The sequence below is a fragment of the Acinetobacter sp. NIOH-H-8 genome, assembly GCF_046635365.1.
In the GTDB taxonomy this organism is placed as follows: domain Bacteria; phylum Pseudomonadota; class Gammaproteobacteria; order Pseudomonadales; family Moraxellaceae; genus Acinetobacter.
The window spans coordinates 1-57,671 of the sequence record NZ_JBHDVN010000013.1 but is presented as its reverse complement, the minus strand read 5'-3'; the positions used below and the strand labels follow the sequence as shown (position 1 = coordinate 57,671).

Below are 57,671 nucleotides of genomic sequence, written 5' to 3'. Positions count from 1 at the left end.
CAGGTACCACGTTTTGAGTGGATAGCAACATAAAGCCATTTTCTGACAGCTCAGGATTCATATAGATACAAAGATTATGATCTTCGGTCAGCTCTGCAAAACCTTTTAAAGTGGTATATGCAATTTCATGATTAGGCAATTCAATGCCAGCATGGATATTAATGTGAAAGCTTGGGCTTTGGTCGCCGTGGTCTTGATCTGCAGTACTGATCATAGATAACAGGGTTTCCAAAAGCGCCGTATTCTTACGAATAGGCGCCATAGCTTCATTAATTAAGATAAAGCTACTATTCATTAAAGTGCCTCCAAGAATAGTGAGCCCACAATATCAGTATTGAGTGGGTTAATTTCAATGAATTCGACTAGCTCCAGCGCTTTATCAAGTGTGAGTTCCTTAGCGCGGAAATCAAAAAGTGTATCCACGCCAACGCCATCAATCACACCATATGAAGACATCAACTCTTCCAATTCAGGGATATTTTGATAATTTTCTTCAGCCAAGTTTTCCAAGGTCAAAAGGGCATTATCTACATGTGATTTGAACATGTGAGCAAGGAAGAAAGCTAAACGGTGCTCATGAGGTGCTCGAATGAAGAAATACTCACTATGCTCGTCATCGTTAGAATCCTGGCGTGACGCTTTAACCAAGAACAAAGGTAAATTGTCAGTACTGCCGTAAACTTCGTTAAAATCGATCGGGCAAAAATTAGGGTTTAAATTCATGAGCTTTCTCCAAGTTTTAAGCTATTTGCTTGATTTGGTTTCATTATATTAAGAATATGAACGGATAAAGTTTTTTTAAAAAATACTTATTTAAGCATCCAGAAAGAATTAATAATGACGAGCGCCATTGCAGCGCTAAAAATTCAAAACCTTTTTTAATCAATTAAAAAAACATCGTTTACGTTTTTAAGCGCAACTTTAAGAGATTTCTCTCTTAAAGGCTTGGTTTATTCAAAAGTGTTGGTGTATAAGTCGGTCTTAATAAGATTAAACACATACTCGCATTCAACAACGAGATTTGCATATTCATCATCAAAACATTGTTCATCTTCAAGCATAATTTCAAGATTTAAAGGCTCAATCACTGAATAAGGTTTTTTGACGCCAGTTTCTTTGTAATTTGAAATAATGACCTGAATAGCTCCAGATGCGAAGTCACCCTCAAGCGTATGGCTAAAGTAGAAACGGTTTCTTGTATCGCTGTGAGTGCTGTCGATAGGTTCTAAAGCTGTACCAAACTTGTAGGTAGTCAGCAACTCTATAACGTCTTGAGCAAATGTCGAGTTTAAAGGGGCATCACTTTTTAGGTTGAATGCAATGTCTTTAAACTGCTTCAAGATTTCTTGCTCTTTAGACTCGTTAAAGTTTTTGAAATATTCGTCAAACTTATGCTCACCATGATTCGACAAAAGTTTATGGTGGTAGTTGTATTCGTCTACCACAGTCAACAGGTCAAGTTTTTGCAATAATTCAAACTCGTCTTTTGTAATTTCTTTAAAACCTAAAACGTAAAAAGAATCACCGCTGATTTCCCAAGAGTCATAGCGAGTTTTAAAATCATGTTCTTCTAATAAGGTTTCAATGTCTTCAAGTTCTTCACTCTCATAGCTTGAATACTTAAACAGGGTGTAATTAACCAATTCCATTAAAGCTGGCACTTCTGAAATTTTCTTAGAGGCATATAAGCCGATATTAAAATCACAAATACGGATACCAATTGGTAGTGCTGATGTTTCGTTAATCGCAAGATTCATCATGAGATACTTGTGCATATTAATTTACCTAACAGGTTGAATGTATTTTTAGATTAATGGATTTAAAGTGGGAATAACTTATGCTTAAAAATTAGAATAGCCATGGAATAAGTCGAATATTTTAATCAATTAAAAGTACCGTATGCGGTTGTAAACAAAACGCACTGGTGTATATTTGATATATCCAAATTTTCGAGATTAGTTATGGAAGTTGAAAACCTAAGTAAAGACCAGTTAGAAGACCTAATTAAAAAGGCACAAAACCAAATTGTTGTAGTAGAGAATAAGAAACTTGATGACGGTTATCTCAAAATGTTTGAGATCGCAAAAGAATTAGGCTTAACTATTCTTGAATTAAATGAGCACGGCGAAAATCGTAAATTAAATAAAAAGCCAGTGGTTAAAGCAGATCCTAAATATCGCAACCCGAATAACCACAAAGAAGTGTGGGCCGGTCGTGGTAAACGTCCATCCTGGTTAAATCGTGAGATTGAATCTGGTAAAACATTAGAAAGTTTTCTTATCGTATAAATATTAAAAGGGCTTAAATGATTTAAGCCCTTTTTTTAAATGCCATTGTCAGTGTTGTTTAGAGCAGGTGCGCGATTACTTAACAAAGTTCAGCTTTGATGTGTTCTAACACATCATCTTCAACACCCTCATTAGAAAATGCTTCAATGAATTCATTCAGGTTTTCATTGCTTAATGGCAAACTTCCGTATTGATCTACTGCAATCATTTGTGAGTTATGCACCAGATATTCAATACTGCAGTCAACAGAACAAAAGGTTTCTTGAATTACATCATTCACCTGATGGCCAGACTTTTTATCGTTAGTATCAATATCACTATTACAGTGAGGGCAAGTAAATAATCCCATTACGCAACTCCTTTCTCAATTAAGCTAATTACACCGTGTTCTAATTGATCATCAAACCAGTGCCAGATAATGAAGCGGTCTGTACCTTTGCCCCATAGATGAAAGTCTTCTTCGATTTCATCATCATTGTTTATCGGGGTGTTGCCAAACTCTTCCCATAATGTTTTATGGGTTTTGCCTTGCAAGCTTAATACGCCATTTTCAGAATTTGCTTCAAACCAATCTAGGATCTGATAGCGATATGTACCTTTATTCCAGATATGGAATTCGCATGGTAAGGAATTAGATTCATCAAATTGAATCTGCTGTAATTCACTCCATAACTGGTCTATTGATTTAGCCATGCTTTATAACTCCTTGCTTAATAATTCAATTTTAATAAATAAAAGCGCTCAAAAACTTTTCTTAAAAAACATATAAAATCTGCTAATAATTCCTTTTGGAAAAATACTATCTAAGCAAAACTATTGTTATTATCGAGTGAGCTTATTAAGAGGTTTAAGCATGAATCTAGATAAATACGTTAAAACAGATATAGACGATGGCAATGGTCACATTTGGCTTAAATTTACGAATGATTCAGGTAATGATACTTTTGCTTGTAGTCAATGTGGCTATTTGAGACGGGTAGATAGTAATAATCGCCCACTAAACAAAAAGTGTGTTGGTAAAGTGAAAATCACGCTGCGTTAAAATTGAGATTTACAAAAACAAAATAAGAGCCAATATGGAAGAAAACCTTACCTCCTTTGAACACCAATCGCCATAGAGAGGGCGTCGGGCGCAAGACATCGAGAGACGAGGTGGGGCTAATCCACTACGCAATCAGCGATGCAGACTCCTTGATTACATCCCCCCAGGGGGGATATAGTCACCATATGAAAGAAATGCACAAGCACACCAGCCACCCCGATCTCGTGAAGCGGCTCAAGCGCGCCGAGGGTCATCTACGGCACGTCATCGGGATGATCGAAGGAGAAGAAACCTGCCTCGACATCGCCCGCCAGCTCGCGGCGGTGGAGAGCGCCGTCACAGCGGCCAAGCGGGTTCTGATCCATGACCACATCGACCACTGCCTGTCTCATGATGAGGACTCCGTTCTAGCCGAAATGAAGGCGCTGACTAAACTGCTCTGAGGCCTCTCGATGCTCTCTGTCCTAAAGAACCGCACCTACCGCCACTTGTTCACCGCTCAGGTGATCGCGCTCGTTGGCACGGGCCTGATGACAGTGGCGCTTGGCTTGCTTGCTTACGAGCTGGCCGGGGCGGATGCAGGTGCGGTGCTCGGGACGGCGCTGGCCATCAAGATGCTGGCCTATGTGGGGGTCGCGCCGGTCGCACAGGCCTTCGCCGACTGGCTCCCGCGACGGTTATTGCTCGTAGCGCTGGACCTGATACGAGCGGCCGTCGCGATCTGTTTGCCCTTCGTCACCGAAGTCTGGCAGATCTATCTGCTGATCTTTATCCTGCAAGCGGCATCCGCCGGCTTCACGCCGACTTTCCAGGCCACTATCCCAGACATCCTTCCCGATGAAGAGGAATACACCAAGGCGCTGTCGCTGTCCCGGCTGGCCTATGACCTGGAAAGTTTGATTTCCCCGATACTGGCGGCCGCGCTATTAACCGTCATCAGCTTCCACAATTTATTCACGGGAGCGGTGCTCGGTTTCCTCGTTTCAGCCGCGCTCGTGGTCAGCGTGCGGTTGCCCACAACTGCTCCCGGACCGCGCCGCGGCATTTGGGATCGCACGACGCGCGGCACATGCATCTACCTCGCTACGCCACGCCTGCGGGGCCTGCTGGCGATCAGCTTGGCCGTCTCGGCGGCGGGCGCCATGGTGATAGTGAACACGGTGGTTCTCGTGAAGGCGCGCTTCGGCCTGGGCGAGGTCGAAGTTGCGTGGGCGCTGGCGGCATTCGGAGGCGGGTCGATGCTGGCAGCCTTTGTCCTGCCATCTCTGTTGGAAAAGGTGACCGACCGAGCCGCGATGCTCACCGGCGCTACCGTACTGGTCGTGGGCACGGGAATTGGCGCACTGCTGCCGAGCTATGCGTTGTTGCTGCCGCTGTGGTTGGTCATCGGCTTTGGCTACAGCCTGGCGCAAACGCCATCCGGCCGTCTTCTGCGCCGCTCGGCCCATGCCGAGGACCGCCCCGCGATCTTCGCGGCGCACTTCGCGCTGTCGCACGCCTGTTGGCTCATCTGCTACCCACTGGCCGGCCGCTTCGGCGCGGTCATGGGCTTACCATCGACCTTCATTGTCATGTCTCTGATCGGCTTGGCCGGCGTGGTGCTGGCGCTCTGGCTGTGGCCGGCCAGCGACCCTTCTGACGTGGTGCATGACCACCCCAGCTTGCCGCCGGATCACCCTCATTTACGCACACACGCAGACCGAGGCAAGCACCATCACCAGCTGATTGTGGATGACCTGCACCGTATCTGGCCGAAAGGATAGGCACATTTTCTCGTTGCGGCACCACAACGTATGGCTTCGGCGGCTGGGAAGGGTGAGCGAAAATACTTCACATGAACATGTATTCATGTGTTATATTTTCACCATAGTCAAACACTCAACCAGCAGAGGCGCCCATGTCCCAATCCCATGCACATGACCATGGTCACGACCATGATCACGACCACACCCCCACAGTGACCAGCGCCAACGAGCGCAAGGTTCTGGTTTCCTTCTTCCTGATCTTCGGCTTCATGCTCGTGGAAGCTGTCGGCGGCGTGCTGTCGGGCTCGCTAGCCCTACTTGCCGATGCTGGCCACATGCTGACCGACGCCGTGGCACTTGCCCTGGCTTACGCTGCCTTCCGATTCGGTCGCCGCGCAGCCGACAGCAAACGCACATTCGGTTACCTGCGCTTCGAGGTCATCGCCGGCTTCCTGAACGCCGTGACCCTGTTCGCGATCGTCGCATGGATCGCCTACGAGGCGTGGGAGCGGCTGCAGGCGCCGCCCGTCATCCTCGCCGGCCCGATGATGATCGTCGCCGTGCTCGGCTTACTGATCAACGTCCTCGTGCTGTGGATCATGACCCGCGGCGAAACCGATCACGTCAATGTGAAAGGTGCCATTCTCCACGTGATGGGTGACCTGCTGGGCTCTGTCGGCGCCATCGTTGCAGCGATCGTCATCTATTTCACCGGCTGGACGCCGATCGACCCCATTCTGTCGGTCTTGGTGGCAGCGTTGATTCTGCGCAGCGCCTGGAAGCTCCTGGCCAAGTCGATCCATATCCTGCTGGAAGGCGCGCCAGAGGATGCTTCGCCGGAAAAGGTGGAACAAGGCCTGATGAGCACTGTACCCGGCCTGGCAGCTGTCAGCCACGTTCATGTGTGGCAACTCACTTCCGGTCGCACGATGGCCACACTGCACGTTCGACCCAATGTGGACGAGGAGGCGCGAGCCGTGGTCAAGCGCGTCGAGGTGGTGCTTCGAGAGCAATTCAGCATCGAACACGCCACAGTCGGAATCGACTGGAACTCGGAGGCTGACGAGAACATCTGCAGCCTGCAACCCACGACAGACCGTCAGGACCACAGCGGCCATGGCCACAGTGAGCACAATCATGACCATGACCACTCCGCTCCTGGTCACAAGCATTGAGGCCGTGCGAGCCGGCTCGCAGTTCACTTGAGGGTTTGAATCCATGACATCACGCAAAACCACCAGCTCCGCTATTGCTCACTGTTCGACCTCCAGCCACGGCGCGACCACTGATGTCCTCGCACTGTCGCAAAGTGACGTCGCTGTTCTGGCCGAGACCTTCCGCCTGCTGGGCGACCAATCGCGATTGAAAATCCTGTTGCAGTGCATGCGCGGATCCGTCGCAGTGGGCGACATTGCCGATTCGCTAGACCTGTCGCAATCCTTGGTCAGCCATCACCTGCGCCTGTTGCGCGGCGCGCGCCTCGTGCGCGGCGAGCGCCAGGCCAAGCACATCTTCTACGGCATCGCCGACCAGCACGTCAGCCAGGTACTGCAGGACATGGCGGTTCACATTTCGGAGGACAGAAACGACGATTGACTGAACGTGTGAGTGCGCGCCGGCCTACTCCTTCAAGGGGTAGGCTTTTTTTTGGCTATCAATCTAGAGAAACACCGACGCGCCTTGCTGAATGCCTAGAAGACTCCACAAGCAAAAGGGGTTCTAGGGATTTTCCGTCCAAAAACGACAAAGTGCTCTGGAGGCCGCGCCGTCCGTGGCCTCCAGAGGGGTATTACTTTTCGCTGACGGGTAAATATCCCTCGATTGAGCGCATAAGCTTCTCCAGATCTGGCAATTTTTCGCTCAATTCGAAGTGGTAAGTCCCCTTGAGGTTAATGTTGTGCCAGGCCACAGGGGATGCCTGTTTGACGATATCTATTCTCTTGGTATCTCCTTGGTATTCGAAGCTGGTCAACAGCTGGCTGAGTATCCTGGAGTTGAAGTAAACGATGGCATTGGTGACCAGGCGAGCGCACTCATTCCATAGCTGGATTTCTTCGTCTGAACTGCCCCGGAACTGATCCCCATTGACGCTGCTCACGGCCCGACGCAGTTGGTGATAGGCCTCTCCCCGGTTCAGCGCGCGCTGAACATAGTTTCTTAAACTGGCATCATCGATGTAGCACAGTAGATAATTCGCTTTCACCAGGCGATTGTATTCCGTCAGGGCTTCCAGCAGCGGGTGATTGCGCTTGTACTCCGAGAGCTTTCTCACCAAGGTGGCTTGCGTTGTTTTCCGCTGCTTAAGTGATACTGCAATCCGTTGGATGGTATCCCAGTGCTGCGCAATACGATGGGTATTGATTGGCTTTTTTAAGCACAGCTGAATTCGGTGTTCTTTGTCTTCCTTGACATCAAACATGTCATTGATCACTTTGCCAACCTGGGCATAGCGTGGGGCAAACTGGTATCCGAACAGATCCAGTAACGCGAAGTTCACATGGTTCACCCCATGGGTATCGGTTGAGAGCACATCCGGAATGATGTCTGACGTATTGCTCATCAACAAATCAAAGATGTAGTGCGATTCATGTTCGTTGGCGCCGATCACTCTGGCGTTGATCGCAGCGTGATTGGCGATCAAGGTCATGGCAGAAACACCTTTTTGAGTGCCAAAGTACTTCGACGAATAACGGGTTTTGAAGGTCTCGCGCCGGGCTTCGAACTTTTGACCATCGGCACTGGCGTGGATCACATCTTCCTGGATGTTGTAGTACCGGAAGATGGGTAGCTTGGCTGTCGCGTTATTGATGTTGTCGTTAGCAGCATTCAATGTTTCCAGGCGAAGATAGTTCGCCTGGATAGTGCTGAGCTGATCATAGGTACGATCAGAGATCTGTGCCATGCCGTAAATGCCTTGATTGGTTGCATTGCCGACCAGAATTGCCAACAGGTCATATTCATGGGAACGGCTTCTGGATTGGGAACCCAGCACATGAGCGAAGCAGTCAATGAAACCGGTGTCACGATCAACCATGCGCAGTACATCCGCAATCCCCGTTGTGGGAATTTGCTGGAAGAAGGGATTGTTGACCAGATGATGTTTGCTGGCCGAAGGCAGGCGCCAGAAGCGTTTACCCTGCGGATTACGCAAGATGATATTCCGGTTGTCTTCCTGTTCAAGATATTCGCCGACTTCGTACAAACGGGTATCCAATTCCATGGCCATCTGTTTGATCAGCTTTTCAGGCTCCTCCGCTAATTTTGTAAAATGGCTCTGTTGAAGCAGCGTATATTTGTTTTTTCGCCAATGTTCCCCGTCGATCAGGTCGGCGTCGAGTGCCCGGTATTTAGTGATATCAGGCAGCGTCAGCTGGCCATTCAGACGATCAGGAATCTGTTGATAGAGGAACCACTCATAACGATCGATCAGGATATTCCCTTCACCATCCAGCAGGAATTCACGTGATTTTTTGGAAAGGAGTCTGGTGTCGGCAGTTTGCAACTGAGCGTCCTGGCCGTTGAGTTCGTTTTGTGTTTTCGCCAAGGCGGCCGCTAAGTGCTGGGTGCCGTCGCAGCCTTCGAAGCGCAGACATAGGAACAACTCTCGCAGCAAACCTTTCCGCAGACTTTCTTTCTCGTCGCAGTACTGCCACATGGCTTCATCGACCGATCGTCGCTGCTCGTTCAGGAAGAGACATACAGATTCCAGATCCCTTTTGGTCAGCAGGCTCAGTGCTTGCTGTCTTACTGTTGCAAACGGTAGTTGCAGATCAATGCTGTCATCAATGAACAGGTGCAGTACTTCAGCTGCCTTGCTGACATTTTTAGCTGCTTTTTGCCAATCCTTAAACACCGCTTCCTGCGCATAATCCTTTGCCTTCTGTTTGGTCTGTCTGACATGATGCACAAAGCCATCGGCAATACGTTCCAGCGCTTGCTGCCATCGCGTTTGAAGATAGCACAATAAATACAGCCATTGGCTGCCTACGGTTTGACGTTTCAGTTTGGCACCGTAGTAGTCGACTTTCTCTGCCAGGTGTTGCAGATTTTTCTGCGACAGTGATAGCGTGCTCAACAGCAGATCCACTTCCGGCATCCAATGCTGGATATGGCGATAGACAATCAGTTCTTTCTCCAACTCGGTTCCGGTGAAGTTACGAGCCGATTGTCGCAACTGTCGGAACGGCAGTGGACCTGTGCCGTTCACGAGCTCCGCCAGTGCTTGCTTAAGACCGCGTGACATTGCACGCTCAAGGTGCGCGGCCATGTGTTCCTGTTCGTCTCCCACCACCTGACTGATGATCTTTTGCAGCGTGCTGTAGGCAGGGATTGCGATCTTCTGCCCCGAACAATATTCAATGGCCGCATCGAAGAGGTGCCTAGGCGCTGTCCAGGCTCTGGCTTGCTGGGATAAGTAATCTCTCAACGCCGCTCCATGGTCTTTGACATTCCAGCGCTGGTAGTTGCAGAGCTGGAAAACACGTTGGTAAATCCGTTCGTTCTCTTTTGGCGTGAGATTAAAGGGTCTACAGCCTGGGCCTGGTAGAACGGTTTGATAAACGTATTTGAGGTCCTGCTTGATCTGATGAAAGCCGGGATTCAGCACCACCGGCTTGGCTTTGAAATAGCCCAGCAGTACCACCAGCATGTAACGCTGGCCCCGATGACGGAGGCTTTTAGCGATCGCCAGTTCCTTATCGTTCAGCGAGAAAAAGAAGCGTTGGTCGGCGGAGGTGAAAGCGGGGGGTCCATATAACTCATCTTGTTCTGCCTCGGACAAGATTTGGACACGTTCTTCGAATGCCATGGATTTAGCCCAAAAAGACTAAATCTTACTCAAACAGAGCCCAAATAGGGATCTCGAAAAAAGTAATACCCCTCTGGAGGCCACAGACGGCGGGGCCTCCAGAGCACTTTGTCGTTTTTGGACGGAAAATCCCTAGAACCCCTCAATATGTCGAAAGCGATCCTAAAGTACTGGATCAAATTAAGGGCAAGGCAATGGAACTGGCAAAAGTAATTTTAAGCTCTACTCAGGAATTCCAAGGGCAAAAGCTTCGTGCGACAGAAGAATTCAATATTATGATGCGCCAAGCAACAGGTATCGCCAAAGCGCCGTATGTCGCTGAGTTCGTGCGTATGCTTGTTGAGTCTGGTGAATCAGTCATGCTTTATGGTTGGCATCGAGATGTGTACAACATTTGGCTAGAACGCTTGGCTGAATTCAATCCTGTTATGTATACAGGCACGGAAGGACCTGCAGCTAAGGAACGTTCTAAACAAGCATTCTTGAATGATGAAAGCAAAGTCTTCATTAGTTCACTACGTTCATCTGCCGGGCTTGATGGCTTGCAGTACCACTCAAAATGCAAAACATTTGTGTTTGGTGAGTTGGATTGGTCGCCTGGTGTTCATGATCAATGTATTGGTCGCTTAGACCGTGACGGTCAAATCAAACAGATCTCGGCATATTACTTGTTGGCTGATTCGGGTTCAGATCCAATTATTTCTGATGTCTTAGGCATCAAAAAAGGCCAGTTGGAAGGAGTTAAAAACCCGAATGGCGAATTATTTGAACATTTAATTACGGACGGTGGCGGTATCAAGCGCTTAGCCGAACACATACTGAATAAGAAGGTAGCTTAAGAGAAACTTTATGACTGAACTTTACCTAGCTTGTTTTAGAGATTCTGCTACAAAACTTCGGTATGACCAGGCCCTTTCGTTAAAAGATCGCTATATTCTTCTTCCTTTTGATATAGCCTATGCACATAAACTACCATGGTGCTATTTATGAATATTGAAATGCTTTTGTGTATGTCCAACTTAAATTGACCAACAAATTAGGTTCTTTATCCAAAGCGAATAGATCTGAATAAACATTAAAGTTTTTACCCAAAAATGCATTGTGTAAGAAGTGAATAAGGTCTAGATCCACGTAGTTAACCGTAGACACAATCTTTAAGTATTCAGACAAAGCTTTAAACATCGGTGTTAGCTCTGCGATGGCACGGCTAAACCGCTGTTCTGATTTATGCTCTCTATATTTTTCAAAGCCATTTTTCAAAATCCTTTTGAGCTCTGCATCATCAAATGGAATATTTGAATAAAACTCACCAGTACTAAGATCTCCAAAATTAGACATAAAGTTATCAATCACGGGTAATTTACGTTCTAGAGATAAGCGCTGCGTTGATCTGATTAATTTAATGAATGAATAGAAAAACGGTAAGAAGCGTCTGTAGTAATCATAAATGACCTCTGCAAGCTTACGATCGCGAACATCAGCATTGATGGGTACACATTTAGGATATTGCGTAACAAAATTGGGTTTCTGCAGATAAATGGTTAGGTCCTTAAACACCTCAGCACCATTTAGGCGATTAGATTTAAGAAATGACCAATCTACCAAGTCATAATCTACTGCACGAATCTCTCTTAGATTTAATTCATCAAACTTAAAGTTGAGTAGGCGTAGGTAATCTACAAAATTAGCCAAGTACCATGGCTGAGTTTTATCGATGTTGTATTCAGGATGACTATCAATGTCCAAGTGATTTAATAAATTGGTCCACGACTGGTCAATTCCAGCCAAATTAACTTGTTTGTCTATTCGATCAGGGGTAAGCATAGTAATCCCAATTGTATATACTAATTCGTAAGAAATTAGATACATTGTATCAATAATTCCTAGAATAAATATTCTTTTAAATTTTTTAACAATTCTAATTCGCCACACAACAAAAATGCTTATTTACTGAGCTAAAAACTTATATCCAATTAATTAAAACCCTATATAATTATTTTAATACTCTAATTCGAGTGAGTTGTTATGATTAGTGATCCAATCGAAATCGCAAAATTAAAACAAAGCATCTTAGATTTAAGAAACAATATTTTTCCTCCACAAAACCTTTTAACGGTTGATGGATTACCAATTTATTATGGTGAGAAAAAGTTTGTTGATGAATATCTTGCACAATGGATGGACTTTTATCAAAAAGCATTAGAACTTTCTAATCCTTTTGGTGATCCTATTGATTTGTCCGAAATAAATGAAATTCATTTGCCTGTGCATTTTAATTTGCCCGTGTTTGCTCGTAATGTCACTCGCATGATTTTAAATAAAACACTGGCCAAGGAATCTATTACTTTTCGTTCAAGTGCAGATCTGTTTGAGAAGTGCGGATACTTCAATCGTGAATATACGGATTTAATTTATGAGTACTTTGATCGTGATGAAGATAACGTATTGGTCGGGCATCGACCGTATAACGATATTCGTGCGTACTTGTTTTATGCCGGCGATGAAGAGCGTCATCGCACGAGATTTTATAACTCTGGCCTGGTGCTCGGTTATCCCGAAGGTTGGAATAGCATTGAGATCTTAGATAATCGTAACAACACCCGAAAACAGCGTAGTGATGCTTATACAAACCCTTTAGCGAAAAATAACACATGGTTCATCTACAAGAAGCTGTAATTAGCCAAAGCGCCGTGCGAGATCGCAATAGAGCCTTGGATCTATTGAAGTGGATTGCGATTGTGACCATGGTTATTGACCACGCATCAATATTATTTCCTCAATATAATCTGTTGTTGAGGACGATTGGCCGTTGGGCTTTTCCTATTTTTTGTATCATGCTTGCATTCAATTTGAACCAAGCTATTTCTAAAAAGAAAACCCATACATTAAAAAACTATTTTAAAAATTTGGCGTTGTTTTGTGTGCTATCAGAAGTACCGTATCAACTATTCAACCAAGAGCCATTTACAACTCTGAACGTCATGCCTACGTTGCTTTTAGGATTTTTGCTTGTTGTATTAGGGGAATCTAAACATAAATATGCAACGCTGCAGTTTGTCTCTCTGTTAGTCGTGATCACATTGCTATCTAATTTTATTATGTATAGCGTGTGGGGCGTTTTATTAATTGTATTCCTGTATTTATTCTTTAAAACAACCAACGTTCATTCTAAGAAATACTTTTTAATGATCAGCGTCTTGCTCACTTCATTGGCCAACATTTTCAACTGGTTGATTGGTGGCTACTATACGGATATGACTACATATTCTTTGGCATTCTCATTTGCTGTCAGTAGCGCCATTGCAACGTGTATTGGTGCACAATTCCTACTGAAAGGACAGCACATGAATTTACCTTTTGAATTACCGCCAGTGGGGAAGTGGGCGTACTGGTTCTATCCAGTACATCTCGTCATCATTTGGATTCTTTTTAAATTTGCATAATAAATTTAGGCATAAAAAAAGCACCAAAGTATTTATGACTAAGGTGCTTTTTTATTGCTTAATCAGCGTTATTCGCTAGATCCAGCATCTAAACCGAATGAGCTAATTTCTTGCTGTCTTTCTTGCTCAGCTGCTTGTTCTGGTGATGCTTGTGGAGTAGGTGCACCAGATTGGTTATTTTGTTGATCATATTGATTCAGCAATTGCTTTAATGCTTCAGGATCTTGAGCAATTTGATTCGCAATTTCTAATGTTGGGTCCTGTTGTTTTTTACCAGCAGCATAACCAAAAATAGCCAAACCAATGAAAGCAGCAAAGAAAGTGGCAAGTACGATCAGTACAAATTTACCAATAATGCTACCTTTGAAGCGTTCAAACCAAGTTTCATCTTCATAGTGGTAAGGTTGGTTAATGTTTTGGCAACCATAGCTAAATGCATCCATCCACGCATTACGAACCAATTGTTTAATTTGTTCTGTTTGCGGTAAATGACCTTTTTTAGCCGCGTTTACTTTGATTTTTGGCTCTGCTAATACAAAACGTTTTTCTTCACCATTACCTAGTGTATTAACGAGCTCTACGGTACCAGAACAAGTGAAATAACGACCAACATCATTGTTTTCTAAAGTATCAAAACCACTGATTTGTATTGTTAACTCTTTAAGATCGGCATTCGGGATTTTTATATTTTTAGGTTGACGATTCAAATCTTCAGAATCCGTATCAACTGAGATTGTTAAAAGGTCATTGTTACTAAAAATTGAAACAAGAGGGTCGTGAGATAGAATGTCTTTTTGCTTCTTAATTAAACTCACAATGTATCACCAGTTAAAATAGAAATTAAAAGTATTATATTTTAAAAAAGGGTTTTAGTGATAGTTTATTTTATGTTTAACGTAAAAAAAGCCACTTTTAAGAAAGTGGCTTTTAGGTTTAAGGGAGATAGTTATTATTTATAAAATATTCCTTTTTAATTCTCTTAATCTCCATGCCTTTGTCTAAAAGCAATTTAAACTCATTAAAATCATCACGCATAAGCTTATGAACCTTTAATGATTTTTGACTCTTAGCTTTGATGGCACTGTTGTATTGTACTGCAGCAACCAGATCGTAATGCTTATTTAGATCCAAACCATAAAGTGATGTTAATTTTTCAGAAATATAATCAAATATAACGGTCAAACAGATGACCTTATTGTTAGTGTTAGTCAGTATCTCTTCTGGAAATTCATTATTTCCCGAAGCTGCACTGGCTAAACGTGCCCATTCTGTCATGGGTAGGGAACCATCTTCACCAATCACGTTGATTAAGTTGTTTAAAAAGATAAAGCGGTGATTAAAAAACTTCACTTTGCTTTTTTGCAAAATTCTAAATGTATAAACGTTTGCCCAATACACAACATAGTTTTTAATCTTTAGACCATTGATTGAGTCTTGCGTTAATAAATCTTCATTGGTGATGCCATGATATTGAGTTGCTTCTTCAGTGACTTGTTTTTTTGGCTTCCAGTAGCTCTCTTCAGCATTATAAAGATACTGAACCTGTTCTATTGATGATGTGCGGCACTTTTTAATACGCGTCAAAATAGACGACTTAATAATGTCAGGCACATCAACTGGATTCTTGACTTTGGCGGTAAATTCCAGTGTGAGGAAACATAATGGTGCTGGCATAGCTTGGCCTTTCTAATATCCCTTAATTTATAACTTAAAACGTTCTATTTTCTGAATTGATATTCGCGAAATAAGGAACTAATTGCTTTTCTCGATCATGAATGTATGCAGTTGATGACATATCCAATACTGCACCTGGTACATAAGTTAGGTTTAGATTGATATTTTCACCGTTACCATCGATCAAGACGCCATTAAACCGCGCTTTGTCTGGATCTCCTTTTACAAATAGCTGTTGGCCAACATAACCGGACAAGCTATTGATATAGAGGTTTTTCATTTTTTCCGAAGATTGCAAAGCATTTATATAGAGAAGATCCATAATTTTTTCTTCTCCATTTTGATTTCTAATTTTTACTGTTTTTGGACCAACAACATCCACAATTGTAGCAATCCATAAGTCATGATGTTCAACTTCCCAACCATTGTAGCGACTTTCAATCCAATCGGGGCTTAAGAGTCTTGGCTTAAAGGGGTAGGAGTAGATTTTGAATATTAAGATCGAAACCACAATTATGATTGGTAAGCCAAAACATATTTTTATTTTATGTTTCTTAAAAGCACTGTTAAACATAACCGTATATACCAAAAAATTTAAAATCATTTTAACTTAAAATAATAAGTTTGTATTGGTTAAAACCATTGATATATCAATTATTCATCACTGTTATAGGTATAGCCATCATCACTACTGCGATCTTTACCTACTAATAATGCTTCAATACGCTTAGCTTCAGCTATTGTTCTGAGTGCATTTTCCTTTTTTTCTTGTCGTTCTGTATTTTCACGAATCGCTTCAAGAACCTCAGGAGATAAGGCGTTTTCAGGTTGTTGTTCTTGGGCTTCAGGCTCGGAAGCACTTGCTTCTTCAGCCTTTATAGGTTGGTCTTTTTTCTTAGGATCTACCAAGTCATAAAACACAAGTTCTTTTGATTCACTCGTTGCCGATTCGTCTAAAAACTTCTGTTCTTGACCTTTTAATGGATCTTGTTCATTTGGAGTATTAGAGTTATTACAGGCACTTAAAAGGGTGGAAATTAAAATAACCGTTGCGAAAATAAAAAGGGTTTTAGACACGTTGAAAATCCTTTAATATAATAACGTATTCTACATAATAAAAGTCCGTAGGTAAAAGTATGTCTTCAGATAAAAATAGTTCTGATAGTGCTACACAAAAGGTAAATATTACCAATGAGGTTTTAGATGAAGCTGCCATTAAACAGGCAATTGAAGCTAATCAACCCCGTAAATCAGGTATTTTAAAGCGAGTCTTTTTTGATTTCGGGCGTAAAAGCCACTGGAGTTCAGCTAGAAAAGGGTTTTTACCGCATTTATCTAATATTAGATCAATGCTGTCGCCAACATGCCCCGAATGCGGTAAATCGATTTTAATGCATGACAACAGGATTCCACGTTCTTATAAAGGCAACGTGAATTGGGTATGTGCACACCCTTTATGTGAATATGAAATTGTCGCACCTAACAATTTTAAACAACTTAAAAAACTCATTGCTAATACTCACTACCCAAGAGGGCAAGAACGTTTAGCTTCAATGAGTAATGATGAAATAGACAAGCTTATTAAAAACCATCAGTTTTCTTCTTATTTGTATTTAGCATTATCTATGTTTACAGGCTTGTACGTAGTTTATATGTTCTTTAAAGCGCTATATCCAATGCTTGTTGTACCAGGTGTATTATTGGTGTTTTATCTATACATGGTTAGTATCAATTCAGCTTATCGTGCGTGGCAAGTCCGTACTGGTCTTTTATTCTTACCGAATTCGCCATTCTTGGCATGGTTCCGCTATGCGCCAAAAAAATATAGCTTATCGTGGTATGACGGCAAAAACCCATTGCCAGTTGAAACACTGAATAAGTTAGCTGACCGTAAACAGCACCTAATCGACAATTTCAACAACAACGATAAAGGTGCTGATTAATATGCTGTTAAAACCAACGCTATTTGCGACTCTATTAGGATCAAGCGTTGCTTATGCTCAATTGCCTCAAAGTTCTGAGGCTCTAGGTGCATATGCAAACCATGTCAATTCTAATGGATCAAGTACACCATATCGACCATTTCAGGTCATGACCAACACTCAGCAAGAAACGGCGCCAGCAAAGCCAAGAGGCTTTACGAGTCGTTACCTGGGCGTGAAGTACACACCGAAAAAAACTGAAGAAACTCCGACTAGCACTGAGCGCACGGCAGTTGCACAAAATAGACCACAACCTAGTGGCCAGCAAGCACCAGCACCACAACAACAACCCGTTCGCCAGAATATCCGTCCTGTTACTTATACCTATCCAACTACGCAATACAATCAAGCGAGTGCATCTTACGATCAAACCGTACCGGGTAGAGTCGCTACTTTGAGTTGTGTTATTCATGCTGCGCGGTCAGAAGGTGTTCCGCTGTATGTTTTATTGGGTATACATAGCAAAGAGCGTGGTACCAATGGACAAACAGTGCAAAACAAAAACCTTTCATTGGATATGGGGCAATTCCAAATCAATACCATACACTTTAAACGTGGCGGTATGTTTGAAAGTTATAATAGCCATTATGTGCGTACTGATGGATGTCTGAATGCGCGACTTGCAGCCAAGATCTTGCGAAATCGATTAGCCACAAAACCGTCAACCGATTTTTGGGTTAGAGCAGCTGCTTACCATTCATGGACGCCATCTTTTAATGCGATATATCGCAATGGCACGGCGAAACAACCTGGTTTAGTTGCGTATGCACTTCAATGGAAAAACTGGCTTGAGAGAAAGGGGATAAATCCTAACTAATCAGCTAAATATATTTTTTAAGAAAAAAATTCCAGTTATGTAATGCGATATAATTTACCTATTCTTTACCCACTAAGGATTCAAAATGAACCTTAATACAACTTTAAAAAGTTTAGCTTTAACCTTATCCATGTCTGTTGTTGCTACTGCAGCTCAAGCCGATTTTGTTGGCAAAGTTGTACGTATTTCTGACGGCGACACTATCACCGTTTTAAACAACAACAATGAGCAGATCCGTGTTCGCTTCAACCAGATTGATGCACCAGAAAAGAGTCAAGCTTTTGGTCAGAAATCGCGTCAGAACATCAGTTTCTTGCATGAAACGATTGTGTATGTGCAAGAAAATAGTAAGGACCGCTACGGTCGTACTCTTGGTACCATTTTTCAGATGCGTACAAACCAAGTGCCTAACTTAAACATCGTGAATAGTGTTAACTATAAGCAAGTTAAAGATGGCTATGCATGGGCTTATCGTGAATATCTCAAAGATAAAATTATTTTGAGTGCAGAAAGCAACGCACGTTCTCAACGCCTTGGTTTATGGGCTGATCCAAACCCTGTTTATCCAAGCCAGTACCGTCACAATAAGTAATATGATGAACGGTGAATTAAATACCGCTAAAGCAGTAGCGGTATTAAATAAATATGTACTGCAACAACAATGTGGTAATCGTATGGAACTGCAGTTCTTCAGTGAAGAACTGCAAGCTCAGATTGAAGCTCTCAGCTTGGCTTCTGTACAAAATGAGTTGGTTACTCAGTTGGCAAATTTGGGAAAATGTCTTTGTGATGAAAAGTTGGTGAATTGTTCAGCCAACGCAAATTACTCAGAAGTGGCAATAGATTTCCTTGAAATGCACTTAGAGTCGCTGGAAGGGCGACAGTTCAAAGAAGGTTTTATATGACATCTATTGTCATATCCACGGAATCCAATTAATCACCAAAACAGAACAAGCCACTAAGCTATTTAGTGGTTTTTAATGGGTTAAATTAAATATTTTCATCATTCTTATAGATATAAAATAAATAAATAGTTGATAATAGGTTATTAACTTTAAACCTATAATTGTGATTTTTATGCCTTTACTCGATTGGGTTAATCGTAACCAAGCCGAAGAAACAGCAAGCCAAGTTCCATTCCATCTCTTAAAATTCCAGAAATCATTTGGTGATACCGATACAGCCAAAGAAAACCTTATTATTCAGGGTGATAATCTACAAATCTTAAAATCTTTACTACCTTTATATGGCGGTAAGGTTAAATGTGTTTTTATTGATCCACCGTATAACAGTCAATCAGCTTTTGAGCACTATGATGATAAATTAGAACACGCTCAATGGCTTACAATGATGTATCCACGTTTGCAATTACTAAAAGAGCTTTTAACTGAAGATGGTTCTATTTGGATTACTCTTGATGATAACGAATCACATTATTTAAAGGTCATGTGTGACGAAATCTTTGGAAGAAAAAACTTTGTAGCAAACATCGTATGGCAAAAAAGATATTCGAGAGAAAACCGTGAAGCTATTGGAGATGCTCACGACCACTTGCTTGTATATGCTAAAAACTCAATGGAGTTTAAAAAAGTTCGTAATCTAGTTCCTATGAATGAAACGCAAGCAAAAGTATATAAAAACCCAAATAATGATCCTAAAGGCAGATGGCGTGGTATTCCAATGACAGCGCAAGCTGGACATGCTACACCAGAGCAATTTTATGAAATTGTGAGCCCATCAGGTAAATCTTTCAGACCTCCAGAGGGAAGGTGTTGGGGTGTTTCAAGAGCAACATATGATAGATTGTTAGAAGAAGGGCGAATATATTTTGGTAAAAATGGTGATTCACAACCTAATATTATTAGATACTTATCTGAAGTTAAAGGTGTAGTGCCTTGGACTTGGTGGAACCATGAAGATCATGGACATACCGATGAGGCAAAAAAAGAAAGTCAACTTTTGTATGGAAAAGATGAAACATTCTCTAGCCCAAAACCTGAAAGATTGATGGAAAAAATACTCTATATTGCGACAAATAAAGGGGATATGGTTCTTGATTCATTTTTAGGTTCAGCGACTACCGCCGCTGTAGCTCACAAAATGGAAAGACACTACATTGGTATCGAAATGGGTGATCATGCTCAAACTCACGTTATCCCGCGTTTAGAAAAAGTCATTGAAGGTGAGCAAGGTGGCATATCTAAATCCGTGGAGTGGCAAGGTGGTGGAGGTTTTAGTTTTTATAAACTAGGCAACGCCGTTTTTGATGATCAGGGATTTTTAAATTCTGATGTTAAGTTTATGGACCTAGCTAGTTATATTTGGTGGCTCGAAACTAAATCAGCATTCAATAGTGCTGTAAGCCTTGAGAGTCCATTCTTAGGTGTTCATGACGGCGTATCTTATTTCTTACTATATAACGGCATTTTAGGTGATAGACGGCCTAATAGTGGGAATGTACTCACACATTCTATATTAAACTTCCTCAATGATTGCCATACCAGTGAAGGTAAGCGTGTGATTATTGGTGAAGCATCACGACTAGGTAAAACCAAATTAGATGAATTAAATATTGAGTTTAAACAGATTCCATATTCGTTATATGGCAATTAATAAGTAAGGTTCCTCATGACTTTTCAATTAAAAAACTATCAAAGCCAGTCTTTACAATCTTTAGAGAACTACCTAACTTTAGCTGCCTCATTAGGTGCTGAAAAAGCTTTTAATAAGTGTGTCGGTGAAGACATTAAATATAATGATCGCTTAGATGGAATTCCTAGTGTATGTCTACGCGTACCAACTGGAGGGGGTAAAACCGTACTTGCTTCACATAGTATTGCGATTGCTGCGCGTAACTACGTAAATACAGATTCTCCAATTGTACTATGGCTTGTACCAACAGATATGATTCGCCAACAAACACTTTTGGCGTTATCTGATGCTACACATCCATATAGAAAAGCATTACAAGGGTATTACGGCGATCGCATCAAAGTATGTGACATTGAAAGTCTACAAACTTTGAACAAGCATGATGTGAATCAATCATGCATTGTGATTGTGACAACGATTCAAGCGTTCAATATCGACAAGGAAAAGACTTATCAACGCAATGCTTATGCATTTGATGAATCATTAAGTGAACATTTTACGAGCCTTACTGACTTCCAAACTGAAGGCATGGATCGAGTATCAGAAGATACTTTGAAATATCAAACATTTCTAACGCAACGTGATATAGGCCGTGTAAAGCATTCCTTGGTTAACTTTTTTCATTTACATAGACCGATCATCATTGTCGATGAAGCTCATAAGAACCGGGGTGGTAAAACGTTTTTTACTACATTAAAAACGTTGAATCCAAGTTGTTTGATTGAGCTTACAGCTACTCCAAAAGACAATAATGTGCTTTATTCAGTATCGGCAGCAGAATTAAAATCAGAAGAGATGATTAAACTTCCTGTAGTTCTGACTGAACATACTGGTAGTTGGCAAGATTGTATTCGCGATGCGCTAATACAACGCCAGAAACTAGAAGTACTGGCACAAAATGAAAGGGAATATATCCGACCAATATTGCTGATACAAGCTCAGGATAAAAATGGTGATGCTAATGTAAATGTTGTTAAAGAACATTTATTAAGTGAATATGAAAATATTACTAACGACTGGATTGCTATTTCTACTGGTGGTACCAAAGAGCTTGAAGATGAAAATCTATTTAGCCCTAAAAGCAAAGTCAAGATTGTAATCACTGTAGAGGCATTAAAGGAAGGTTGGGATTGTTCTTTTGCATACGTGTTAGCAAGTTTGCAAAACATAAATTCTGCAACTGATGTTGAGCAATTATTAGGCCGTGTTTTACGGATGCCATACGCTAAACTGCGTCAAAATGACGAGTTAAATAAAGCGTATGCTCATGTCATTTCGAGTTCTATTGCACAAGCTACGATGTTACTTAAAGATCGCATGATTCAAAATATGGGGTTTGAGAAGTGGGAGGCTGATGCAACAATTGTCGCTAAACCTCAGTACAATCTTGGGCTTGGAGGCGATGGTACAGCAACGAAACAAAAGATCCCTGAAACTATGATCTCTGTCCCGTTTGAAGTAAAGCCAGAAACCCTATCCGAAGAACTTAAGCAAGCAATTCAGACAAGAGAAAATAGCCAAGGTACCTCTTTGATTATCAATAAAGGTACGACTAATGAAACTTTTGATAAGATTGAAAAGGCCGTAATTGATCAGACTCCGCCTAAACAACTTGAAAAGGTTCAGGAAGTCTTTAATGAAGCTCGTGCTGAACGCCAGGCATATCAAGCACCTGAAAACTGGAATGCTTCTTTCGCATCAATTCCACAACTAGGTTTGTTCGTGGATGGTATGTGGCAAATTGCAGATAAAGAAACAATAGAAGACTCTATAGAATGGAATCTATTAGATTTCCCTATACAACTTGAAGGTTTTTCTATCAAAGAAACCGTCAATAGTTTTGAGATTGATCTTAATATAGATGAACAAAAACTCAATTATGCGTTACTTCAGAATCAACAAGCTCAATTTTCTAATATGCCGACTCTGGTTACTGAAACCGATCTTATTAATTGGCTTGATCGCAAAGTAAGTAGACAAGGGGTAACGCAAGTTCAGCTAAGAGCATATTTAACAAAACTGTTAAGTTATTTGCTTCACGTAAAAAACTTTACTCTTACACAATTACATCGTGCTCAGTTCCAACTATCCCTAGCCATCACAAAAGAATTGGATCGGTTATTTGAGTTGGCGCGTCAACAGGCTTTCCAAGGCGATTTGTTTAGTCAATTCCAAGTGGCCAATCAGCCTCAACCTGAAAATACATTTAAGTTTGAGCCAGGCAAGTATCCTGTAAAGAAACCTTATCGTGGTGGATGCAAGTTTGAAAAACACTTCTATGCTCAAATTGACGACCTAAGAGAAAAAACTGAAGGTGGTAGCCTTTCGGAAGAGTTTCGATGTGCTCAACTACTTGAATGGCACTCTCGAGTAAAATATTGGGTCCGAAATATACCGAAACAGCCACAAACATCATTTTGGTTGCCTACTGGTAAGGACTATTTTTATCCAGACTTTGTTGCTGAGTTGGATGATGGATCTATATTCGTTCTTGAGTATAAAGGTAGTCACTTAGATAGTGCCGATGATGCGAGAGTTAAAGATGCTATTGGTAGACAGTGGGCTAAAGATAGCCAGGGTAAGCGTATTTTTCTTATGGCGACAAAACTAGATAAAAACGGACGTAGTTTGGAAGATCAAATTAACCATGCTTTAGCAAGATAGATATATACCCACTAAAAAAGCCCCGATATTCGGGGCTTTTTCATATCTGCTTTTACATATCGAACGACTGTCCACGTTCGTTAGTTTTGTTTAAATTCTGCGGTTCTATACCATACAGCTTTAGACCATCACCTAGAACGAGATCATCTACACGCTTTTCAAAACGAGTAAAGAAATCGTTCAGTCTTTGGAAGACTGGTGGTTCATCTAATAGTTTGGCCATGTTGTTTAATGTTTTACTTAGACCGTTCACAAGATTGAACTTTTGTTGACGGTCCAAAGACAAGCTGTTCGATGTATCTAAAAGGGTGGTGAGGCTTTCTTGAACCTTTTGATAGTTTTGATCATTGGTTACATTACTGACAATCAAATGCACTACTTTGTTTTTGATCTTCAATGTATCCAGATTCAATTGATCAAATGCAATGGTCCTATCAGTAAGATTTTCTCTAAATGTTTTGAGACTCTGCCACTCTGGATGTGCAGCCTCTAAATCAGATAAAACTTTCATGATTGACGCACGGTATTCGCTATCAGACGCACTAATCACAAAAAGTTCAGGATACGACCGCTTCTTAGAAACTTCTTCCTGAGCTTTATTGAGCTTATCTTCAGCGACAGCAATTGAACCCTCAACATCGGCATTACTAATACCAGCTTCATGAATTAACTTTCTAGCTTTATACATTTCTGCTGAATGAAGCCAAAAAGCGGTAAAGATAGCTGACTTAGCGTAGCTTTGATGATCGATACCTTGCTGAAGGTTTTGTTCGGGAATGGTCGAACGATCCACACTCTGCAATTTAACTGTATCTTTGTTGATGTCCTTGGATACATCAATATGTACTTTGGTATTTTGCATGCTATCCATACTTGGGTTTGTGCTAGTGGTTGGTTCTTTGGCACCCATTTTCTCGAATTCAATATCACCGGCTTTAATCTTTTGATGGCCATCTGCAGTAGCGACAACTTTCAAAACATCATTTTGAACTTTGGTGACATCAATTTCAGAAAGGATCTCCATGTAAGACTTAATGCCCTCAAGAGTCATGACGGGCGAAGATACGGGTGCCGTAGCGGTTGGAGTTGATTTATCATCAAATGCTTTATCAAATGACGGCGGTTGGTACTTTGGTTTTGCATAGGATTTCGTGCTACCTGTACCAGCTGGTCCATCATAGTTAGCTTTTGATAGATCTTGTTTACGCTTTTCAATATTTGCGTTGTAATTTTCAATATTTGCTTGGTTTTTAGCTCGTATGTTCTGCAATTCCAGATATTTTTCATCTGATTGTGCAATCACAATGCCGTAATTCGGTTGGTATTCTTTATTAGGGAACTTGGCTGCATAAGCTTCGCGTTGACGGTTGTAGCGGTTAATTGCATACGCAACTTCAGGGATCTTGTTGTCTATACGTTTGACGGCGTTATTTAGTTCTTTTGCCAACTCTGCAGCTAAACGTTCAACACCTAAATATTGACGAGCATCATCCCAATCAGAAACAGATAATTTATTTTGGAAAACTGGGGGCAGGGTGATACGTGTTTTTTCATGTTTGCTCACATCACCTAACACACCACTTAATGAAAAGTTGTGACAAGCTTCTTGTAAGCCAGGATTCAAACCAGACTCAAGCGTTTGGCCAGCATCGTTATCATAACCAACAAATATATTGGCTTCAGGATTGATGCTGCGGATAAGCTCAGCAACACTTGAGATATTGGATTTACTGTATGACGCTAAAACTTGTGTGTTTTCTGCAGTAAAACCCTCACCCAATAAACCAAGCTCTAAACCGGCATCCAACGCCTTACGTGCGCTGATCGCTGTTGCCCAACCCTCCTTGATCAAATAGTTCTTTGCATTCGGGTTAAAGACTTCATAGCCAACATCAGGATTTTTGCTAACAGGCAAGAATGCATCTTTCGTTTTGGCTTTATCAAAAAAGTACTTGCCCTTATGCAGTACTTCTTCAAGCTTGTTGGTTTCTTTGTTGCGCTTTTTTTGGCGATGGTGGGTGATACGCTGTAAATTGACGACTTTGTTATTGGTGTCAATTAACGGTGCAAGAATGACAGCTCTGCTTTTACGTAAATCAAAGCCTTTTTTCTTTTCGCCCTCAAGCTCAGGTTCAAAGTTGATAAAATGCTTTTGATACGCTAATACATTCTCTACTGTTTCAACGAGAAGCTGTTGATTGGTGGCTGATTCAGGAAGTTCACGCTTTACTGCTTCAATGGCTTCATCACGGGTAAAGTTATCTTTACGCATGATTTTAGCGCCGTATGGCTCTAGGTTCTTTTCAACCATATACGGCATTTGTCGAATGTCGCGTTTAAAGGTCTGAATGCTTCCAGTTTTATTATTAAAAAATGAATCGTCAATAACTTTACCAGCACGTTGCCACTCAATACGGATAGCGATTTGTGCAGCTAAGAGCTCTTTTTCTTGTTGAAGTAGATGCTTCTTTTGAGCTTCTTCAAACTCACGTACACGGCGATCAACATCTTCTTTGCTTGGTGGTTTGTAGTTAGGGTTTGAATCTCGTTGAGGCTTGATTACGTTCTTATAGTGGTCAGCAAAAGCAATTGAGATTTCAATGTCAGTTACACCAAAGCGGTGTCCTTTGAGCACTGGCCAGTATTCACCAGTATCACGGTTCATGTTTGGATAGATCCAATACATCCCTCGTGGTTTGACATTGTTGCTACTTGATTTACTAGGGTTATCTGATTCGGTGAGGCAAGGCACTTTTTCATCAAATACGGTCACGAATTGATATTTACCAGATGACTTGAATACGAATCCGTAGTTTCGCTCCAGTTCTTCTTGGAAAAACTGAAACATCGTATTTAAATCACAATTATGTCGGGCGCTCGGTACTTTCTCAGCCATAACAATTCCAATTTCTAATATATATTCAGGTGCAATGTGCTACCCAGGTTGCATAGGACTATTAATCATATGCTTAAGAAAATTTATACTTTTAGTATATACCGATTCTAAAAACATTTCTGTTTAATCTTTAATATAAGCTATGTCTAATAAAGGTTTAAAGAAAAATTAAAAGTTTTAATTTATTATTTTAATAAAAAAGATTTAAGCCCTCAATGTGAACCGTACCGGGTTTGTCGGAGACTCAATATTCTGAGAGACTATTCCGATGAAAAAACCAAACTATACCCCCGAAATTAGAGAAAGAGCGGTTCAATTACTAATTGAATCTGAAAAAGATTATCCTTCTACTTGGGCAGCAATCACAGCTATTGCGCCTAAAATCGGTTGTACTCCTGAAACATTGCGTGTTTGGTATTTAAAGCATATGGATCAACTAAATCCTGCCAAAGTACAACAGATATTTGACCAAGAAAAAATGAAGCAAATGGAACGTGAAATTAAAGAATTAAAACGTGCCAATGAAAATCTACGTAAAGCAGCCGCTTTTTTCGCCCAGGCGGAGCTCGACCGCCCACACAAATAATGGTGGATTTTATCCATAATAATAAAGAGCTGTACGGAGTCGAGGCGATTTGTAGAATTTTACCGATCGCACCCTCAACCTATTACCGGACTCTAGATCTCTGCGAAAATCCAGAACATCGAGCAAAGCGAGATTTACATGACTTGCATCATGCTGAGGAGATTAAACGAATTTGGAAGGAAAGTTCAGGTCGGTATGGTGTACGTAAAGTCTGGCAAAAACTGAAACGTGAAGGCTATATTATTGCACGCTGTACTGTTGCTCGATTAATGAAAAAGCTAGGTATACAAGGTGTTTGGCGAGGTAAGAACAAACAAACCACCCGTAGCCGAGATGACCAAAAACGAGCAGATGATTTAGTGAAACGTAATTTTACTGCTGATCATCCTGACCAACTGTGGGTCAGTGACTTCACGTATATTCAAACAAATTCAGGCTGGGTTTATACTGCATTTATTATTGATGTCTTCTCACGAGCAATTGTTGGATGGAAAGTATCGACACGGATGAATACAGATATGGTGCTCGATGCACTTGAGCAAGCGTTACATGCTCGAGACATGCCAAAGAATGTGATTCACCATAGTGACAGAGGGGTTCAATATCTTTCCATTCGCTATACCAATCGTTTAGAAGCAGCAAATTTACGAGCATCAGTCGGTACGACCGGTGATTCATACGATAATGCTTTGGCTGAAACAGTGAATGGCTTATACAAAACAGAGGTGATTGAATATTTAAAAGCAGATTGGCAAGGTTTAGCGGATGTACAACTTGCGACATTAAATTGGGTAGATTGGTTCAATAAAGAGCGTGTACATAGTGCACTAGGTTATGTGCCACCTTTTGATTTTGAAGCAATGTACTATGATAAAATTAATCCGTTAGGTCAGGTGGCCTAACTTAAATAAAAAGTCTCCGACAAACCCGGTACGGTTCAATGTTATAATTTACAGACAATAAATAGGTTATGAGTGACCACTTATTTAGGGTTAAATTACTTTTATTAATTTGAGGTTTATATGTCAAAACAGTTTTTTTCGGGTTCTGTTGTAATCAATGGCAACGCCAATGTATACAGTTCAGGTTCAAACCATCAAATCGTTGGAAGTGGAAAACGAGTGACTAAGCAAGTACCTGTAAGCCCATTTAACGAAATCTGTATGAAAGGTCCAATGAGTCTGAAGTTTTTTGCTTCAAGTGATTCTAAAATGGAAATTACTGCAGACGATAATATTGTGGATCTTATTAGTGCTACTTTTCAGGGTGGTGTATTGGTTTTAGCTATTCAGGACAATGTGAGTTTTAGTACTCGTTCACCGTTAGAAGTATCGATCACTTACCCAACTTTAAAAGCTATTGATTTAAAAGGTTCAGGCAATATCCAGATCTTAAATCTAAATGAAGATAAATTTACCGCAAGTATTAGTGGATCTGGAAATATGGATTTAGACGGTACCATTGAACACTGTGTCTTATCTTTGAAAGGATCAGGCAATTTTGATGCGTTACCACTGAAAAGCACCAATTTAGAAGTGGCGCTATCTGGTTCAGGCAATATCTTTTGTACAGCTATCAATTCAGCTCAAGTACAGCTTTCAGGCTCAGGCAACGTTAAAGTTTATGGAAACCCAATCCATAAGACACAAAACCGAACTGGTTCAGGACAAATTAGTTTTAAATAGGTCGATAAACCTAGTTGTAAGACACTAAACCGAACTAGATCAGGAAACATTTGTCTTAAGTAGATCGATAAACCTAGTTCAATGAAAGTTTAGAGAAAAATAAACCCCAAAAGTTTGCTACCTTTGGGGGTCTATGTTTGACATTCAAATTATCGAAATAAAAATATTATTAATGAAGTTTTCGGACCATTCAGGATCGTTCGATTTACTCAAAATATCTTTGAGCCAAACCTTTAATGTTTCAATTGGATAATCTGCATTTTTGTATAAGTTAATCACGGTGATAATCTGTTGATTCAGTGCTGTTGTTGAATCATTACGTGCGATCATTTCTACAAGTTTTGTGTAGGCCTGAAGGAGTTCTGGTTCTTCAGCTCCAGTGACTTTACGGGGTTGCTTGCTAATCTGGCCAAGAATCTCAATAAATTGTTCTTTGACCAGCTCAATCGGGTGGATCTGACTAAATCCCTGTTGAGTCAGTAAGGCGTATGCGCGTAAAACCAAGCTAAACCAATTCTTTTTGGTCATGCTATCAGGATAGAGGCCTATATCATCCAACTGTTGTTTGATGCCAAAGAATAGGGCACTGATAGAGTAGTTCGGGTTAACCGTGCTTTGAATTGCAGTCGTCCACACGGCATTTTGCATTTTATGACGTATAACATCACGCGTGTAATCAACGCCGTATAAACATTTAAAATCGTTCCAGTCACTTAGATCTAGCTGTTCTTCAGTAAATTCAGGTCCAATCATGGCTGCGTTTACAGCTCGGCATGCTTCTGTTGCGTAATAGATACCGGGATTGCGCTTTATTTTGCTTTCTAATGCTGTTTTATGGTCATTATCATTGAAAATATAGAAGCGTGAAAACGGGAATTCGGCACGGAAATCACGTACTACATTCATGATGTTGCCAGCCACGTACACGACAATGACTGGAATAGAGTATTGAATTGATTCTGCAATTGCTTCACCAGTGGCGTAGCCCTCACAAAAGATTATCCGATCTTGGTTCCATGCATCCAATGGATCTTTATATAAGATTTTGAAAGCGCCGTTTGCAAGTACACCACGTAATGTAAACTTATCTTCACCACGCTTGTTTTTGTGTTCAGCGATGGTCTGAAGGAAAATGATTTGATTTTTGAGGTTTTGCCCCTCAACTAAAAGCTTGTTCTGGCGTAGCGACTGTTGATCTAGATCTGGTTGCAGATCAATAATACGGTTCAGAATAATGGTGTTGTTCTTGTGTTGAGGGTAGTACTGGCTGACATAATCAATCAGCTCATTTTTAGTGAAGTTGCTTGGATTGTACAATCTAGCATGACTGAAGCTAATCTGCTTTTTCACATTGTAGTTGTGTGGACGGTTTGACAAGGGTAGGCTTCTGGCCCATTCAAAACCCATATAGATTTGAGCCAATATCTCTTGGTCTTTTTTGTTCTTCTCAGCACTTTTGCATGAGTTTAAGAAGCGTTTAAGATCTTCTTCTTGCTGTTCCTTGGTATATACGGTGTCACCAGGTTGCAGATCCATTTCTTGAATGTATTCATACAAGCTGTAAGTGAAGTTTGCACCGCCAGCATGAAACCAACCATAAGACATACGTGCGTTATCTAGATCTACAAGATACCAGGCCGTTTTTTTCTTATTTTTTGTGGCGTCATTGTGGTGATTGGTTCTGAGGTAAATACGTTTAGAGCTTCGTTCAAGCTGAAAGTCACTCTCACGATCAAATACAATGCCCTCATTTTCAAGATGCGATCTAAATATTTTAGATAGCGTACCAATATCGATACCATACTTGATCATGAGGGGGTTCATAAATAAAGAAACTCACTTATAAATATTTTATAACCAGCGGTTGAGCAACGACATATTTTGATGGGTTGTTAGTTTGCAACGTGATTTCATGAGCGTAATGCCATGCCTTAGTGATACGGTTTAGGATGACACTTTCAAGGTCGTCTTCTAAGAATTCGTAAAGATTAAATCGCACGTTGTTTAAGATCAGTTTTTTATAACCTTTCACAAGGGTATTTAAAAAATTCTGGGATTGGTCCATAAAGGCGTTAACGTCAGCATCATAACTTATTGTGTTATTCACGACTGCATTATAAAAGTACTGCTCAGAATCAATTTTAATAATATGCATCTGCTCTAAGAATGACTCTAAATAAGCTGGATGCATATTTTTACTTAAAAACTTACAGATCCGCTTATTCTTGTTGTCGTTAAAATAGATGTATTTAGAGGTTAGCTCAGCATTAATCACTGTGACATATTCGCCGTCCACACGAAACTTCACGGTATTATTGTTGGTGAACTGCAGCATTAATTCTGTGAAGATATAGCTATCTAACGTTTTTTCATGCTTAAACGTCTGCTTGTCCAAGAAATAACTGTTGTACTGAAGATCTGCAACATTGGCATAGCTTTGAACGAATTGAGCTATGTCATTGTGCATGTTTTGGGTGTCGAGATCCGATACTTCAGTTGAAACCGATTGAAAGGCACTATTTTTATAAAGATGCCCTAATAATTCTGTTTGATTGTAGTTTTTAGGTTTAACTTTCAAGCCAACAGTAAACTCGTCTTGCTCATAATTCCCTTTAATTAGATTGCTTAAATAACTTTCAGCTTCTTGAAAAGATACGTTTCCAAGGTTGTCTAAAAATGATTTTAAGGAAGTGCCATCTAATCGTACTGCAACATGAGATATAAATGATGGATCGAACTCGAAACGCATAATACTTCATTGATTGAAATGGGTATTAAAATTATATAACAGGTTTAAGGAAAAAAGAATGAAAACCTTTAAGTATTATTACCATAAAAGTAATTTTGAATTGATTTAATAAGTTTAGTTTCGGTTTCTTGAGTATATAAACTACCTGAAATTAGTTTTAAGCCAGTATCAGTTTTAAGCCAATGTAGTGTATTAAAATGGTCATTAGCGATATGGCTACTCTTGTGCATGCGCGACACAAAACCAGTGTTCAGACCAGTATCAAACAGGCGTGGACAACTTGGTGCGTGGACATGATAGAGGACTTCACGGCGTTGATTGCTAGAGGGTGATTTACCTACGCCACGGCGTACTGGCATACCTTTGTGCTTTCTATAACTATTGAGAAATGAATCAATCGTATCGTTATACGTGGGTTGCATCAGGTAGCCACGGTGATTGTAGATGTCAGTTTTAGGATGAATAGAAAAATTAAATAAGCTAAGCATTTTACCAAGTAAGATTAATAGCTCAGGACTACCTTTAAGGTTGGTACCAATCAAACTATCTTTAATGGTTTTAATAGTATCCGTGCGATACTCTAAAACCACATAGTCTCCCCAATTAGAGGTTAAGCTTAAAGGATCTTCATCAGATATGTTGGCTTCAGTATCTTCATAGCAAAACACGATGATCAGTACTTTAACGTTGTTTCCGTTAAACAAAACTTCGTTTTGATGCGCGAAAAAACCATATAAAGGTTTGTCGTTGTGTCCTAGACCTGGTGTATGAATAAAGTTGGTCCACTGAAAGTAGTAATTCAGCAAATGACCATCGACATAGCGACCGTTTTCATCATTCAATAGGGTGCGATATACATCATTTTCAAGCTTTAGCACGGGTTGGCTGTACCGCCAAGCGCTCAACGCTGCAGTCGTAAATGCAAAGTCATAAAAGTTAAACTCAGGGTTCATATTTTTATAGAACAATGCATAAGGCTGTAACACACTTTCCCATACCTGTAATGGGATAAAGATGTTGGAACCCCACTTAGGAATCTCCGCAAAATAACCAGTGCCATAGGTATGATTTACGTTATCCCAAAACAGGCGTTCTAGCTGTTTATAGTCTGGAATGTCTTCGCTTTTAACCAATGATGCTGTACATAATGCTAACTTTTTCTCCAGTGCCAATAATTGACTGACAGGAGGGTATAAGCGACCAGCTTTTTGCGTAAAAACTTCCGCATTCAACTTTGATATAACATCAGCAAAGATTGAATCTTTCACTATACTGGTCTTCCATAAAAGGTGTGTGAGGGTGGCTAATTAGTATAAGGCATTCTAACAAGTTGTATGTATTCTATAAGGCGTAAAACTCTAAAAAGTTGATAATATATATCAGTTTTTAAAGCATTCACATTTCATACATAATTCTAACCTTGCTCAAATATAACATCATATTGTTTGCGATTTCTAAACAACAGTTTAACTAATCTGCAATATATCAGGGTAGAGCTGAGTATAGGGCTTAATCATTACTTTTGTTCAGCATGAGATAATAGTTTGTGGAATTTCCGTGAATATGATTAAAAAAGCTTTAAAACTTATTAGAGATCGGTTATATTACGAATCAAGGGATATTACCCTATTTAATAAACTATTAGACTGAGATTGTTCTAATAGTTTTTTTTTGCCCTTTTTTTGACATTTCCTGTTTTTTCTTCTATAGCTTCTGCTATATTTCTCCATATTTTACTCTATTTTTCGTTATTTTGATTAATTTTTAATCAATGTTAAAAGCTTAAATAATCAGCAACTTAGCCATTTATACCCACTACTATCCACAAAAACCTGTGCATAAAAAAACCAAATATTAAATCCCAAAATGGAATTTCTTCAATTTTAAGCTATAATTATGCTCATAGTTTTAATCATTGTAGTGGACTTAGTTATGAGCCATGTAGACCAAATAGAAACGATTAAAATTACTAACCGCGAAATCGGAATATTGCCTAACAATGTGCCAGTAGTAGATCAGTTTTTGAATAACTACCGCACACATAAAGCATCAACGACTCATTCAGTGGCTAGTAATTCACCTTTAATGAACATTACCAATTCAATGCATGTGCATCGAGTAGAAGATTCCCCCTATACTCAACCTATTCGTAAACTTCATTAGAAATAAAAAAAGCAGCGATTTCGCTGCTTTTTTATTGCCTATTGCATTTCTTTAGTGCTGATCCATATAGCTTTGAGTGAGCTTCTTACGCTCGTAATTCTCTTTGAGCTGTATGCCAATACCAATAATTATTATAGGTAAAATGGCTAGGGCAAAAAGAATGCAGATCGAATCAAAAATTGGCCTGGGCATATGAGCGCATTATTGCGGATTCGCATTGGTTAATTCCTCCAGTGTTGGTGGTTTTGTGGCGACTGGTTCATTTGCTGGTGCTTCAGGTGACACTTCTGGTACTTCAGGTGATACTTCTGGTGTTGAATTTGGTTCTTGTTGTGGATCTAACTTGTCTTCATAAGACTCTTGTGGAAGGCTATTGCTTGCAACAAAGTTATCTAGAATATCCTGAGCCTTATATGCCTTATTGCATTCGTCATTTGAGGCGTACATTTCTTTTTGTACGCTATCGTCTAAATACTTTTCTCGGCCATCACTAACATCATCGCTGTAATAACCAGCTTTCTTAGCAGAATCTATATAAATGGAATAACAAATATTTAAAACATTACTACGCTCGTAATCATGTTTGTAATACCAGTCAATACTACGTTCCTTTGCATCAGTTTTCGTATCTTCAAGGTATTGATCTAAGCGTTTCTCTTGTGGCGTAGACGAACACCCGATGATTAACAATGAGGTGCTTAAAACTATAAGTTTTTTAATCATGGTTTTAGCTTAAAACAAACGATACCTTTATAGTACAACATTAATTCGTTAAATAATATTTTTGGAATTTTAATTTGTGACGGTTAAACAGTGCATTTTCAAACAATTAAGCCATTTTTTCCCATAATTTTAGATAAATATTGTTGTCTTTTTTCGCGTAGATTATTGAAAACAGGAAGTAATTTAACCACTTGAAATGTTCATCCAACTAAAGATTAAGAAATAAGCCCTTAAAAGTGTTTGTTTATCAACCCTTAAACCTATTTAAACATTTTAAAATTGTATATACTTAAACCATTACTAGATTAACTTCAGTAATTATTACTAAAGAAAGTTAAAAATTGGATGAATTTTAATGAGTAGTTTGTTCATAGTAGAGTCACCCGGAAAGGTCGAAAAAATTCAACATATCTTGGATGACCTGTATCCGCACGAATTCGTTGTACGCGCTTCAGTTGGCCATGTATGTGATTTACCTAATCATGAGATCGGTTTCTCATATCCAGCCTTTGTTCCTAAATACGAAATATCTCAAAATAAAACACGCGTTGTTCAAGAATTAAGACAGGCTGCTAAAAATGCAGATACGGTTTTCCTCGCAACTGACTTGGACCGTGAAGGTGAAGCCATTGCATATCACTTAAAACGTATCCTGAACTTATCTGACGATCAGTATATTCGCGTCAAATATAACGCTATTGATAAAACTACGATCGCTAATGCACTTCAAAATGGTGAAGAGCTGGATCAAGGTATGGTGGCATCTCAAGAAACACGCCGTTTCCTTGACCGTATGATCGGTTTTTACTTGTATGAGCCAATTTCAAATATTTTAAAAGGCAAATTTCCTGTTGGCCGTGTTCAATCTGCCGTACTCGTTGTGCTTGGTGATTTAGAAGATCTACTGAAAAACTTCAAATCACATGAACATTACAACCTTGAAGTAACTCTAAAACAAGGTTGGGCTGCGAAATGGGATTTTTCTAAGTGGCTTAATCCTGAAATGAAGGATGTGCACAATAACCAGTGGTTAGATAAAGCTTCAATTACCCGTCTACAAAGCGAAATTGATAAAAAAGACTTAACCATTACCAGTGTTGAAACTAAGCCATCTTTCCGTAGTGCTCCAGCGCCGTTTATTACTGTTGATCTGCAAGCTGCAGCTGCAGCGCGTCTTGGTTTGGATCTAAAACAAACTATGGAAGCAGCGCAAAAGTTATATGAAGGTGGTTATATCACTTACCATCGTACTGATGCTGCTGTAATTTCGCCTGAGGGGATGCAAGCTCTAGAAGCTTTTGGTGAGAGAGAGGGCATTGCGATTATCGGCAATAAAACCAAATCTCGCGATGGTGCTCAAGAAGCACATGAATGTATTCGTCCTAGTGACTTCTTTACCTTTGAAGCTGGTAAGGACCAAGTTCAAAAGGATCTATACCGTCTAATCTGGTTGCGTACTGTTGCATCGCAAATGGCTCCAGCTGAATACGAAGTTAAATCCGTTATAGGTGTCTATAAAGATGTCACTCTCAATGTAGATGGTGAAAGCATTACTAAAGATGCTGAATTCAAAGCTTCTAGCCGTATCTTAAAAGAAGATGGCTGGTTGGGCTTATTAAAGACCTACAGTATTGATGAAAATGCACTTGAATACGTGGACGGTGAAGAAGATTCAGAAAAAGAACCTGAACATACGCTACCTATAGATATTGAAGTCGGTCAAAACCACAATGTTATTGCTGGTAAAGTTATCGCGACCAAAACCAAACCACGTTCACGCTACACCGTACCATCATTGGTCAAATTACTTGAGAAAAAAGGAATTGGTCGTCCTAGTACTTACCAATCAATCTTTGAACGGTTAATCAAGCACGGCTATATCAAGCTTGTTAAAAAGAAAATTGAAGTTACACCGCATGGATTGAAGTTGATTCAAAACATTAGAGGTAAGTTTAGTTTTGCAGATCCGCTTTACACCAAAGAAATTGAAGAAACACTGGATCTAATCGCTACTGGTGATGCCGATTACAAACAAGAACTCCAAAAGTTCCATTTAGGGATTGAAAGTGAATTAGGACAGTTCTCAAAACATTGGCTTGATTCATTCCCTGTCTACAAATGTAAAAACTGTGATGACGGACGCATGTTGCCGAAAATCGGTACCAATCGCGACAAAACAACATCGGTCTACTGGTCATGTAATTCATGCAAAAGTTCAGCGCCAAACAGAAATGTTGATGGTAAAGATGAACCGGGTAAGCCAACTGTACGTGAGCCAACTGCTCATTTATGTTTATGTGGCAAATCACTGACTCAGGTTACAACTGATAAATCTGTATTTTTTGAGTGCTCTCAACGTGCGTTCGTAGATGGCACCTGTAAAGAAACATACCGTTCTACAAATGACGAAAGCGGTAACTTGGTTCCTGATTTTGACGAATATCGCCGTAACCATACATACAAATGTCAGCTTGAAGGGTGTGGCGGTTGGTTGCGTGAGTTAAAAGGTATTTCAACTTCTTCAGGTAAGCCGTATCACTTCTTTTCTTGTGAAAAATCCAATCCAAACCTGAAAGGCAAAAAATGTAAGTCGGGTCCATTAGAGGTGTTCCCTGATGGTAGTCCTAACTACGAGCCAAGATTCCAAGTGACCAAAACAGAGTATCCATGTATCTGTAAAAAGCCTCTTGTACATACCAAGTACCGCAAAGAACCTGGTGTTTACGAAGAGCGATACAGTTGTGAAGCTGCATCATGTAAACGTTATTTCGACATATTGCCAGATGGATCACCAGATACCCAACTTACAAAATCTCGCACTGGCAACGAAGCCAAGTGTTTTGAGTGTGGCCAGACCATGATTCAGTCTGCATTTAATTTACGTGGTGAACGTAAGTATAAATGGGATTGCTTTAGCTGTGGTGCAAGTGGATACGACAACAACGGTGAGCCAGTTCAACGTGGCAAAAAGAAAGCCAAGTCTAAATCGACCTCTACAAAAGCTAAATCAAGTAAATAATTGAATAGGTGAATAAATGAGTAATCACGAACCAGATGATATGGACAACATCGGGAAGGAAGCTGAAGAAGCGATCAAAATCCAACCCGATGATGAACATGTAAGTGAGCCTGAACAGCCAGCCAAGACAGCAAAGAAGGGCAAAAAAGTAAACATTGATGAAAACTTTGTTGCTAAGCATAAAAAGCTAATCTTGATTGGCGGTGGTGTTCTTTTCTTTTTGTTAGTTGCTGTGGTTATTTTTGGCAATCAAAACATCGAAGTTGAACGTCCACAACAAAGCGATGTTGAACTTGAAGCTCGACTGCAGAGTGAAGTTGCAAGACGAGTAAAAGAAGAAAGTATGAAATTGGCTGCTCAGCGCAATGAAATTATCGACCGTATTAGTCGTAAGTTTGACTGTAACGCACCACAAGTATTCTGTCATGCACAAGATACGTCAGAACCGTATTCAACTGTCGTTTCTAGTTTGCAGAACTTCCAATTTCAGCCAGATACGCCGTATGAAGTTTACATTGAAGTCTACCCCTTGAAAGTGGATGCCCAAAACCCACAATCAAGTCAGCGTAAAGGAAGTGTTTGTAGCCCGAACAACGTGCACCTTTTCTTATGCCAAAAAATCGTAATGAAAAATCCTGCGCTTATGGCCAATCAGATCCGCGAACTATATGCGCTGCTAACGCCGTCTATGACTTATCGCTTGCAGATCAGCAGTCGTCCAATTACGCCAAGTGACATCGATCTGACATTGATTTCTACCGAACTGGACAAAATGAATGCCGATTCTGCAACTGCTAGTGAACCTGAATTGGAGTGTGTACCGCCAGATCCTAAAAAAGATCCTGTTGCGTACAACTTATACGAAACAGGGGGCATGTCTTGTCAAGACATCATGAAGGACTTAGCTGCACGTAAGACAACTGCTCCAGCTGGTCAACCTGGTCAACCTAGTCAAGCTCAACAAAGTGGTGGTGAACAACCACAACATCCTGATGCATTTGGTACGCCAGTAGCAACACATTAAACATACTAATAAGAAACGGATTGATTTTGGTTAATCCGCTATTAATTGGCTTTTGGTTGAGAATACTAATTTAAGCATCTGTTTATCAAATAGATCTTAAAAAAATGAAACAATAAAATGCAGATTTATTCTGCATTTTTTAATTTTCACATTACAATAGTTTAATTTCGCAACTTTTAAGCAACCGGGTACGCTATGAACAACCCAACCAAAATTCAAGATCTGCAAGTGGCAGATTTGCCGTCCACGTTTAAGCTGAAGAAAAAACATAAAGAAGAAGTTTTTCTGAAGTACAAAGAGTTGAATGAGGCACTATTCAAAGTAGGGTACATTCCAGTGACGTTCTCAGACTTTGTGCATGCACTTATAGAAACTGGCGTAAAGGGATTTTCTGTCGAAGAATATGTCAACGCTCAATTAAACTCTTAATTTTAGAGCTCTAATTATTTTTTTGATGTCAAAAAAAAATGGACCACATTCGTAATCCATTCCTTTATTTTCTTTAACGATTAACTTTCTATTTTGGTACCACACTGAGGGCAAAACAGCATATTGTCCTGAAGTGGTTCACCACATTTCACACAAAACATATTCTTTTTCGGTTTGATGATCACGGGTACTTGATCTGATAGATCCTGACTGTGTGTTTCAGGGTTATTCATCAATCCAAGATGTGTACCATGTGTTCTTGGTGAGCTTTTATTGATTGCGCTATTCATCTGGTTCATAGATGACATGCGGTTAATATCTACTTCAGACGTTGGGGCAACCACAATGCTTTGGCTTTTGGCAAAGTCGGCTAAATGCTCTTTCAGTACAACAGCATCATCAGTACAAGCAGTCATGCTCAAGATCGCACGGTTTTGATATTTACCGAAGGTCGTTGTGCTAATTTCAGCGTACCAGACACGTAACGTCATGGTTTCAACATTGATGACTTCTTTTTGTGATTTCACGCTGTCGTCAAGGTAACGGCCAAAGTTCATTTGAGACAATTGATAGCTACCTTTAGCCTCAACCCATATTAGTTTTGATACAAAGTCAAAACGGCTCCATAGGTAATTACCGTGCTCAAAACAAAACTTCCCTAAGATCCACATCGATACACCAAAGAAACCATAAGTGAAGTCGCTAAAATCCAGATAGCTTCCGTTATATAGACCTTTGGCAAAAATAGTCATTAATACGACTGAAGCAATAAAACTTAACAATCCAAAACTATTGAGGATGGCTAACCAGCGATACTTTTCTTCTTTGAAGCATGAGCTCAATGTCATATCACGAAGGGTATTGATTGGCACTGGTTGAGTTTCTTCTAAGATCTCACCCTCAAAAGCACCGTTTTTACTGCGAGAGTTGATAACTGGCAACTGGCGTGAATAGATTCTGTTAGGAATAGCACTTTCCCAATTCTTTTGTAGATGGCGTTCAAGTTCATCAAACAATTGCATTGGTTGGCAATTCATACTCAAACTATCCTGAACGACTCCAGCACTGGCTTGTGGTGGCTGTTTTACCATTTGAGCAATCACGGCCAAGAAGAATATCGCAATCGCAATCAGCGCTGCAATTAACGTAAAAATTGCTTTATCCATGCTTGGCAACCAAATAGGTGCAACTGCATGTTGGGTAAGGATAGGAACCAATACAGGTCCAAGAATGGCGACTAAAACCAAACCAATGACTTTAGATAAACCAATTTCTTGTGCACCTGAGTTCGGATTAGCCATAGGACGCAATAAAACAATCAAAATAATGGCGTTGTAAACAATCCCAAGCCAAGCACCTGTATTGGGTGATGCGCCCACATACGCGATTAGAGCACTCACTAAGGTAATCAGAAAAACAATCGCATTTTGAAATTGAGCTTCTGCAGCGTTACGGATGAATAATGGCGAAAAAATAAGATTAGGGAACAGTGAATATAGAATCCCGTTCACTGAGCCTTTTGGTTCTTCATAAATCAAAGCGCTTTGGCGTAGGATCTCTTTAATATCGGTTGCACCAGGATAAGCACCAGTTTCTTGAATGGATAACTCCTGTGCAAGTCCGGCTGGTTGATCACGACCAAAGTAGAACTTTAGGTTTGATAAGCCTGTGGTCAGCAGTAGAGCGCCATAACTGAACATTGCTAGACCAACTATAAGCGGTGGTAGTGCAACAAATACACCGTTACTGAATAGACCTTTTGCACTGAAAATTAAGCTTAGGCCAGCCAGCATAAAAACGATGGCACCGATCACTTTAAAAATGTTTTCTATTCGGTAGGGATTAGGGAATTCAAACCGCTTATCTTGCGAGTTATATTCATATGCCATTTTTAATACTCCTTAACGCATTTATCTAATTACGTTTTAATTGGTTAATTATAACTAAGTCGTGGGGTATAAAGTTTTTTTAGTTAAAATGAATCACTGTTTTAGTTAAGTTTTAATAAGGGAATTTAAAAAGTATTTTAAAGGCGCATTAAAAAAGGGGATAACGAATCCCCTTTAAAGATGTACCAAGCTTATGTGCTGTTATTTGTTTTGATCTGCTTGTTTTTGAGCATCTGCAGCTGCAGCGTTCAGCATAGAAGACATATCATTTTGCTCGTCCTCTTTTGGTGGATTTTGTTCTGCAGTTTTTTGATGTGCATCAAAATCGTGGCCCTCAACTTTTGAAGGTTTTTCATTATCGACATAAGTTTCACGCGCTGCTTGTAAGTCTGCAGATGGATCTACTTTGTCAATTTGTTCATCTGGTTGAATAGGTTTTGATTGAGATGTTGATTCTTCTTTTTTACTACAACCAACTAAAACCAAACCTACAGATAATAAGCCAGTTAATAATAGAGTTTTGAATGACATTTAATCGCCTCCAGCGAAACATAAGCAAAGGTATAGTCACATATACTTATAATGTATATACCAAAATTTAACTAAAACTAGTCCGTTGTATAACGTGACCTTTATAAAAACGGTTTAAGTATATACCAATTGCAAATTTTCTTGTTATGGGCTGAAAGCTAATAGACTAGGGTATCGCTTAAGGACACTATATAGTGGCAAAAAAAAACCACCTTTTACGGTGGTTTCACTAGTTTTAAAGATTAAATCTCTTTAAGGTCTAGATTTTGTTCGCAATAACTACGTACTGCTTCTTTATCTGTAGGATCAAAACCCTTTTCAGTCATTTCTTCACGTAACCATTTGATTACTTGACCGCGACCAGCCCAACGTAAGCTGTTGTTCTCACGGTGAACCCATTCATGCGTAAGCTTACGTTTTTGACGTCTTACAGGCTCAACTTTTGTGGTTTCAATGTGGTTGTTTTTTAGATATTCGCTAAGTGTATGGATGTCCACAACACCATCGGCAGTAATTTTTTCTGAAATGATTGCATTAATGGCACTAACAGCATCGTGAAAAGCTTGGTTTTCTTTAACGACTAGTTGTTGTTGAAGTTCTTCAATATAAGTCTGAAGTTCAACAGGTGACATTTGAGCAACATTTTCTGGTTTTGATACATTTAACATGTCATTAGTTCCAGTATTGCGAGTTAAGTTGTTCATGATTAAACCTTTAGAAATATATTTGAAAATTAATTCAAAATATCTCTTACGACAAAACCATTTTTACACAATTACATTATTAAAATCAATTAGAGTTAATCGTATTTATACCTAAATATACCTTGAAATGGTTTTTCTTATAACTTTTATGTCGGGAATTTCCTTAAACCTAATGACAGGAATGCCAGCACTCTTCAAAAGCTCGTCACGCCTTTTATCTTTATCCTGGGTATATTTATGATAATGCCCATCAAGCTCAATAGATAATATAGGATTGTAGTCTTCATCAACGATCAAATAATCCACGTAAAGCCTAGAAAACTGATTTCGGATACTTATGTTTTGCGTGGTCATAAAAGCACTCATGCTTACTTGCACCAAAATGTTGCGTGATGGAATGACCTGTTCTAGTGCATCAAGCATTATAATCTCGTCTTTTGTAAGGACTTTTTTAGATACAAGCTCCTGATTCTTTTGAGGCTTACGATAGCCTTTTGGTGAATTCTTTTTGGCTTTAGTTTTAGGTTTGCGAAATACGCCACATAAAGCAAAAATGAACTTAAACACTATATAAAACAATAATGAATAAATTAAGAATTTTAACAATAAGGAATTTAAAATCGTTTCCATAAACCTAATACATAACAAATTTTAAAGGGTGCTTAAACTTCTTAAACATATTAGATAGTTTTAACGGTGATTGATACGAATTAACTAAAAATGTTTAAGGACTATTAGTGATGCAATGTTAAAAATAGTATAATCTTGTAAAGACAGCTTAGAACCAGTTTTAAAAGTAAAACTGGTTCTCACAAATAACACCGACTATTTCACTGGAAAAGTTTAAAATGGTATTTAATAACCGTACTTTAGCTTTACTGATTGGTACAATCTCGCTATCAGCACACATCTATGCCAACAACACAACCGTTAAAGTCACTCAAACTCCAATTGTATCATCTTCACCAATTCCCTTAGTTAAAGCTAATGCAATTGAACAATACTATATCAACGTTAAACATCGCTTTAACGGTGCGGAATTTGAACAACCGCCTCGTAAAATTAAGAGCATTAAACTTAACTTGAATGTTATTAATAACGGGGAAGTGGTTTTAACGGCGCACGAAGCTGATAAATCCAAGCTAGAAGACTATTTACAGCAAAACCCTAAAAACTCGGAACTATTGGCCAGTTACGTTGCTCGTATGATCAATTACAACCACGGCTATACGGTTCCTGAAAACAAGGGTAAATACAGCAAGTATGCAAGTACGACTGTATATGAAGCTCTACTTGATGAATTGAACTATAACTTTGCAACTACGCCAGTAGTATCAGTAGATAACTATGCAAGCCAACAACAGCTTGAATCTGCTTATCTATACATCCTTTCTCGTTTAGATCCACAAGAAAAAGCGGTGTTTTGGCAATTTGTGAACACATACAAAGTAGGGGATAAGATTGAGATCCCTGAAGGTACTGTTATAGCAGATGTCTTGAACACTTATAAAATCCAATTGAATTTTAAAGCGCCTTAATCACTAAACAGGTAAGGAATATTTAGGAACAAACTATATTATTTTTTAAAGTTATTTTTTACCTGTTCCTATATGTATTCGCCTTTTTATGTTTCCTCATGGTATAGGGTGTTTTTATTAAGCTGGTGATGTATGTTGCAGCGCTATTTGGCGTCAATACAGCTTCTATGGGTGCTTTATTCATTATTTTGGGGGTCCATTACAGCATCAGCAATAGTTGGATCATGAAATTGCTCAAACCATAAATTTCGGAACTTGACTTTTAATCAACCAATATATTGCTCGAAAATTAGAAGCATTGGGTTGATGTGATTATTTCGGATTTGTTATTAGAAATTAATTGAAAGCAGTATTTTTTAACTTTAGGTGGAATGAAAAGGTGATTTTTTCAAGTATATTCACTGGTCTTTTTATGACGGTGGGTTTCACAGCGTTAATTTATAACTACGTGTTGATGGGTGGTAATTCTGGTTTGTTCTTTTTGGTTTGGGGTGGTGCTTTCTCTCTAGCAGGATTGTATTTCCATTACCACGGAACAATTGGGCAAATTGGGTGGCAGAGACAGCGCTTTGTTCGTAACACGCAAACACTTGAATGGTATAAGACTGAATACCCTCAATGTGTTGTGACTACAAATATCGTGAAATGTTGTTTTTGCGAAAGTACATCAATTCGCAGATATGCCTTAAAAAACAATACTTACAAAATTCGCAACTCTTGTGCTAAATGCGGTGAAGTTTTGTTTTATACGGATGAGGATTAATAATGACTATTCATGCGTATTATGGTGATATTAGCCACCTGAAAAATGAACAAAAAATGTTTGATGACTTATTAACCCAATTGAAGCTTCATTGGGGTAATAGTGAAGATTGGATTTATTTGTTCTATAACACAATGTGGTCAGGTCAGGAAATTGATGTTATTGCTTTCACCAAGGAAGCAATCGTTGTTATTGACCTAAAAAACTATTCCGGCAATCTAGTTGGGTCGGAAAATGGGGAATGGCTGATTAATGGTGAGCTTGAGGTTCAGGGTGGTTCTCAGATTAATCCATTTGTTCAGATTCGGAAGAACAGATTTGCTGTTTTAGAGTGGTTCAAAAGTGCTGAATTGTTTACCGACCAAAACTTAGGTTTTATTAGTGGTTGCATCATCCTGAATGAGTTATCTAGTACGCAAATGGATTTGTCTCATTCGGTAAGAAAGTGGTTTTATGTTACCGATATTGCTAATTCAGTGGATACTTTGTCTAGGCTCCATACCAAGGGGATTAGTCTTGCTAGTGATGATATTTTATACCTAGTAAACAAGTTAAAACTTAAAGAATATTCTTGGGATCAGGGTGTTGCTCCTAGAGTGCGTAATCTTATTCAGTCAGATGATCGTGATACTCCAAGTGATAATAGTCGTGATCAAAGTTCCGCTCCGATCAAATACACATTACATGATCAAATGGAAAAGAAATTCAAAGGTGTTTTAGCACCGTACCTATTTTTCTATGGAACGGTCATCATCTGTTTAGCTTTTGCTTTTCATATTGCAAATGGTATGAAAGTTGGAGGGATTTTTTACTTATTTGGTTTGTTCTTTGGTCGCTAAAAATATCATCTAGATAGATGTTATTCAGGTTGGGATTCCGTAATTATTAAACCTTTTTCTTTTTGCATTAAAAAAGCCTACATTGTAGGCTTTTAGCTTTCTTAGATCTGTATTACTGAATTAAGTCGTCAACGGCTTCACCAAGGTAGGTTGGATCGTATTGCTTATACAAATAGTTTTCCAGAATTGGTAAATCTGGTGCTAAAACCATTCGCGTAATTTTAGGACGATCTTCTTCAAGGTTAAGCTTCACATGTACGGCGAAGAAATCAATGTTGTTCGTGATGAAGTCATATTCTTTACGACCAGTACTTTTGAGTTGATCAACCATACGCGAAAAGTAGTGGTTATTCGTAATAGAGCAATTCAAGAACTCTAACGCATCTTTTTCAGTAACATTAATTTCAATAATGTTATTAAGGAAGGCCAGCTCTGGTTTAATTAAGTTGCCGTTACGGTCTGCAGTTAGACATTTTGTAGAAAAGGTACCAATACCAGCCATACGACCATCATATTTCACAAAACCGTGCTCTTCAGATGCAACTAAGTTTGACGCATGAACGTATAGAGTAGGGTGGTGCTTTGTATTCCACTCTAAATCAATAACGTCAGTTTCATTTTCTGCATAGTGAGATTGTAAAAGAGATCTATTGAGGTTGGTATAGAGGACTTGATCAAGCTCTAATACTTTACGGCGATATAGCTCAGCGAAGGCAATACCGTACTGAGACAAGATATTACATGTTGTATTGAAGCTATTGCAGTAAATCGCACGGTTATCGTTACCGCCGTCACGATCCTCACTGACTACAATTACATGGTTCCCTAAAACACCATTGATTTTATAAACCACAATTGAGCCTAATGCGAAGTTTTGGGTAAGTAGTTCTTCACCCTCAAATCGTACTGCCGTGCAGTTTTTAATATTTTCTGCGCTTAAAGGATAATTACCCGGTGTGATGGACCACAATGTTGATACTGGTACAAATAGAGGCTCAATAGCACTACTTAAGTCAACTCGACCAATCGTGATGATGCTTGTGCCGTTAAAACTATCGCCCTTGTGTTCTGCAACGGCTGATGTTCCGATCGTACCTGGTATTTGTGCGTTCTCTGAAGCGCTATTATTTGGTACAACTGATTCTGTCATGAAACAACTCACTAAAAGTTTTATCTTTGTTTAAAAATACCACATGATAAATAGTATTAAAACTTATACTAGTATTATAAGATGATCTTTAAGATTCATAAAGGTATATTTATGCTAAACCATAAAACCCAAGTTTGTTTTTTTAATAACCTGATTGGACGTTTTTATAAAAATCATTTGATCATTGATGTTAAAACTTTAAACCTAGATTTTATTTTAGATGTTATTGAATTCCCGACATCAATTGAAGGTTTCAAAAAAGCACCTAAAGTATCAAAAATTAAAATACCTTTTACGCAACTTGCTCAGGATCTTCAGCCACAAAATTACCTAGATTTAGTCCAATCTGATGCCAAAAATCTGTATCTGCAGATTGGGCAAAAAAGACGTTATATTCACGGCGAACAAACTAATTTTTCATATGCTACATCGGTGTTTCAGCAGATCGGTGATGATGAAGTGCTCCAGCTTGAGGCTTTGAACTATGCACTGAAGCTCCAAAGCATTACTAATGGTATTCAGCAGCATACAACAGCGATTGAGACATATATCGAGCTAAAGCCTTTACGATATGCGTTTAGCTTAGATACGTTCATAAGTGCAACTGCAGATCTAGATCAACCTTTCGATACTCGTGAAGCGCTTTCTGGCCATATCGTTAACCATTGGGAAAAATGGGTTAAAGCAAACAATATCACCAGTGAAAGTTCTTATGATGCGGTGCTATTAAATGCCGATAAATTAATACTGATTCGAGTCGGTATTCACTCATTCTCAGTGAAGATTACAGACCTTGAAGTGGCTGACGGCATTATCTATTCTTCTCTTTGTGATTTAGAGCTCTTACAAGTGCTTCTACCAACGTTCTTTGATGGTATGCCTTGCCGTATTACTGCATATGCCGATATGAACATTCAATATGCTGTATCGCAATATAAGACTTGGCTATCAAGTCAAAACCTGAAGAAGATCCAGTCCGTTCGCAAACAAGGTATTGAGAAGTACTTGCGTAAAAAATTAGAAGATGAAAGTGACTTAATCGGTAACGCGCAACTTGCCAAAACCCTAATGAATACCAGCTATACAGAACAAACAGTCTCATTTTTTTCTGACGCTTGGGGATTATCGTACGCAAACCATTTTGAGAAGAAAATTCGTCATGCTTTTGATCTGGTCATACAGGCTTTGGATCATGAAGGGATCTCATTAGAGCAGCTGCAGTTCATCAATAGCCTAACAAAAGGGGCAATTGAGAATGCTATTAACGAGATGCTGAACAAGACTGGTTCACCGTTAAACGTGGTACCAACACTCACTCAAGAATTACTGTTAATTTGCGATGAATTCAATGCCAAAAAACTCAACATATCAAGTGAGCTCTTAGATGCAATCACTCAGTTTGCAGAACAATATGCAGTATCACCACTGTTGGCCATTAAGCGTGATAGCGCCGTGTATTTGCTGTATGAACCATTAGATGCCGATAATCAGTTAATTGATTATGAATGGTTTTCTACTGCGGTATATACCAAAAATCAGTTTGTGCCTGAAGCAGATGAACAACATAAAACAAATGTAGCGGATCTTCTTAAATCGGTTGAAGTACTGCATGTATTCAAGCCGAATATCCTGTCGTGGACCAATGGCAAGGTATTTGAAACGCCAGAAGAAAAGAAAAATGCTTTTATGTTATGTCTCACACCTGAAGCATTTGAAAATCAAATAGAATTCTTACGCACGAAGAACGCAATACCAGGATATTTTAAAAACCTGATTACATCCTTAGGTGGTTTAAATTCAGTGGCCACGGAACAAGATAAATACGGTGTATTTTTGATTGAGTCGATCGCTAAAAATTTGACTGGTTTTGCATATCAAGGACAACTCTTTCCTATCGATCAAAATGCCCAAATTGACTTAGATCAATGCTCAAATTTAACGCTTAATTCTAAACTACTACCAAAAAACTACCTGACCTTTAAAAGACTAATGAGATTAAGCGATAGTTTAACGAATGGCGTTAAATAGGTTTAAGGAATATTATTATTTTTACTTTAAGTTTAAATAGTGGTTTTTTAAATGCACAAAAATAAAGTATTATAGTTTCAAACTTAAAACCCTTTTTAAAGTTATATAGAGAATACTGAATGAAACTATTAAAAACTGCGATGGTGGGTATCCTTGGTACTGTATTAGCGCATACAGCTTTCGCATTTGAGGATGAAACTATCCCAACACCGAACTTTAAGGAAGCGTATGTAGGACTTTTAACGCCATCTAAAAGCTTTAATGTTGTTGCTGGTGGTCTTAGACCTGAGATTAGCGAATACAAACTGTCTGATAGCTATTTTGAAAACAATTCAAATCAGCGTTATAAAGCGACAGCTCACCTTTACCAGCAAATGAATACTCAGCAACGTGCGATGTATATATTGCTTCAACATACAGCGTACTTAAACGATATTTTCTATCCTCAACGTAATCCGCTGACCAATCCGAACGTATCTGACGAACAATTAAATGTAGAGCCGGTACTTAAAAAGCTCCAGTCATTCCGTACTGATAATGGCCTGGTTGAAAAAGTTGTAGACCGTGAAACGATGCTCCAAGCATTAAAAGCACATTATGACTATTACATGCGTGACCAATTCACCGTGCGTTTTTATGGCAAAAACCAAAATACCTTTACCTATGGCATTGATAACTTTTCAGGTTTAAAAATTCGTTCGGTAGAAGGGAATATTCGCATTGTCGATCGCAAAACAGGTACATTGTTGGGTGATTCAATGATTAAGTTAAACCACTGGATTCCATCTAACCGTGCCAAAGAGCGCCGTACTATTGATTTGCCGTCTACCATGCCTGAGTGGAAGGACGTAGACATTAAAGATCTTGCAATCAAATTCCAACCAACTGCAATCACTACCATGCAGGGTAAACGCATTGATATTAATAAGATCTATGCGTACAACACTGAAAAATTCAATTTTTAATGCATAAAGCGGTCTATCTCGACCGCTATTTTTTTTGCTTATGTACAATTATTAACCGTAGCCTAAGCAAAAGTTATAAGTTGCTTTTCCCACGAATCAAATTAAGGTTGAACCTATGAAAAAAGCTCTCCTATCAATTGCCACTGTAATCATGGTCGGGGGATGCTCAGAAGTGCCGAATGATATGTCACATATCGATGTTTTTTCTTCCGATCGCTACCTATCAACTGCACATCAATTTAATAAGCTTGTTGATGATACGTTTAAGTATCCGTATTCTAAAATACCGTTTTTTCTAGTGACGAAAGGGTGGGGTGTTAGTGGTCCAAAAGAGCCAGTATCGCAAATTGTGTATAGTTGCTTAACTTCTAATGAAGTGGAATTAGTGACAAAAATTAAGCCACTCATGCCCGAAGTGACCTACATCAAAACACCTGAAAATCAGGTGAAAAATTGCATCATTAAACATTCAAATGACTCAATTAATGCTGATGCATTGAATGACCTTAAAGCTTTCCCTTTATTCCAAAAATATGCAGACAACCCATTTTTACGTAAGACCGTGGATGCTGCGAAAGCAGATGGCAAAATCTCAGTAAAAGAATATATGGATATTGTGCAAATTGTCATAAAATTAATTGGGGCTGACAAACAGGTTCAGCTAGAGAAAACTATCCAAGAGCTTTAAGTATTCATATGTCGGAAAATCTATCCATGCATAGCATGACGAACGAAGAATTGATTCAAGAATGGCTTGATAGCCTGAAGCTTGAAAACAAATCCGACATGACGATTAATGAATACAAAAAGTGCATACTTTTGATGTTGGAAATGCCTTTTTTTAAAGGCAAACATCTCTTGGATCTCAACCGTGAATATATCTCTTTATTTCGCTTACACCGGGCAGATGTGGATGCTGTTTCCGCACGAACACTGAATAAAAACTTATCTGGCATCAAAAATTTTCTGAGCTATTGCTTGCGAAGAAAATACATACTAGAAAACTTCTTTACTGATATTCAGGTGAAGTACAAAAATAATTCCTTACCGCGACCAATCGCCGTGGACACATTGAATGAGATCCTTGATAACAAGGCTCCATTAAATCCTAAATACAACAACCAAAAATTAAGAGATCTAGCAGCTGCAGAAATTGCATATTCTGGCGGTTTGCGTATTTCTGAATTACACGCCATCAAATTGAGTGACATTAGCCTCAGTACTTTACAACTCAAAGTATTGGGTAAAGGGAACAGGGAACGTATTGTATTTTTAGGAAAGAAAGCATTAGAAGCACTTTCTACATGGCTTTTGATTCGTAATAAGTGGATCTCTAAAGCTGGAGTAGAAGACTGCGGATATTTGTTTATTGCACCATCTGGTAAGCACATTGCTAAAAACCATTTAGGTGCATGTATGACGGCGCTATTGAGAGCTCACGGCTCAGGTAATATCGGTAGTACACATGCGTTAAGACATAGCTTTGCATCGCATATGTATAATAAAACAAAAGACATTCGTTCTGTTCAGGAAATGTTAGGCCATAAGTCGCTTACATCTACTCAAGTATATATTCTTGTCGATCACGAGACGTTGATTGAATCCTACAAAGATGCACACCCACGCGCCAGAGCGAACCAAGATTAATAATTTATTCGCTTCTTGTACTTCTAAAGATATATCGTAAACTATCAAAATAATTAACTTTTGATGGTGCCCGTAATGGCTAAGACTTTTGAGCAAGTAAAAAAAGAATTTTTCAATACAGGAACCTCAGCTGAATAAAATATAAAAAAAGGATTGAGCCAACCCATGAATGCAAATGAGCTTTATGAAAAGTTACAGCAAATTGGTAAGCCACTGGTCCACGTAGAAAGCCTCGTATCTACAATGCAGTTGGAAATCCCTGTTGAAGAGATTGAAAAACACATTGAACTTTTCGGGGTAAATTTTTTACTGGTAGAAGTTGTTCGATATACCTTTGACGGTTTTCTATCTCCAGAGTACCAACCCTATATAGACAAATTCATTGCAGAAAATGAACTGGATGAAGATGTCATTTTGAATATCAGAAATAAAACATCATCAGATATAGGCCTGGTTAATGTTGGCTTTAATCTAAATGGCTGCATCCTTGGCTTAACCCATACGGATGAATGGATGGAACATTTATTCCACTTGGTTAAGTTCATTACTGACAGTGAAAAACGCGAGAAAAGTAGGAACTTTTGGTCTGAACAAGACAAAATCAAGGAACAAAAAGTTTTAGAAAAACAAGCCAAAGAAAAAGAAAGGGAAGTGATGATTCAACAGGTAGAGGATCTCACTAATACCGATGATTTTAAATTATGCAAAACGAAGGGTGAAATATTGTTGTTTTGGGAAAAGAACATTCCTGACCTATACAAAACTCTATCCAGAACTTTTATGGAAACAATGTCTAAGAAATATATCTCTATATTGCGTGGATCATGATGTGATGCTGACGATCGCTATTCAGGAAAACGCTTCACGATATGAGGAAGAACAACGAGTAGCGCGTAAATCAGTGTTCTTGAACAACGTAAACAACAATAAAAATTAGTACTCAGCATTCACCAAAGTTTTGTATTGAGAATATTTCGTCAAATTTACTGTGTCACGTACTTGGCCATAGTGAATATTGCCTAGATCTGAGTAAGTAAGGTTTTTCTTTTGAGATACTGCAACCAATAATTCATAGTTATTTCTTTGATTGAGTTCAATTGCTGAAGCGATATTTTTGTCTTGGCTCACTTTAGAAATAATGCTTTGGATCTCCTTTCTATCTGAAGCAGATACATCCAATGTAGTTAGATAAAATCCGATCGATAGAAATATTGTGGCGGTTAAAGTGAATAGGGATGCACCAGTAAGATAAACGGCGCGTAGAGTTCTATACTTTGTATAAACCACAACTGAAGATATGCAGATTGCCAAACATAGCGCAAGAATAACGGCATGTTGGTCTAGATAATCTGAGAAAAGCATTGTAAAGCCTGAAGCACAAAAACATGTTATATCACTTAGCTACCAAGCCATTTGTAGTATTTGAGACTTATCGTATATATGAAATATAAATAGCAAACCTTTGGTATATACTGAATTGGTTTAAAGTGCTGAAAGGTGCTGAAACAATAGACTTTAGAAATAAAATACTAGTCAAAATGTGAATAATCAGGGGGATACACATGGGGCAAGCTAAGCAAAGAGGTACAGCTCAAGAACGTGCTGAAAGTGCAATTCAAAGTACGATTGATGCAACCTTGGCAAAGATTAAGACCGTACTTGATGGATACTATCAAGACATGCCGAATAACTTCTCGCAGGCTGAAAATTACTTTACTGGATATGTCGCTGCATTTGATATTAAAGATGGGATGGAACTTGAAGGTAAAGAGTCTGAATGGGCGTATGATGGTTTGCCTACGCCTACCGCTTTACTCAAACTCGTTGAAACTGAGTTAAACGAAGTGATACGTGAAGATAAAGAGTTTTTGGATGACTTTGATCCTGAAATGTATATTGAAGAACTAGGCGAAAACTTGATGTTCTTCCGCTATATAGGTGCTTCTAGTTTCGATACGCCAGATAATGTTTTGCATAATATTCAAAAAGTGTCATTTTGGGCGCCACACTTGGTCATGATTAATGGTGTATGGCATAACACTTATGATGCTGGTGCGGTCAATGATGATGGTGAAACGGTCGGCATAAGATTCTAATTCTAGAGGGGTGCATATTGAATACTGCAGCATGCACCTTATTGGTTTAAACATTGCTGTATCGACTGAGCAATATTTTCAGATATTTTCCAGATTACTTTCTGATTAGATAAGCGATTTGCTTCTTCAGGATTGGCAATCACGCCGATCTCAATTAAAACCGCCGGCTTTTGTGATTTCTTCAGGACCACTAGATTGTCATATTGATATAGGGGTCGTTTGCGGGAGGGGGCGGAATCCTACGCTAAGGCTTTGGCCAGCGATATTCTCCGGTGAGATTGATGTGTTCCCATCCGAGCGGCGAAACATGGGCCAAGAGATCGGGCGATAGCAGCTTTCCATCGCGTTTCTGGTTTGCAACGACCTCGCCGAGCTTCATGGTGTTCCAGAAGATGATGATGGCGGCGAGCAGATTCATGCCGGCGATGCGGTAATGCTGGCCTTCGGCGGAACGGTCGCGGATTTCACCGCGGCGGTGGAAGCTGATTGCCCGCTTCAGCGCATGATGAGCTTCGCCTTTGTTGAGCCCGATCTGGGCACGCCGTTGGAGTTCGGCATCCAGAATCCAGTCGATCATGAACAGGGTGCGCTCGACGCGACCGACTTCCCGCAGGGCTGTCGCGAGCTCGTTCTGCCGCGGATAGGAGGCGAGTTTCCGCAGAATCTGGCTTGGCGCGACGGTCCCGGCAGCAATGGTGGCGGCGATGCGCAGGATGTCGGGCCAATTGCGCTCGATCATGGCTTGGTTGACCTTTCCGCCGATCAACGCTCGCAGGTGCGCCGGGGCGGCCGACGGATTGAACGCGTAGAGCCGTTTGGATGGCAGGTCGCGGATGCGCGGAGCGAACCGGTAGCCGAGAATGGCACATGCGGCAAAGACGTGATCGGTGAAGCCGCCCGTGTCGGTGAACTGCTCGCGGATATGGCGTCCAGCATCGTTCATCAGCAGGCCATCGAGGATGTAAGGCGCTTCGCTTGCCGTTGCAGGAATCACCTGGGTTGCGAACGGCGCATATTGGTCGGAGACGTGGCTATAGGCTTTCAGGCCCGGGGTATTGCCATATTTCGCGTTGACCAGGTTCATGGCCTCACCTTGCTCTGTAGCGACGAAGAACTGTCCGTCGCTCGAAGCCGACGTGCCCATGCCCCAGAACCGGGCCATGGGTAACGCTGCCTGTGCCTCGACCACCATGGCCAGCGCCCGGTCATAGGCTTCGCCCTCGACATGCCACCGTCCAATGCGGATCAATTCCCAGAAGGTGTGGGTGTTTGTCGCATCCGCCATTTTGCGCAAGCCGAGGTTGATCCCTTCCGCCAAGATAACGTTCATTAGCCCGATCCGGTCAGCGCAGGGTGCTCCTGTGCGCAGATGGGTGAACGCTTCGGTGAAGCCGGTCGCCGCATCCACCTCCAGCAGGAGATCGGTGATGCGCGTGGGCGGGATCTGCTTGTAGAGATCGAGCACCAGATCTTCGGCGCCTGTCGGCGCGGCGGCTTCGAGTTTCTCGATATGCAGAACGCCGTTTTCAATCGACCCGCCCGGGATCGTGCCTGCGCGAGCGGCACGGCCAAGCTCGCGCAACCGCATGTCGAGGCGAGCTTGCCGGTCTGCCAGCCATTCCTCCGGCCGCAATGGCACAGCGAGACGACCGCCTTCCGCGATGGCTTGTGCCGGAACGAGTGCGTGTTTCAGATCGCCATAGCGCCGGGACCTAGTAAGCCAGACATCTCCGGAGCGGAACGCATCGCGCAGATGGAACAGCACCGCGATCTCCCATAGGCGAGCGTCGCCAGCCCTCTGGGCCCGAAGGTGGCGATGCCATTTCGAGCTGGGCCGCAAGAAGCTGGTCATCGCGGCATCGTTCAAACCGGTACGAAGGGCCGTCACCGCTTCCAGAAGCGGCAGTGCAACGGGCGCAGCTCGCAGATCGAGCAGGCGCAACATGCGTGGAGCGTATCGGCGGAAGCGGTGATAACCGTCGAGCACATGATTGAGCGGATCGTCGGCCATGGTGGCGGTCAGCCTGGTTGCCATTGCAACAAGGGTTTTTAAGCCGTCCCACCCTGACCCACTCGCGATGGCACTGTTGCAAATAGTCGGTGGTGATAAACTTATCATCCCCTTTTGCTGATGGAGCTGCACATGAACCCATTCAAAGGCCGGCATTTTCAGCGTGACATCATTCTGTGGGCCGTACGCTGGTACTGCAAATACGGCATCAGTTACCGTGAGCTGCAGGAGATGCTGGCTGAACGCGGAGTGAATGTCGATCACTCCACGATTTACCGCTGGGTTCAGCGTTATGCGCCTGAAATGGAAAAACGGCTGCGCTGGTACTGGCGTAACCCTTCCGATCTTTGCCCGTGGCACATGGATGAAACCTACGTGAAGGTCAATGGCCGCTGGGCGTATCTGTACCGGGCCGTCGACAGCCGGGGCCGCACTGTCGATTTTTATCTCTCCTCCCGTCGTAACAGCAAAGCTGCATACCGGTTTCTGGGTAAAATCCTCAACAACGTGAAGAAGTGGCAGATCCCGCGATTCATCAACACGGATAAAGCGCCCGCCTATGGTCGCGCGCTTGCTCTGCTCAAACGCGAAGGCCGGTGCCCGTCTGACGTTGAACACCGACAGATTAAGTACCGGAACAACGTGATTGAATGCGATCATGGCAAACTGAAACGGATAATCGGCGCCACGCTGGGATTTAAATCCATGAAGACGGCTTACGCCACCATCAAAGGTATTGAGGTGATGCGTGCACTACGCAAAGGCCAGGCCTCAGCATTTTATTATGGTGATCCCCTGGGCGAAATGCGCCTGGTAAGCAGAGTTTTTGAAACGTAAGGCCTTTGAATAAGACAAAAGGCTGCCTCATCGCTAACTTTGCAACAGTGCCCTCGCGATGACATCGCCCAGCGGCTGGCCATCATCCTGTGCATCGACCAGGGCGCCCCCGATCTCGGCGAAGGATTTCAGGGTGTCACGCACCACCCCCGCTTCGTCTGCGACCTTTGCATGGCAAATACGCTCCGAAGCACGGTAGAGACGGCCGACGATCCGGTCGTGGGTTTCGACCACTGCGTCGGCCAACATCGCCTGCCATTCCGAGACGCAAACAGCCAAGATCGCAAGCCGCCTGTCCTCCGGGAGATCGCGCATGCCGTCGGCATAATACCGTTCACCCTGCCTGCGCAGACGAGTCACCCGATGGGCAGGAACGCCGGCAAGCAGATCCTCGGGGAGATCGATGCGTTGCAGATATTCGAGCCGGTCGAGCAGCCGGTTGGCCGACGAAGAGTTCGAGCCAGGCTCGAACTGGCGCAGCCACACAAAACGGGTCACCCGATCATCAGCCGTCTCCTCGAGCAATGCCAGCAACTGTTCTCGGATCGACATAGGCAGCCGACTGGCGATCCTCGTCTCGATGCGTCGCTCGGCATCGACGAGAGCCGCGGCACAAAGCCGCTCGATCGTGGATGTCGCGGGAAGGACAGTGCGGGTGCGTCGGCACTCGGCTACGAAGCGACGGGCGATATCCTCGTTCGACACCGCCATCTCGGCTTCTCGGAACAACCATTCCTTCAGCTCGCTCGCACCACGTCCGGAGAAGGTGCGGAAGCCGTAGAGCCCCCGTAACTCGGCAAGATGCTCGTGCCGTGTTTCCTCGCGGGCAGCATAGTCTACGAGATCGTCGGCACCCAGGCCAAGCTGCGCTCCGATAAATTCGATGACCTCTGCAGGGATCAGTTCGCCTGGAGCCAGCACCCGGCCGGGATAGCGCAGGACACACAATTGCAGGGCGAAGCCGAACCTGTTGTGAGCGCGCCGACGCAGCCTGATATGCCCAAGGTCTTCATCACTCAGCGTATAGTGCTTGAGCAAATCCGTCTGTGAAGTCGGCAAGCGCAACAGCGCGTCTTTCTGCCGATCGGTTAGAGTGACGCGACGCGGCATACATGTTCCTTTTTCAAAATCTGATAGCGTTCAAGACGCTTTGTTTATGAAGCTGGTTGAGATACATTTCCAGAGGTCAATGCAATCGTGGCCGAAGCGCCGCCTCAAACCAACGTTTGTGATACATGCTGATCGGATATGCCCGCGTCTCCAAAGCCGATGGCTCGCAGTCTCTCGACCTGCAGCACGACGCCTTGCGCGCCGCAGGTGTCGAACGGGACAATATCTATGATGATCTTGCTTCCGGCGGTCGTGATGATCGCCCTGGCTTGACTGCCTGCCTCAAGTCATTGCGTGACGGCGATGTGCTGGTGGTCTGGAAGCTCGATCGCCTCGGACGATCGCTTGCCCATCTGGTCAACACGGTGAAGGAGCTGTCAGACCGCAAGATCGGCCTGCGGGTTCTGACTGGAAAGGGCGCTCAGATCGACACCACGACTGCGTCCGGTCGCATGGTGTTCGGAATCTTCGCCACCTTGGCCGAGTTCGAGCGGGATCTGATCCGAGAGCGCACCATGGCGGGTCTCGCCTCCGCGAGAGCGCGCGGTCGCAAGGGCGGACGAAAATTCGCGCTCACCAAAGCTCAGGTGCGTCTCGCGCAAGCCGCCATGGCCCAGCGCGATACTTCAGTTTCCGATCTCTGCAAGGAACTCGGCATCGAGCGCGTCACTCTCTACCGATATGTCGGTCCCAAAGGCGAGCTCAGAGACCATGGAAAGCATGTTCTCGGACTTACGTAGCAACTCGTTTCTTTTCGCAGGTTGAGCCACAGAGGTGGATCAGGAAATTTGAACAACACTTATAAGTGATATTTTGCTCCCCAAATGATGTTATAAACATCAATATATGGAGTATTTTATGACACGTAGACCAAGAAGAAATCATTCAAATGACTTTAAAGCTAAGGTAGCACTTGCTGCGATTAAAGCAGAAAAAACACTTGCTGAATTGAGTGCTGAATTTGATGTTCATCAAAACCAAATTATTGACTGGAAAAATCAACTGATTTCAGCTTCCTCGCAAGCTTTCGATCAATCAAAAGCTCCAACAGAACCACCCATCGATCTAAAAAAACTACATGCAAAAATCGGTGAGCAGGCATTAGAAATTGATTTTTTAGAAGGTGTGTTGAAGAAACTGGGCCGCTTCAACCACAAAAGTTAATCGATGACTCA

53 protein-coding genes, 4 pseudogenes and 1 other annotated feature (1 of these 58 running past the window's edge) are annotated in these 57,671 nt (G+C 41.0%); of the genes and pseudogenes, 32 read left to right on the top strand and 25 right to left on the bottom strand.

Annotated elements, in window-relative coordinates; genetic code table 11:
• The 3 genes from ACEWB7_RS07565 to ACEWB7_RS07555 all read right to left on the bottom strand — a co-directional run.
• Positions 1–295: the 5' end (the start) of a hypothetical protein gene (locus ACEWB7_RS07565; protein WP_038350034.1), read on the bottom strand. It extends 599 nt beyond the left edge of the window; the window shows 295 of its 894 coding nt (coding positions 1–295); the start codon lies at positions 293–295; its stop codon lies beyond the left edge, outside the window.
• Positions 295–723, bottom strand: coding sequence for a hypothetical protein (locus tag ACEWB7_RS07560; protein ID WP_024160746.1), 429 nt, complete (start codon positions 721–723; stop codon positions 295–297). The genes ACEWB7_RS07565 and ACEWB7_RS07560 overlap by 1 nt, the downstream gene beginning before the upstream one ends.
• 227 nt (positions 724–950) lie before the next feature.
• The gene (locus ACEWB7_RS07555) at positions 951–1,775 is read right to left on the bottom strand and encodes a hypothetical protein (protein ID WP_099143596.1); all 825 of its coding nucleotides are present in this window, start codon (positions 1,773–1,775) and stop codon (positions 951–953) included.
• A 186-nt stretch (positions 1,776–1,961) separates the two neighbouring features.
• Here ACEWB7_RS07555 and ACEWB7_RS07550 point away from each other — a divergent pair, with 186 nt between their 5' ends.
• Positions 1,962–2,288 (top strand): H-NS family nucleoid-associated regulatory protein, encoded by a 327-nt coding sequence (locus tag ACEWB7_RS07550; protein WP_024160744.1) that lies wholly within the window; start codon positions 1,962–1,964, stop codon positions 2,286–2,288.
• A gap of 79 nt (positions 2,289–2,367) precedes the next feature.
• Here ACEWB7_RS07550 and ACEWB7_RS07545 read toward each other — a convergent pair whose 3' ends face one another.
• The gene (locus ACEWB7_RS07545; protein WP_038350036.1) at positions 2,368–2,637 is read right to left on the bottom strand and encodes a hypothetical protein; all 270 of its coding nucleotides are present in this window, start codon (positions 2,635–2,637) and stop codon (positions 2,368–2,370) included.
• On the bottom strand, positions 2,637–2,981 hold the full coding sequence (locus ACEWB7_RS07540) for a hypothetical protein (protein WP_038350037.1): 345 nt from the start codon (positions 2,979–2,981) through the stop codon (positions 2,637–2,639). Before ACEWB7_RS07540 ends, ACEWB7_RS07545 begins: the two co-directional genes overlap by 1 nt.
• 160 nt (positions 2,982–3,141) lie before the next feature.
• Between ACEWB7_RS07540 and ACEWB7_RS07535 the strand changes: the two genes are divergently transcribed.
• The 5 genes from ACEWB7_RS07535 (at position 3,142) to ACEWB7_RS07515 (ending at position 6,671) form a co-directional block, all read left to right on the top strand.
• On the top strand, positions 3,142–3,330 hold the full coding sequence (locus ACEWB7_RS07535) for a hypothetical protein (protein WP_024160741.1): 189 nt from the start codon (positions 3,142–3,144) through the stop codon (positions 3,328–3,330).
• A 185-nt stretch (positions 3,331–3,515) separates the two neighbouring features.
• A complete protein-coding gene (locus tag ACEWB7_RS07530; protein WP_039016764.1) occupies positions 3,516–3,773 on the top strand; it encodes a metal-sensing transcriptional repressor in 258 nt (85 codons plus the stop codon).
• Between the two features lie 9 nt (positions 3,774–3,782).
• A complete protein-coding gene (locus tag ACEWB7_RS07525) occupies positions 3,783–5,093 on the top strand; it encodes an MFS transporter (RefSeq protein WP_086068405.1) in 1,311 nt (436 codons plus the stop codon).
• 134 nt (positions 5,094–5,227) lie between these two features.
• Positions 5,228–6,250, top strand: coding sequence for a cation diffusion facilitator family transporter (locus ACEWB7_RS07520; RefSeq protein WP_000083351.1), 1,023 nt, complete (start codon positions 5,228–5,230; stop codon positions 6,248–6,250).
• Between the two features lie 43 nt (positions 6,251–6,293).
• Complete coding sequence (locus tag ACEWB7_RS07515; RefSeq protein ID WP_000203935.1) at positions 6,294–6,671, top strand: ArsR/SmtB family transcription factor; 378 nt, start codon at positions 6,294–6,296, stop codon at positions 6,669–6,671.
• A 193-nt stretch (positions 6,672–6,864) separates the two neighbouring features.
• On the opposite strand, the gene ACEWB7_RS07510 is transcribed toward ACEWB7_RS07515, so the two are convergent.
• Complete coding sequence (locus ACEWB7_RS07510) at positions 6,865–9,882, bottom strand: Tn3-like element IS3000 family transposase (RefSeq protein ID WP_099143597.1); 3,018 nt, start codon at positions 9,880–9,882, stop codon at positions 6,865–6,867.
• A gap of 194 nt (positions 9,883–10,076) precedes the next feature.
• Between ACEWB7_RS07510 and ACEWB7_RS07505 the strand changes: the two genes are divergently transcribed.
• The gene (locus ACEWB7_RS07505) at positions 10,077–10,721 is read left to right on the top strand and encodes a C-terminal helicase domain-containing protein (RefSeq protein ID WP_411580559.1); all 645 of its coding nucleotides are present in this window, start codon (positions 10,077–10,079) and stop codon (positions 10,719–10,721) included.
• Positions 10,722–10,866: 145 nt separating this feature from the next.
• Here the strand turns inward: ACEWB7_RS07505 and ACEWB7_RS07500 are convergent, their stop codons facing one another.
• The gene (locus tag ACEWB7_RS07500; protein ID WP_227504918.1) at positions 10,867–11,706 is read right to left on the bottom strand and encodes a hypothetical protein; all 840 of its coding nucleotides are present in this window, start codon (positions 11,704–11,706) and stop codon (positions 10,867–10,869) included.
• Between the two features lie 201 nt (positions 11,707–11,907).
• On the opposite strand from ACEWB7_RS07500, the gene ACEWB7_RS07495 reads away from it, so the two are divergent.
• Together ACEWB7_RS07495 and ACEWB7_RS07490 are read left to right on the top strand one after the other, a co-directional pair.
• Positions 11,908–12,558 carry a hypothetical protein gene (locus ACEWB7_RS07495; RefSeq protein ID WP_024160879.1) on the top strand — a complete coding sequence of 217 codons (651 nt, stop codon included), beginning with the start codon at positions 11,908–11,910 and terminating at the stop codon, positions 12,556–12,558.
• The gene (locus tag ACEWB7_RS07490; RefSeq protein WP_038350041.1) at positions 12,534–13,325 is read left to right on the top strand and encodes a TraX family protein; all 792 of its coding nucleotides are present in this window, start codon (positions 12,534–12,536) and stop codon (positions 13,323–13,325) included. Before ACEWB7_RS07495 ends, ACEWB7_RS07490 begins: the two co-directional genes overlap by 25 nt.
• A 68-nt stretch (positions 13,326–13,393) precedes the next feature.
• Here ACEWB7_RS07490 and ACEWB7_RS07485 read toward each other — a convergent pair whose 3' ends face one another.
• The 4 genes from ACEWB7_RS07485 to ACEWB7_RS07470 all read right to left on the bottom strand — a co-directional run bounded on the left by ACEWB7_RS07485 (position 13,394) and on the right by ACEWB7_RS07470 (position 16,076).
• Positions 13,394–14,140, bottom strand: a complete 747-nt coding sequence (locus ACEWB7_RS07485) for a hypothetical protein (protein ID WP_368776138.1) — start codon at positions 14,138–14,140, stop codon at positions 13,394–13,396.
• 118 nt (positions 14,141–14,258) lie between these two features.
• On the bottom strand, positions 14,259–14,999 hold the full coding sequence (locus ACEWB7_RS07480) for a hypothetical protein (protein ID WP_005006125.1): 741 nt from the start codon (positions 14,997–14,999) through the stop codon (positions 14,259–14,261).
• Between the two features lie 34 nt (positions 15,000–15,033).
• Positions 15,034–15,573, bottom strand: coding sequence for a hypothetical protein (locus ACEWB7_RS07475; protein ID WP_024160732.1), 540 nt, complete (start codon positions 15,571–15,573; stop codon positions 15,034–15,036).
• A gap of 80 nt (positions 15,574–15,653) precedes the next feature.
• Positions 15,654–16,076, bottom strand: coding sequence for a hypothetical protein (locus tag ACEWB7_RS07470; RefSeq protein ID WP_005006133.1), 423 nt, complete (start codon positions 16,074–16,076; stop codon positions 15,654–15,656).
• A 59-nt stretch (positions 16,077–16,135) separates the two neighbouring features.
• Here ACEWB7_RS07470 and ACEWB7_RS07465 point away from each other — a divergent pair, with 59 nt between their 5' ends.
• From ACEWB7_RS07465 to ACEWB7_RS07440, 6 genes are all read left to right on the top strand, one after another.
• A complete protein-coding gene (locus ACEWB7_RS07465) occupies positions 16,136–16,942 on the top strand; it encodes a hypothetical protein (protein ID WP_024160730.1) in 807 nt (268 codons plus the stop codon).
• Position 16,943: 1 nt separating this feature from the next.
• Complete coding sequence (locus ACEWB7_RS07460; protein WP_024160729.1) at positions 16,944–17,798, top strand: transglycosylase SLT domain-containing protein; 855 nt, start codon at positions 16,944–16,946, stop codon at positions 17,796–17,798.
• An 85-nt stretch (positions 17,799–17,883) separates the two neighbouring features.
• On the top strand, positions 17,884–18,390 hold the full coding sequence (locus ACEWB7_RS07455) for a thermonuclease family protein (RefSeq protein WP_005006141.1): 507 nt from the start codon (positions 17,884–17,886) through the stop codon (positions 18,388–18,390).
• A gap of 1 nt (position 18,391) precedes the next feature.
• On the top strand, positions 18,392–18,703 hold the full coding sequence (locus tag ACEWB7_RS07450; protein WP_227553477.1) for a hypothetical protein: 312 nt from the start codon (positions 18,392–18,394) through the stop codon (positions 18,701–18,703).
• A gap of 172 nt (positions 18,704–18,875) precedes the next feature.
• Positions 18,876–20,411 (top strand): site-specific DNA-methyltransferase, encoded by a 1,536-nt coding sequence (locus ACEWB7_RS07445; RefSeq protein ID WP_024160885.1) that lies wholly within the window; start codon positions 18,876–18,878, stop codon positions 20,409–20,411.
• 15 nt (positions 20,412–20,426) lie between these two features.
• A complete protein-coding gene (locus ACEWB7_RS07440) occupies positions 20,427–23,114 on the top strand; it encodes a DEAD/DEAH box helicase (RefSeq protein WP_024160726.1) in 2,688 nt (895 codons plus the stop codon).
• A 52-nt stretch (positions 23,115–23,166) separates the two neighbouring features.
• Here ACEWB7_RS07440 and ACEWB7_RS07435 read toward each other — a convergent pair whose 3' ends face one another.
• Entirely contained in the window at positions 23,167–26,010 is a 2,844-nt protein-coding gene (locus tag ACEWB7_RS07435) for a hypothetical protein (protein ID WP_411580557.1), read from the bottom strand.
• A gap of 268 nt (positions 26,011–26,278) precedes the next feature.
• Here ACEWB7_RS07435 and ACEWB7_RS07430 point away from each other — a divergent pair.
• Positions 26,279–27,498, top strand: a protein-coding gene (locus tag ACEWB7_RS07430; RefSeq protein WP_411580556.1) for an IS3 family transposase whose coding sequence is annotated in 2 segments (ribosomal slippage) — positions 26,279–26,555 and positions 26,555–27,498 — 1,221 coding nt in all. Because the reading frame shifts where the segments join, the coding sequence is not laid out codon by codon here.
• Positions 26,554–26,670 (top strand) — a sequence feature (AL1L pseudoknot). It overlaps the preceding gene by 117 nt.
• 120 nt (positions 27,499–27,618) lie before the next feature.
• Complete coding sequence (locus tag ACEWB7_RS07425; RefSeq protein ID WP_044112290.1) at positions 27,619–28,281, top strand: head GIN domain-containing protein; 663 nt, start codon at positions 27,619–27,621, stop codon at positions 28,279–28,281.
• A gap of 144 nt (positions 28,282–28,425) precedes the next feature.
• Here ACEWB7_RS07425 and ACEWB7_RS07420 read toward each other — a convergent pair whose 3' ends face one another.
• The 4 genes from ACEWB7_RS07420 to ACEWB7_RS07405 form a co-directional block, all read right to left on the bottom strand.
• Positions 28,426–30,093: a virulence-associated E family protein gene (locus tag ACEWB7_RS07420; protein ID WP_010591044.1), complete on the bottom strand. Its 1,668-nt coding sequence runs from the start codon at positions 30,091–30,093 to the stop codon at positions 28,426–28,428.
• A gap of 28 nt (positions 30,094–30,121) precedes the next feature.
• Positions 30,122–31,030: a hypothetical protein gene (locus ACEWB7_RS07415; protein WP_024160890.1), complete on the bottom strand. Its 909-nt coding sequence runs from the start codon at positions 31,028–31,030 to the stop codon at positions 30,122–30,124.
• A gap of 68 nt (positions 31,031–31,098) precedes the next feature.
• The gene (locus tag ACEWB7_RS07410; protein ID WP_005028487.1) at positions 31,099–32,298 is read right to left on the bottom strand and encodes a hypothetical protein; all 1,200 of its coding nucleotides are present in this window, start codon (positions 32,296–32,298) and stop codon (positions 31,099–31,101) included.
• 1,096 nt (positions 32,299–33,394) lie between these two features.
• On the bottom strand, positions 33,395–33,916 hold the full coding sequence (locus ACEWB7_RS07405; RefSeq protein WP_005028478.1) for a hypothetical protein: 522 nt from the start codon (positions 33,914–33,916) through the stop codon (positions 33,395–33,397).
• A 355-nt stretch (positions 33,917–34,271) separates the two neighbouring features.
• Here ACEWB7_RS07405 and ACEWB7_RS07400 point away from each other — a divergent pair, with 355 nt between their 5' ends.
• From ACEWB7_RS07400 to ACEWB7_RS07390, 3 genes are all read left to right on the top strand, one after another.
• Positions 34,272–36,935 (top strand): type IA DNA topoisomerase, encoded by a 2,664-nt coding sequence (locus tag ACEWB7_RS07400; RefSeq protein WP_171553510.1) that lies wholly within the window; start codon positions 34,272–34,274, stop codon positions 36,933–36,935.
• 16 nt (positions 36,936–36,951) lie between these two features.
• Complete coding sequence (locus tag ACEWB7_RS07395; protein ID WP_411580555.1) at positions 36,952–37,959, top strand: hypothetical protein; 1,008 nt, start codon at positions 36,952–36,954, stop codon at positions 37,957–37,959.
• Between the two features lie 195 nt (positions 37,960–38,154).
• Entirely contained in the window at positions 38,155–38,388 is a 234-nt protein-coding gene (locus tag ACEWB7_RS07390) for a hypothetical protein (protein ID WP_005028471.1), read from the top strand.
• 80 nt (positions 38,389–38,468) lie between these two features.
• Here ACEWB7_RS07390 and ACEWB7_RS07385 read toward each other — a convergent pair whose 3' ends face one another.
• The 4 genes from ACEWB7_RS07385 to ACEWB7_RS07370 form a co-directional block, all read right to left on the bottom strand.
• Positions 38,469–40,277, bottom strand: a complete 1,809-nt coding sequence (locus tag ACEWB7_RS07385; protein WP_005006206.1) for a zinc ribbon domain-containing protein — start codon at positions 40,275–40,277, stop codon at positions 38,469–38,471.
• Positions 40,278–40,478: 201 nt separating this feature from the next.
• Positions 40,479–40,808 (bottom strand): hypothetical protein, encoded by a 330-nt coding sequence (locus ACEWB7_RS07380; RefSeq protein ID WP_024160894.1) that lies wholly within the window; start codon positions 40,806–40,808, stop codon positions 40,479–40,481.
• Positions 40,809–41,050: 242 nt separating this feature from the next.
• Positions 41,051–41,512: an H-NS family nucleoid-associated regulatory protein gene (locus tag ACEWB7_RS07375; RefSeq protein WP_042892477.1), complete on the bottom strand. Its 462-nt coding sequence runs from the start codon at positions 41,510–41,512 to the stop codon at positions 41,051–41,053.
• A 111-nt stretch (positions 41,513–41,623) separates the two neighbouring features.
• Positions 41,624–42,142, bottom strand: coding sequence for a DUF2726 domain-containing protein (locus ACEWB7_RS07370; RefSeq protein WP_042892478.1), 519 nt, complete (start codon positions 42,140–42,142; stop codon positions 41,624–41,626).
• Between the two features lie 218 nt (positions 42,143–42,360).
• Here ACEWB7_RS07370 and ACEWB7_RS07365 point away from each other — a divergent pair, with 218 nt between their 5' ends.
• From ACEWB7_RS07365 to ACEWB7_RS07355, 3 genes are all read left to right on the top strand, one after another.
• Complete coding sequence (locus tag ACEWB7_RS07365; protein WP_099143613.1) at positions 42,361–43,050, top strand: hypothetical protein; 690 nt, start codon at positions 42,361–42,363, stop codon at positions 43,048–43,050.
• 340 nt (positions 43,051–43,390) lie between these two features.
• A complete protein-coding gene (locus ACEWB7_RS07360) occupies positions 43,391–43,813 on the top strand; it encodes a hypothetical protein (RefSeq protein WP_228199468.1) in 423 nt (140 codons plus the stop codon).
• A 2-nt stretch (positions 43,814–43,815) separates the two neighbouring features.
• Positions 43,816–44,652: a nuclease-related domain-containing protein gene (locus ACEWB7_RS07355; protein WP_042892488.1), complete on the top strand. Its 837-nt coding sequence runs from the start codon at positions 43,816–43,818 to the stop codon at positions 44,650–44,652.
• A gap of 112 nt (positions 44,653–44,764) precedes the next feature.
• Here ACEWB7_RS07355 and ACEWB7_RS07350 read toward each other — a convergent pair whose 3' ends face one another.
• A complete protein-coding gene (locus ACEWB7_RS07350; protein WP_042893444.1) occupies positions 44,765–45,802 on the bottom strand; it encodes a hypothetical protein in 1,038 nt (345 codons plus the stop codon).
• Between the two features lie 111 nt (positions 45,803–45,913).
• Here ACEWB7_RS07350 and ACEWB7_RS07345 point away from each other — a divergent pair, with 111 nt between their 5' ends.
• From ACEWB7_RS07345 to ACEWB7_RS07325, 5 genes are all read left to right on the top strand, one after another.
• Positions 45,914–47,830, top strand: coding sequence for a hypothetical protein (locus tag ACEWB7_RS07345; RefSeq protein ID WP_228136320.1), 1,917 nt, complete (start codon positions 45,914–45,916; stop codon positions 47,828–47,830).
• 119 nt (positions 47,831–47,949) lie between these two features.
• The gene (locus tag ACEWB7_RS07340) at positions 47,950–48,795 is read left to right on the top strand and encodes a hypothetical protein (protein ID WP_042893442.1); all 846 of its coding nucleotides are present in this window, start codon (positions 47,950–47,952) and stop codon (positions 48,793–48,795) included.
• Positions 48,796–48,910: 115 nt separating this feature from the next.
• Positions 48,911–49,483 carry a hypothetical protein gene (locus tag ACEWB7_RS07335; RefSeq protein WP_024160901.1) on the top strand — a complete coding sequence of 191 codons (573 nt, stop codon included), beginning with the start codon at positions 48,911–48,913 and terminating at the stop codon, positions 49,481–49,483.
• Between the two features lie 35 nt (positions 49,484–49,518).
• A complete protein-coding gene (locus ACEWB7_RS07330; protein ID WP_228136321.1) occupies positions 49,519–50,442 on the top strand; it encodes a tyrosine-type recombinase/integrase in 924 nt (307 codons plus the stop codon).
• Between the two features lie 165 nt (positions 50,443–50,607).
• Positions 50,608–51,270 carry a hypothetical protein gene (locus ACEWB7_RS07325; RefSeq protein WP_228140112.1) on the top strand — a complete coding sequence of 221 codons (663 nt, stop codon included), beginning with the start codon at positions 50,608–50,610 and terminating at the stop codon, positions 51,268–51,270.
• 105 nt (positions 51,271–51,375) lie between these two features.
• Here the strand turns inward: ACEWB7_RS07325 and ACEWB7_RS07320 are convergent, their stop codons facing one another.
• Positions 51,376–51,804, bottom strand: coding sequence for a hypothetical protein (locus tag ACEWB7_RS07320; protein WP_031946103.1), 429 nt, complete (start codon positions 51,802–51,804; stop codon positions 51,376–51,378).
• A 200-nt stretch (positions 51,805–52,004) separates the two neighbouring features.
• Here ACEWB7_RS07320 and ACEWB7_RS07315 point away from each other — a divergent pair, with 200 nt between their 5' ends.
• Entirely contained in the window at positions 52,005–52,538 is a 534-nt protein-coding gene (locus ACEWB7_RS07315; RefSeq protein WP_024160905.1) for a hypothetical protein, read from the top strand.
• Between the two features lie 38 nt (positions 52,539–52,576).
• Here the strand turns inward: ACEWB7_RS07315 and ACEWB7_RS07310 are convergent.
• Both ACEWB7_RS07310 and ACEWB7_RS07305 read right to left on the bottom strand, forming a co-directional pair.
• Positions 52,577–52,735, bottom strand: a pseudogene (locus tag ACEWB7_RS07310) (N-acetylmuramoyl-L-alanine amidase); the annotation flags it as partial.
• A gap of 47 nt (positions 52,736–52,782) precedes the next feature.
• Positions 52,783–54,621: pseudogene (locus ACEWB7_RS07305) on the bottom strand (Tn3 family transposase); the annotation flags it as partial.
• A 60-nt stretch (positions 54,622–54,681) separates the two neighbouring features.
• Here ACEWB7_RS07305 and ACEWB7_RS07300 point away from each other — a divergent pair.
• Entirely contained in the window at positions 54,682–55,386 is a 705-nt protein-coding gene (locus ACEWB7_RS07300) for an IS6-like element IS26 family transposase (RefSeq protein WP_001067856.1), read from the top strand.
• 54 nt (positions 55,387–55,440) lie between these two features.
• Here ACEWB7_RS07300 and ACEWB7_RS07295 read toward each other — a convergent pair.
• Positions 55,441–56,496, bottom strand: a pseudogene (locus tag ACEWB7_RS07295) (DUF4158 domain-containing protein); the annotation flags it as partial.
• A gap of 125 nt (positions 56,497–56,621) precedes the next feature.
• Here ACEWB7_RS07295 and ACEWB7_RS07290 point away from each other — a divergent pair.
• Positions 56,622–57,236 (top strand): recombinase family protein, encoded by a 615-nt coding sequence (locus ACEWB7_RS07290; protein WP_000904906.1) that lies wholly within the window; start codon positions 56,622–56,624, stop codon positions 57,234–57,236.
• A gap of 106 nt (positions 57,237–57,342) precedes the next feature.
• Positions 57,343–57,671, top strand: a pseudogene (locus ACEWB7_RS07285) (transposase); the annotation flags it as partial.

What these genes read in the sequence shown, in the direction of transcription:
- ACEWB7_RS07560 (WP_024160746.1), bottom strand. Translation starts at nt 723, where the DNA reads ATGAATTTAAACCCTAATTTTTGCCCGATCGATTTTAACGAAGTTTAC.
- ACEWB7_RS07555 (WP_099143596.1), bottom strand. Translation starts at nt 1,775, where the DNA reads ATGCACAAGTATCTCATGATGAATCTTGCGATTAACGAAACATCAGCA.
- ACEWB7_RS07550 (WP_024160744.1), top strand. Translation starts at nt 1,962, where the DNA reads ATGGAAGTTGAAAACCTAAGTAAAGACCAGTTAGAAGACCTAATTAAA.
- ACEWB7_RS07545 (WP_038350036.1), bottom strand. Translation starts at nt 2,637, where the DNA reads ATGGGATTATTTACTTGCCCTCACTGTAATAGTGATATTGATACTAAC.
- ACEWB7_RS07540 (WP_038350037.1), bottom strand. Translation starts at nt 2,981, where the DNA reads ATGGCTAAATCAATAGACCAGTTATGGAGTGAATTACAGCAGATTCAA.
- ACEWB7_RS07535 (WP_024160741.1), top strand. Translation starts at nt 3,142, where the DNA reads ATGAATCTAGATAAATACGTTAAAACAGATATAGACGATGGCAATGGT.
- ACEWB7_RS07530 (WP_039016764.1), top strand. Translation starts at nt 3,516, where the DNA reads ATGAAAGAAATGCACAAGCACACCAGCCACCCCGATCTCGTGAAGCGG.
- ACEWB7_RS07525 (WP_086068405.1), top strand. Translation starts at nt 3,783, where the DNA reads ATGCTCTCTGTCCTAAAGAACCGCACCTACCGCCACTTGTTCACCGCT.
- ACEWB7_RS07520 (WP_000083351.1), top strand. Translation starts at nt 5,228, where the DNA reads ATGTCCCAATCCCATGCACATGACCATGGTCACGACCATGATCACGAC.
- ACEWB7_RS07515 (WP_000203935.1), top strand. Translation starts at nt 6,294, where the DNA reads ATGACATCACGCAAAACCACCAGCTCCGCTATTGCTCACTGTTCGACC.
- ACEWB7_RS07510 (WP_099143597.1), bottom strand. Translation starts at nt 9,882, where the DNA reads ATGGCATTCGAAGAACGTGTCCAAATCTTGTCCGAGGCAGAACAAGAT.
- ACEWB7_RS07505 (WP_411580559.1), top strand. Translation starts at nt 10,077, where the DNA reads ATGGAACTGGCAAAAGTAATTTTAAGCTCTACTCAGGAATTCCAAGGG.
- ACEWB7_RS07500 (WP_227504918.1), bottom strand. Translation starts at nt 11,706, where the DNA reads ATGCTTACCCCTGATCGAATAGACAAACAAGTTAATTTGGCTGGAATT.
- ACEWB7_RS07495 (WP_024160879.1), top strand. Translation starts at nt 11,908, where the DNA reads ATGATTAGTGATCCAATCGAAATCGCAAAATTAAAACAAAGCATCTTA.
- ACEWB7_RS07490 (WP_038350041.1), top strand. Translation starts at nt 12,534, where the DNA reads ATGGTTCATCTACAAGAAGCTGTAATTAGCCAAAGCGCCGTGCGAGAT.
- ACEWB7_RS07480 (WP_005006125.1), bottom strand. Translation starts at nt 14,999, where the DNA reads ATGCCAGCACCATTATGTTTCCTCACACTGGAATTTACCGCCAAAGTC.
- ACEWB7_RS07475 (WP_024160732.1), bottom strand. Translation starts at nt 15,573, where the DNA reads ATGTTTAACAGTGCTTTTAAGAAACATAAAATAAAAATATGTTTTGGC.
- ACEWB7_RS07465 (WP_024160730.1), top strand. Translation starts at nt 16,136, where the DNA reads ATGTCTTCAGATAAAAATAGTTCTGATAGTGCTACACAAAAGGTAAAT.
- ACEWB7_RS07460 (WP_024160729.1), top strand. Translation starts at nt 16,944, where the DNA reads ATGCTGTTAAAACCAACGCTATTTGCGACTCTATTAGGATCAAGCGTT.
- ACEWB7_RS07455 (WP_005006141.1), top strand. Translation starts at nt 17,884, where the DNA reads ATGAACCTTAATACAACTTTAAAAAGTTTAGCTTTAACCTTATCCATG.
- ACEWB7_RS07450 (WP_227553477.1), top strand. Translation starts at nt 18,392, where the DNA reads ATGATGAACGGTGAATTAAATACCGCTAAAGCAGTAGCGGTATTAAAT.
- ACEWB7_RS07445 (WP_024160885.1), top strand. Translation starts at nt 18,876, where the DNA reads ATGCCTTTACTCGATTGGGTTAATCGTAACCAAGCCGAAGAAACAGCA.
- ACEWB7_RS07440 (WP_024160726.1), top strand. Translation starts at nt 20,427, where the DNA reads ATGACTTTTCAATTAAAAAACTATCAAAGCCAGTCTTTACAATCTTTA.
- ACEWB7_RS07435 (WP_411580557.1), bottom strand. Translation starts at nt 26,010, where the DNA reads ATGGCTGAGAAAGTACCGAGCGCCCGACATAATTGTGATTTAAATACG.
- ACEWB7_RS07425 (WP_044112290.1), top strand. Translation starts at nt 27,619, where the DNA reads ATGTCAAAACAGTTTTTTTCGGGTTCTGTTGTAATCAATGGCAACGCC.
- ACEWB7_RS07420 (WP_010591044.1), bottom strand. Translation starts at nt 30,093, where the DNA reads ATGATCAAGTATGGTATCGATATTGGTACGCTATCTAAAATATTTAGA.
- ACEWB7_RS07415 (WP_024160890.1), bottom strand. Translation starts at nt 31,030, where the DNA reads ATGCGTTTCGAGTTCGATCCATCATTTATATCTCATGTTGCAGTACGA.
- ACEWB7_RS07405 (WP_005028478.1), bottom strand. Translation starts at nt 33,916, where the DNA reads ATGATTAAAAAACTTATAGTTTTAAGCACCTCATTGTTAATCATCGGG.
- ACEWB7_RS07400 (WP_171553510.1), top strand. Translation starts at nt 34,272, where the DNA reads ATGAGTAGTTTGTTCATAGTAGAGTCACCCGGAAAGGTCGAAAAAATT.
- ACEWB7_RS07395 (WP_411580555.1), top strand. Translation starts at nt 36,952, where the DNA reads ATGAGTAATCACGAACCAGATGATATGGACAACATCGGGAAGGAAGCT.
- ACEWB7_RS07390 (WP_005028471.1), top strand. Translation starts at nt 38,155, where the DNA reads ATGAACAACCCAACCAAAATTCAAGATCTGCAAGTGGCAGATTTGCCG.
- ACEWB7_RS07385 (WP_005006206.1), bottom strand. Translation starts at nt 40,277, where the DNA reads ATGGCATATGAATATAACTCGCAAGATAAGCGGTTTGAATTCCCTAAT.
- ACEWB7_RS07380 (WP_024160894.1), bottom strand. Translation starts at nt 40,808, where the DNA reads ATGTCATTCAAAACTCTATTATTAACTGGCTTATTATCTGTAGGTTTG.
- ACEWB7_RS07375 (WP_042892477.1), bottom strand. Translation starts at nt 41,512, where the DNA reads ATGAACAACTTAACTCGCAATACTGGAACTAATGACATGTTAAATGTA.
- ACEWB7_RS07370 (WP_042892478.1), bottom strand. Translation starts at nt 42,142, where the DNA reads ATGGAAACGATTTTAAATTCCTTATTGTTAAAATTCTTAATTTATTCA.
- ACEWB7_RS07365 (WP_099143613.1), top strand. Translation starts at nt 42,361, where the DNA reads ATGGTATTTAATAACCGTACTTTAGCTTTACTGATTGGTACAATCTCG.
- ACEWB7_RS07355 (WP_042892488.1), top strand. Translation starts at nt 43,816, where the DNA reads ATGACTATTCATGCGTATTATGGTGATATTAGCCACCTGAAAAATGAA.
- ACEWB7_RS07350 (WP_042893444.1), bottom strand. Translation starts at nt 45,802, where the DNA reads ATGACAGAATCAGTTGTACCAAATAATAGCGCTTCAGAGAACGCACAA.
- ACEWB7_RS07345 (WP_228136320.1), top strand. Translation starts at nt 45,914, where the DNA reads ATGCTAAACCATAAAACCCAAGTTTGTTTTTTTAATAACCTGATTGGA.
- ACEWB7_RS07340 (WP_042893442.1), top strand. Translation starts at nt 47,950, where the DNA reads ATGAAACTATTAAAAACTGCGATGGTGGGTATCCTTGGTACTGTATTA.
- ACEWB7_RS07335 (WP_024160901.1), top strand. Translation starts at nt 48,911, where the DNA reads ATGAAAAAAGCTCTCCTATCAATTGCCACTGTAATCATGGTCGGGGGA.
- ACEWB7_RS07330 (WP_228136321.1), top strand. Translation starts at nt 49,519, where the DNA reads ATGACGAACGAAGAATTGATTCAAGAATGGCTTGATAGCCTGAAGCTT.
- ACEWB7_RS07325 (WP_228140112.1), top strand. Translation starts at nt 50,608, where the DNA reads ATGAATGCAAATGAGCTTTATGAAAAGTTACAGCAAATTGGTAAGCCA.
- ACEWB7_RS07320 (WP_031946103.1), bottom strand. Translation starts at nt 51,804, where the DNA reads ATGCTTTTCTCAGATTATCTAGACCAACATGCCGTTATTCTTGCGCTA.
- ACEWB7_RS07315 (WP_024160905.1), top strand. Translation starts at nt 52,005, where the DNA reads ATGGGGCAAGCTAAGCAAAGAGGTACAGCTCAAGAACGTGCTGAAAGT.
- ACEWB7_RS07300 (WP_001067856.1), top strand. Translation starts at nt 54,682, where the DNA reads ATGAACCCATTCAAAGGCCGGCATTTTCAGCGTGACATCATTCTGTGG.
- ACEWB7_RS07290 (WP_000904906.1), top strand. Translation starts at nt 56,622, where the DNA reads ATGCTGATCGGATATGCCCGCGTCTCCAAAGCCGATGGCTCGCAGTCT.